This window comes from Onishia taeanensis, from assembly GCF_003268885.1.
Taxonomy (GTDB): domain Bacteria; phylum Pseudomonadota; class Gammaproteobacteria; order Pseudomonadales; family Halomonadaceae; genus Onishia; species Onishia taeanensis_A.
The window spans coordinates 1-57,365 of the sequence record NZ_QLSX01000005.1 but is presented as its reverse complement, the minus strand read 5'-3'; the positions used below and the strand labels follow the sequence as shown (position 1 = coordinate 57,365).

Below are 57,365 nucleotides of genomic sequence, written 5' to 3'. Positions count from 1 at the left end.
GCCTCGATCAAGGATTCAACCAGCCGCAACGGAGAGCAGCATCCATTGATTTCAACTCTGACTTCAACCCTGACTTCAACCCGGCCTTCATCTTCGTCCTTACCTTCAGAACAGGAAGGGGCCATGCCGCCGGCGATCAGCGTCACCGATCTGTCCAAGACCTATGCCTCAGGGTTTCAGGCGCTCACCGGGGTGAACCTCGACGTAAAGGCCGGGGAGATATTTGCCCTGCTGGGGCCCAATGGTGCTGGCAAGACCACCCTGATCAGCGTCATCTGCGGCCTGGTCAACCCCACGTCAGGGACTGTGCTGGTCGATGGCCATGACAATATCCGTGACTATCGGGCGGCCCGAGCGAGGATTGGCCTGGTGCCTCAGGAACTGACCAACGAGGCCTTCGAGACGGTATGGAATTCGGTGAGTTTCAGTCGTGGCCTCTTTGGCAAGGCCCCCGATCCCGCTCATATCGAGCGAGTACTGCGCTCCCTGGCGCTGTGGGAAAAGCGTAACAACCGCTTGATCACCCTTTCCGGGGGGATGAAGCGGCGGGTGCTGATCGCCAAGGCACTGTCGCATGAGCCGCAAATCCTCTTTCTCGACGAGCCCACCGCCGGGGTCGATGTCGAGCTGCGTCGAGAAATGTGGGAGGTGGTGCGAGGCCTTCGCGAGAGCGGGGTGACTATCATCCTCACCACTCACTACATCGAGGAAGCCGAGGAAATGGCTGATCGTATCGGCGTGATTCAGCGCGGTGAGATCATCCTGGTCGAAGACAAGCAGACCCTGATGCAGAGCCTTGGGCGCAAGCAGCTGACCCTGCAATTGCTCGAGCCGCTGGTCTCGCTGCCCAATGCCCTGTCCGGTTATCCGCTGACGCTCTCCGACGACGGCCATGAGCTGGTCTATCGCTACGACACTCAGCAGGATCACACCGGCATCGCTGGCATGCTCGAGGAGCTGAGGAAGGCCGGCATTCAGTTCAAGGACCTGCATACCCAGCAGAGCTCGCTCGAGGACATTTTTGTCAGCCTGGTAAGGGAGAACCCATGAATCTTCGCGGCATGGCGGCCATCTACCGATCAGAAATGGCTCGCACCCGGCGCACGCTGCTGCAGAGCATCGTCTCGCCTGTTCTCTCGACGTCCCTTTATTTCGTGGTGTTCGGCTCGGCGATCGGCTCGCGGATCACCGAAGTGGCGGGCATCAGCTACGGCGCCTTCATCGTGCCGGGGCTGATCATGCTGATGCTGCTGACCCAGAGCGTCTCGAATGCCTCCTTCGGGATCTTTTTTCCCCGCTTCTCGGGCAGCATTTACGAGCTGCTCTCGGCGCCGGTGTCCTATATGGAGATCGTGATGGGCTACGTAGGCGCCGCAGCCAGCAAGTCGATTCTCTTGGGCCTGATCATTCTGGGGACAGCGGGGCTCTTCGTACCCCTCGAGATCGCCCATCCGTTCTGGATGCTGCTGTTTCTGGTTCTGACGGCGTTTACCTTCAGTCTGCTCGGTTTCATCATTGGCATCTGGGCCGAAGGGTTTGATCGACTGCAGCTGGTGCCGCTGCTGGTGATCACACCGCTGACCTTTCTTGGTGGCACCTTTTACTCCATCGACATGCTGCCGCCGTTCTGGCAGGGCGTGACGCTCCTCAATCCGGTGGTTTACCTGGTCAGCGGCTTTCGCTGGAGCTTCTATGGGGTCGGCGATGTCAGCCTGGCGGCGAGCCTCGCTGTGGTGGTGGCCTTCCTGGCAGTGAGCCTTGCGGTGGTGAGCTGGATGTTTCGCAGTGGTTATCGGCTCAAGCCCTAGGTGGCTCAAGGTCGGCTGCTGAACTTCTCCATTGCGCTGCCGGTCGCAGTCGGTGAGGGCACGATGACGTCCTCGTATCAATCCTAGGAGACCAACCCATGCTTGAGGCCATTCAGCAGTTCTTTCACCGCACCCTGGTTACCGCCGGTGAGGAGGAAGGGCCGACCCTAGAGCTCGCGACTGCCGCACTGCTGTGCGAAGTGGTACGTGCCGACTACCATCATGATCGCCGTGAGCTCGATGCCCTGCGCAGTATGCTGCTGCGTCATTTCTCGCTCGACGAGGCCGCGGTGGACGAGTTGATGACACTGGCGCGGCAGGAAGTCGAGCATGCCGTGGATCACTATCAGTTCGTGAGTCTGATCAAGGATCGCTACGGCTATGAGCAGCGGGCGGAATTGATCCGCCTGATGTGGCAGCTGGCCTATGCTGATGGCGAGCTGAGCCCGCTGGAGGAGCATCGTATTCGGCGCCTGGCCGATCTGCTGTATGTCAGGCACAGCGATTTCATTCGCGCCAAACTCAGCGTGCAGGAGGTCCTCAGCGGGTCCCACTGACGGCGTCACGGGGCGGGTCCTGGTACCAGGGCAGATTAGCGCGGTCGTTGCGCTCAAGCTCGGCGATCACCTGCCCACCCAGCAGCAGGATGATGGCGCCGACCTCGAGGCTCAGCAGTACAATGACGATGGTGGCAAGCGAGCCATAAACCGCATTGACCAGCGACAGGTTGGCGAAATAGACCACTAGCAGCTGCCGGACTCCCTCCCAGAGAAGCGCCGCCACAAAGCCGCCGACCAGCGCCCTGCGCAGTGCAATATGCACCACCGGCAGCACCTTGTAGATGGCGCTGAACATGGCAAATAGGCCGAAGAAACTGATCAGATTGAGGGCCGGCTCCGAGAGGCTCGCCAGCGGCAGGTTGACGCCGAAGACGGCCAGCATGGCGTTGTTGAAGGCGCCGATCATTGATACCAGCAGGGTGAGGGCCAGAAGCCCGGTGCCCAGCACCAGAATAAAGGCATAGGGCAGCAGCACGGAGACCCAGACACTGCGTTTCGCCTGGTAGTCAGGCTGATGGAAGATGATCGCCATGCAGTCCTCGATCATGCGAAAGGCGAAGGAGCTGAAAATCAGCAGTACCGGAATACCGAACAGTCCGATGGCATCCCGCGATTCCAGCAGCGCCTGCACCGCATCGAGCAGGACGCTGGCATGTGCTGGCGTCAGGTGACGCGCCTGGATCGACAGCACCTCGAGCAGATGCTGCTCGTCGGCTACGTGGGTCAGCAGCACGCAGAGCAGCGCAAAAAGTGGCACGATCGACAGCAGAACGTTATAGCCCACGCCGCCGGCCAGCAGGATGCCCCGGTTACGAAAGAAAGCCATCAGCACCCGCCAGGCGAAATGCGCCAAGCGAGGAATCAGGCGGGGCAGGGCGGCGAGGTGACTCGGCATGCACAACGTCCTTGTGAGGTCGGCGAGTGGAGCAATCAGTGCCATCATAAGCGCAGCGGGACACCCACGGCCATCCGGGCGGCCTCACCAGCTGTGTCAGGAGGAGAGCCAGCTGTGTCAGGAGGAGAATACGTGGCAGCCGATACCCAAAACCTGCTGGTCTACGATGGCCAGTGTCCCTTTTGCACCCGCTATGTGCGTTGGATGCGGCTGAAAGACACCGTGGGCGAGATGCGTCTGGTCGATGCCCGTGGCGATGACCCGGTGGTCGACCAGGTGAGGGCCCTCGGCTTCGATCTCGATCAGGGCATGGTGCTGCACCTGGATGCGCAGTGGTATCACGGCGCCGAGGCGCTGCGGGTGCTGGCAATGTTGAGCAGTCCGGTGGGCGTCTTCAACCGACTGAATCGCCACCTTTTTAGCGGCCAGTGGCGTGCCAGGAGCTGGTATCCACTGCTGCGCGCCCTGCGTCATCTTGCGCTTTGGCTGCTGCGCCGCCCGCCGCTGCGCCACCCGCGAAGCGCCTCGAGCCCCTGTCAGGGTGGAGAAGATGAAGATCGTTGAGGCGCGCTCATCGCCGTATGGGTGTCTATGCGTTGATATATCCACGACCCAGCCAGGAGCTAGCCGATGATCGTCAACTGTGTCGCCTATGAACACGGGCATCGCCAGCGGGATATCCACACCGATGACATCGCCGAGGCCATGCAGCATCCCGACTGCTTCGTGTGGGTCGCCTTGCATGACCCGGACCCCGAGGAGTTCCGGCGCTTTGAGGAGATCTTCGACTTGCATGAGCTGGCCGTCGAAGATGCCCTTCACGGTCAGCAGCGTCCCAAGATCGAGGAGTATGGCAAGGCGCTTTTTTGCATCATGCGCCCGATTACCCTGGTCGATGGCGAATTCGATGAGGGCGAGGTGGCGGTGTTTCTCGGCGAGCGCTATGTGCTGTCGGTTCGCCAGCATGCCACCCAAGGCTTTCTTGGCGTGCGCGCGCGCTGCGAACGGGAGCCTCATCTGCTGCAGCAGGGGCCTGCCTTCGTGCTCTATGCGCTGCTGGATGCGGTGGTGGATCGCTACTTTCCGGTGGTCGAGTCGCTGGAAAATGAACTCGAGGATATCGAGGATCAGATCTTCATCCGGGGCACAGCGCGCATGAGTCTCGAGCGCCTCTACCAGCTCAAGCGCCGCACCATGTTGTTGAAGCACGCCGTGACGCCGTTGGCCGAGGCCACGGCCCATCTAATCGGCGGTCGCGTGCCGGCGCTGTGCCTCAACACCCGCGAATACTTCCGCGACGTGTATGATCACCTGCACCGCATCGAGGTCGGGGTCGACACCATTCGCGAGACGATCATCACGGCCATCCAGGTCAACCTGTCGATGGTCGCCATCGATGAAAGCGAGGTGCACAAGCGGCTTGCCGCCTGGGCGGCGATCTTTGCCGTGGCGACCATCCTGGCCGGTATATGGGGAATGAATTTCAAGCACATGCCAGAGCTGGACTGGCGGCTCGGCTACCCCCTCGCTCTGTCGATCATGGGGCTTGCCTGCGGGGTTCTGCATTGGCGGTTTCGCCGGGCGGGCTGGCTATAGGTCGATGGAGAGCATCAATACATCAACGCCGGATATCCACGCTGGATACCCTCGCTGTATAAACACGCCGGATACAAGGACTCACGTTAATGCTGGAAGTATCGCGACAGATTGTGATCAACGACGACGAACTGGAGCTGCAGGCAGTTCGCGCCCAGGGCGCCGGCGGGCAGAACGTCAACAAGGTCGCTTCGGCGATTCATCTGCGTTTCGATATTCGTGCCTCTCATCTGCCGGAAGGCGTCAAGGAGCAGCTTTTGGCGCTTCGGGACAAGCGCATCAGCCGCGACGGCGTGGTGATCATCAAGGCCCAGGAGCACCGCACTCAGGAGCGTAATCGCCAGGAGGCGCTGGCGCGACTCAAGTCACTGATCAAGCGCGTGCTTTACGCCCCCAAGAAACGCGTTCCCACTCGCCCCAGCAAGGGCGCCAAGAAGCGACGCATCGAACAGAAGAAACAGCGCGGCAAGCACAAGGCCCTGCGTGGCAAGGTGAGTCGCCAGGCCATCGACTGATCCTGCTGCATGGCAGTCAACGCTGGTATCCCCTATCTTGTAGGCTCGGCCCGGACGGCTAGCGTCCGGGACTGCGATGGTTCAATTGCCTCGCTGATAATCAATCAGTCGGGCTGACAGGAGACGATAAGATGGCGGATCAATCGGTAGGTGAACTACTGAAAGACAACCGGGTCAAGGCGCTGGTGGTTGTGCTGGTGCTGGTGGTGCTCTATGCCTTCTACGCCAGCTCCAGTGCCAGCAGCGAGCGTGAGCAGCTCGAAGCCAGAGTGGCAGAGCTTGAAAGCGAACGGCAGACACTGAGCGACCGTGTCGCCTCCTTCAGCGAGACCTATGATTCCATTGACGCTGCAGAGGCGGCTCTTTCTGACCTGAACAGCCAGGTTGAAGCCGCCAAGACGCGTCTGGCGACCCTCGAGGAAAGTGTCAGCGAAGCGCAGTCCCGTCAGGATGCCATGACCTCGACCCTCGAAGAACGCCAGGCGCAGATCGATGAGCTGGATGCCACGATCGCCTCGCGTCAGGCCGAGTACGAGACCCTTTCCGATCAGGTAGAGCAGGCCGTCAAGGACCGCGATGAGGCCCAGGCGACCCTCGAAGAGAGCCGCAGTGCCATTGCCGATGCCGAAGGACGTCAGGCAGAGCTCGAAAGCAACATCGCGTCACTGCAAGAGCGTCGCGACGCACTCGAGCAGGAAATTGCCAGCCGCGAAGAGCAGTCAGCCTCGTTGGAGGGCAAGATCGCGGCCGCCGAGCAGTCCTTTGCCCATGTCGATGAAAACCTGACCCAAGCTCTCAATGAGCTCGACGCTACTCAGCAGCAGCGCGACAGCCTGCAAACGGAGATTGCTGACCTGAGCGATCAGGCCGATGCGCGTCGGAATCAGCTGGATCGTCTTGAGGCGCAGCTCGCCGAATGGCGTGACGAGCTAAGCCAGGTCTCTGTAGGGTCCTCTGCGTCTATGGATTCCTCTGAGTCCAATGGAGCCTCTGCGTCTATGGATTCCTCTGAGTCCAAGGGAGCTTCTGAGTCCAAGGGAGCCTCTGAGACTAGCGCTGAGAGTAATGACAAGAGTAATGGCGGTAGCGCCGAAGCGAGCGATGCTTCGGGCACGGCTGCGGCGAATGATGCCACTGCGACAAGCGACAAGGCCGCCAGCGCGAGCCAGCAGGAAGCGGATCAAGCAAAAGCCGCCGAAGAACAGAGCAACCAGACCGAGATCAAGCAGGAGCCGGAGGCTGCTGAATGATCCCAGGGCGCTCGCACTAGGCGGAGGAGTATCGCCACCGCGAGCGGCTGAACCTTAGCAGGTGAAACCATTACCGCATGTGACACGGCCCCCGCACGGGGGCCGTGTCGTATCTAAGGTATGGTTCTTCTCTAATATTGAACATCTCTAATTAGGGTTCCGCGGTGTCACCAGATGCCGATGACGCTCTTGCCAGTAGCGCAATCACCTCTTCATCACTGGTCTGCCCGAAGGTCTGGTACCACTGGCCCACCGACATGAATGCGTGCGGCGCGTGCAGGCAAACGACCCGGTCGGCGAGTGTGGCGATCTCGGCGAGGCTGTCGGCGGCCGCCACCGGCACAGCCACCACTAATTCTCCGGGTGCGTCTTCCCGCAGGGCCTCCACGGCAGCCTGCATGGTAGCCCCGGTGGCCAGGCCGTCGTCGACCACGATCACGCTGCGCCCGGTGATGCGTGGTAGAGGTCGGTGACCTCGATAGGCTAACTCGCGTCGTTTCAGCTCACGGGTCTCGTCGGCAATGATAGCGTTGAGTCGCTCCTGACTGACGCGTAGGCGCGCGATCAGGGGATGATTCAGGATGCAGATGCCGTTACTGGCAATGGCCCCCATGGCAAGCTCCGGTTGCCAGGGCACACCCAGCTTGCGCACTACCAGCACATCGAGCTCGCCGCCCAGTGCCTGCGCCACCTCGAAGGCCACCGGCACACCGCCGCGAGGCAGGCCAAGGACCAGTGGTTGGCGATAGTCACGCAGCGCGGTGGCGAGCTGCCAACCGGCATCTTGGCGGTCTCGGAAGAGCATTTCATATCCGTCTTGAAGGGCTTCCGCTTTAGCGTAGGACAAAGCGTAGGGCAGGGTATTGGGCAGGGTATTGGCCAGAGTCTAGATCAGGGGGGATCAGAGCTTAAGTCAGGGTTTGGACCAGACGTTAGATCAGTGGGCAGAGGTTAGGGCAGAGGCTAGGTCAGAAACTGGGGGTAAACGATGCCTCGTTTATGCGCCGTGACCTGCATAGACATCCGCGGGTGAAAAGTTGACTAGTCCGCTTGGGATTGGCCGGGCCACGCGGGTTATACTCGCGCCATGGCGGCATGCGATGCCGACGATCAATGACACAGGAGTAGATCGTAATGGAGGGTGTAAAGCATATCGTCGCCGTGGCGTCGGGCAAGGGTGGCGTTGGCAAGTCCACTGTAACCGCCAACCTGGCGTTGGCGATGGCGGCAGAAGGCTATCGAGTCGGCCTGCTGGATGCCGATATCTATGGCCCCAGCCAGGCCCAGATGCTGGGCATCGGTGAGGGCGTGCGTCCGCATCAGGTGGGGGATAACCAATTCGCCCCTCTCGAGGCTCATGGCATCCAGGCGATGTCGATGGCCTTCCTGGTCGATACCACTGAGCCGATGGTGTGGCGCGGACCCATGGTCGCCGGTGCCTTTCAACAGATGCTCAATCAGACCGCCTGGGATGATCTCGACTATCTGTTCATCGACATGCCGCCGGGTACCGGCGACATCCAGCTGACGCTGGCTCAGAAGGTCGAGGTCGACGGGGCGGTGATCGTCACTACGCCGCAGGACATCGCGTTGCTGGACGCGCGCAAGGGCATCGAGATGTTCCGCAAGGTCAATGTGCCGGTGCTGGGCATCGTCGAAAACATGAGCCTGCATGTCTGCTCGGAGTGCGGCCATCAGGAGCCGATCTTCGGCGCCGGCGGTGGCGAGCGCATTGCCGCTCAGTATGAGACCACGCTGCTGGGCCAACTGCCGCTGAGTCTGGGCATCCGCGAACAGGCGGATGGCGGCCGTCCTACCGTGGTCGCCGAGCCTGAGGGCGACGTGGCGCAAACCTTCCGCAAGGTGGCGCGTGCCGTGGTCGAGGGCGTTACCGCCCAGCAGGCCGAGGGGCCGAACATCTCCTTCGGCGACTAGATCGGCACAAGCCATAAGCTGGTTCATGAAACCCGGCCATGAGGGCTTGCCGCTCGCAAGTCTTTTGGAACGCCGTCAGGGCCGTTATGATAGCGGCCCTGTTTTTTGCCCTTCACCCTCGACGCACCTCAAGGAATCCCCGATGAGCATCAAGTCCGATAACTGGATCCGTCGCATGGCCGCCAGTGACGCCATGATCGAACCGTTCATGGAGGATCAGGTGCGTTACGTCAACGAGCAGCGGGTGATCTCCTACGGCACGTCAAGCTACGGCTACGACGTGCGCTGCTCCGACGAGTTCAAGGTTTTCACCAACATCCATTCGGCGGTCGTCGACCCGAAAGCCTTCGACGAGAAGAGCTTCGTTGATGTCAAAGGCGATGTCTGCGTGATCCCGCCCAACTCCTTTGCCCTGGCCCGCACCATCGAGTACTTCCGCATCCCGCGCAATGTGCTGACTATCTGCCTAGGCAAGTCGACCTATGCCCGTTGCGGCATCATCGTCAATGTCACGCCCCTGGAGCCGGAATGGGAAGGGCATGTGACGCTCGAATTTTCCAACACCACCAATCTGCCGGCCAAGATCTACGCCAACGAGGGCGTGGCGCAGATGCTGTTCCTGGAATCCGATGAGGTCTGCGAGACCTCTTACAAGGACCGGGGCGGCAAATACATGGGGCAGCGTGGTGTCACCCTGCCGCGGACCTGATACCCCGCCACGGATTGGCTGGCGACACAGCAAAGCCGGGCTTTTAAGCCCGGCTTTTTGATGTCTGCAAGAGACGGATTAGAACTGCTGGCCATCCACCGCCGGCAGGCAGACCACGCTGTGGCCCGGCATGGGTTCGAGAGGCCCGCTAAAGTGGCGATTCAGCTCTGGCAGCAGCTCTCGCACGCAGCGCAGGAACAGTTCGGTGACCGGCGAGGGCGGCCGGTCCTTGGGGTAGACGGTGCACCAGGACCGCTTGAGCGGAAAGCCGGGCAGCTTGGGCGATGCCAGCAGGCCGGAGGCGATTTCCAACTGCACGGCTAGTCGCGGCAATACCGCAACGCCCAGGTGCGCCATGATCCCCTGCTTGATCGCCTCGTTGGTGCCAAGCTCGATGGTATGCGGCAGCGACACCCGCTCCCTGGCGGCGAACTCCTCGAAGGCGGTTCGCGTCCCGGAGCCGGGTTCGCGCATCAGCACGTAGTGACGCGCAAAATCTTCAAGGCTCGGTTTGTCGGCCGTCAGCAGCGGATGGCCCGGCCAGACTACCGGGATCATCTCGTTGTCGAGGATCGGCATGAAGGCCAGCTGGGCATCTTGCGGCACCATGCCCATGATCACCAGGTCGTCACGCCGTTCGGCCAGGCGCTCGAGGGCCTGGCTGCGGTTGCAGACGCGCAGGCGAATGGTGACTTCCGGGTAGCGGGCGCGAAACCGGGCCAGAATATGGGGGACCACGTACTGGGCGGTGGAAACCGCGGCCAGGTTGAGCTCGCCGCGAATGGTACCGGCGATCTCGGAGAGCTCCATCTGGAGGCTCGATACCTGGCCGAAGATCGAGGTCACCGAGGCGGCCAGCGCATCGGCGGCTGGCAGTACGTGCAGGGTCTTGCCGGCATACTTGAACAGCGGCTGCTCCAGCGCCTGCTCGAGCTGTCGGATCTGGGCGCTCACCGCGGGCTGGGTGAGGCCTAGCTGCTCGGCGGCCCGGGAGTACGACTGCTGGCGATGCACGGCCTGAAAGACCTGCAACTGACGAAACGTCAGGCGATTGAGCAGACTGGGTCGAGTCATCGGCATTCCCGCAAAGGTCTAGCTATAAGGTATAGCTTATAGGTTGGCAAAAAAATATCAATTTTTCTATTGGTTCGACACCCGGTAGCGTGAAAAAACGTTCTGCACGGGGGTAGCTGGATACCCGTGAGCCGCTGGAAGAGCAATGGGAAGGAAGAGATGTCGACCTTCCGGGGGCTCTCGAGTGTTTCGCAGGCCCGCTCAGGACGCAACCCGTCACCCTGGAGGTTCGACCCGTGTTCCAGAAACTGTTGATTGCTAACCGCGGCGAGATCGCCGTTCGCATCGAGCGGGCCTGTGCCGAGCTGGGCATTCGCTCGGTGGCTATTTACACCGAGCCCGACCGCTTTGCCCTGCACGTCAAGCGCGCCGATGAGGCTTATCAGGTCGGCGATGACCCCCTCGAGGGCTACCTTGATCCAAGGCGTCTAGTCGACCTTGCCCGTGAAACCGGCTGTGACGCCATCCATCCCGGCTATGGATTTCTTTCCGAAAACCATGAGTTTGCCCGCATCTGCGAGGACGCCGGCATCGCTTTTGTCGGTCCGAGCTCCGAGGTCATCGCCCGCATGGGCGACAAGACCGCCGCCCGGCGCGCCATGCGCGATGCAGGAGTCCCGGTCACCCCTGGCTCAGAGGGCAATCTGGCAGACTGTGCCGCCGCTCTTGTCGAAGCCGAACGCATCGGCTATCCGGTCATGCTCAAGGCGACCTCTGGCGGCGGTGGCCGAGGCATTCGCCGCTGCGACAGTGCAGACCAGCTCGAGCAGGCCTGGGAGCGAGTGGTGTCCGAGGCCACCAAGGCCTTCGGCTCTGCCGATGTGTTTCTCGAGAAGTGCGTGGTCGACCCGCATCACATCGAGGTACAGATCCTCGCCGACAAGCATGGCAGCGTGATCCATCTCTTCGAGCGTGACTGCTCCATTCAGCGGCGTAATCAGAAACTGATCGAGATCGCCCCCAGCCCCCAGCTGACCCCCGAGCAGCGCGCCTATGTCGGCGAGCTAGGCGTACGCGCGGCCAAGGCCGTGGGCTATGAAAACGCCGGCACCGTGGAGTTCCTGGTCAAGGGCAACGAGATCTACTTCATGGAGATGAACACCCGGGTCCAGGTCGAGCACACCATTACCGAAGCCATCACCGGGGTGGATATCGTCCGTGAGCAGCTGCGTATCGCCAGCGGCCACAAGTTGTCCTTTCGCCAGGAAGACATCTACTACCACGGCTATGCGATCCAGTTCCGCATTAACGCCGAAGACCCCAAGAATGACTTTCTGCCGTCTTTCGGGCGCATCACGCGCTACTACGCACCGGGTGGCCCCGGGGTGCGCACCGATACCGCCATCTATACCGGCTACCAGATTCCCCCTTACTTCGACTCGCTGTGCCTGAAGCTGGTGGTCTGGGGGCTGACCTGGGAAGAGACCCTCGATCGAGGCATCCGGGCGCTCAACGACATGCGTCTGCAAGGCGTAAAGACCACGGCCCCCTACTACGAGGAGATCCTGCGTCATGCAGACTTCCGTAGCGGGCATTTCGATACCGGTTTCGTGCCGGCCCATCCCGAGCTCTTGCAGTACTCGGTCAAGCGCAACCCCGAAGAGGCGGCCCTGGTGATTGCCGCCGCCATTGCCGCTCACGCCGGCCTCTAAGGAGAACCTCATGACAACGACAACTGCTTCCTCTGCCGCCGCCGATGCCGTCAGTATCACCGACGTGGTGCTGCGCGATGGTCATCAGTCGCTGATTGCCACCCGCCTGCGTACCGAGGACATGCTGCCGGTGTGTCCTGCACTGGATGCCATCGGCTTCCATTCGCTGGAAGTCTGGGGCGGGGCGACCTTCGATGCCTGTGTGCGCTTTCTCAAGGAAGACCCCTGGCAGCGGCTGGTGCAGCTCAAGGAAGCGCTGCCCAACACCCCATTGCAGATGCTACTGAGGGGCCAGAACCTGCTCGGCTACCGTCACTATGCCGATGACGTGGTGGAGCGCTTCGTCGCCAAGTCCGCCGATAACGGCATCGACATCTTTCGGGTCTTCGATGCCCTCAATGACCTGCGCAACCTGGAAACCGCCATGCGCGCGGTCAAGGCCAGCGGCAAGCATGCCCAGGGCACGCTCTGCTATACGGTCAGCCCGGTGCACACGCTTGAGCGCTTCGTCGCGGACGCCCGTCGCCTGGTCGATATGGGCGCCGATTCTATCGCCATCAAGGACATGGCCGGCCTGCTGACACCCTATGCGACTCAGGAGCTGGTGGCAGCGCTGGTGGAGGCCGTCGAGGTGCCGGTGCATCTTCATGCCCACGCGACGTCCGGACTGGCGTCCCAGTGCCACCTCAAGGCCGTTGAGGCCGGCTGTCGGCATATCGACACCTGCAACTCGGCCTTTGCCGGCGGGACAAGCCACCCGTCCACCGAGGCCATGGTGGCAGCCTTCAAGGACACGCCCTTTGATACCGGCCTCGACCTTGAAGCCATCAAGGCCGTGGGTGATCAGCTGCGTGAGGTGCGCAAGAAGTACGCTGGCTACGAGAGCGAGTTCACCCGCGAGGACGTGGCGGTACAGATCAATCAGGTGCCTGGTGGCATGATGTCTAACCTGGCCAACCAGTTGAAGGAGCAGAACGCCCTGTCGCAGATCCGCGAGGTCTTCGCCGAGATTCCGCGGGTACGCGCTGACCTCGGCTATCCGCCGCTGGTCACTCCGACGTCACAGATTGTCGGCACCCAGGCCGTGATGAATGTGCTCACCGGCAGTCGCTACAAGTCGATCACCAACGAGGTCAAACGCTATCTGCTGGGCGGCTATGGCCAGCCGCCGGCAGCGGTGGACGAGGGGCTAAGGAAGCGGGCGGTCGGCAACCAGCAGATCGAGGAAGGGCGCCCGGCCGACCAGTTGGACCCCGAGATGGCGCGTCTTACCGCCGACATCGGTGAGCTCGCCGAGGGTGAGGAAGACGTGCTGACCTATGCCATGTTCCCGGACCTGGGGCGCGACTTTCTCCAGGGGCGTCGTGACGGCACGCTGGTGCCGGAGCCGATGCCGGCACCGGTGGCGAGCGATGCCCAGCGACCGGTCACCGAGGCCACGCCGACCGAGTTCGTGATCGACGTGCACGGTGAGTCCTACGAAGTGCAGATCACCGGCGTGGGCAGCGATGCCGGCGGCAAACGTCAGGTCTACCTGACCCTAGATGGCATGCCGGAGTCGGTGGTCTTCGAGGCCCGCGACAGCTATGACGCTGGCGCCGGTGGCAAGGGCGGTCGTGCTCGCGCCACTGGCAAGGGGCACGTGACCACCGCCATGCCGGGCAATATCGTCGAGGTGCTGGTGGCCGTTGGCGACAGCGTCGAAGCGGGCCAGCCGGTGCTGATCAGCGAAGCCATGAAGATGGAGACCGAGGTGCATGCCCGCCAGGCCGGCAGCGTGGTGGCGATTCACGTGGCCAAGGGCGACCGGGTGACGCCGGGCGAGGTGCTGATCGAGATCGAGTGATCCCGGCTCTCCGGCGCCGCTGGCCGGCGCTGGGGAATCGTGCAGTAGAGAGCCGTGCAGTAGAGAGCCAATAGAGGAGAGCCGATAGTGGAAGGCGCTCGCGGGCGAGATGGCCGCGAGCGCCTGCTGGCACGGTCTCGAGTGCTTGGTTTCGAGTACTTGGTTTCGAGTGCTTGGTCGAGTACTTAGTCCCGCGGGCTGGCGCTGATCTTGTGGATGGCCAGGTCCGCGCCCATGAACTCATCCTCCTGGCTGAGGCGTATGCCAACCGCGGCCTTGATTCCGCCGTAGATCGCCAACCCCGAGGCGACTGCCAGTCCGATCCCCAGTAGCGTGCCGATCAGTTGGGCCGCCAGGCTCACCCCGCCGACCCCGCCCAGGGCGGCCTGACCGAAGATCCCCGCCGCAATGGCTCCCCAGGCCCCGCAGATCCCGTGCAGTGGCCAGACGCCCAGCACGTCATCGATCTTCCAGCGATTCTGGGTCAGGGTGAACATCACCACGAAGAGACCGCCGCCTATAGCGCCGGTGGCCAGCGCCCCCAGCGGATGCATCAGATCGGAACCGGCGCACACCGCGACCAGTCCGGCCAGCGGGCCATTATGGATGAAGCCCGGGTCATTTCGCCCCAGCAGCATGGCCGCCAGGATGCCGCCTACCATGGCCATCAGCGAATTGACCGCCACCAGGCCACTGATGCCGTCCAGCGTCTGAGCCGACATCACGTTGAAGCCGAACCAGCCCACCGTCAGTGTCCAGGACCCCAGGGCCAGGAAGGGGATGCTGGAAGGAGGGTGCGCGGCCACGGCATCCTTGTGCGGGTAGCGGCCGCGGCGAGCGCCCAGCAGCAGCACGGCCATCAGGGCTACCCAGCCGCCGAAGCCATGCACGACCATCGAACCGGCGAAGTCATGAAAGCCATGCCCGAAGGTCATTGCCAGCCATGCCTGAAGGCCCAGGTTGCCGTTCCAGACGATGCCCTCGAAAAAGGGGTAGGCTAGCGCCACCAGCAGCAGCGTGGCGGTGAACTGCGGATAGAAACGCGCGCGCTCGGCGATGCCACCGGAGATGATGGCAGGGATGGCGGCGGCGAAGGTCAGCAGGAAGAAGAACTTGACCAGCTCGTAGCCGTTGTTGACAGCGAGCGTGGTCGCATCGTCGAAGAAGCCGGTCCCGTAGGCCACGGCGTAGCCCACGGTAAAGTAGGCAAGCGTCGAGGCGGCGAAGTCGGTGATGATCTTGACCAGGGCATTGACCTGGTTCTTGCTGCGAACGGTGCCTACCTCGAGAAAGGCGAAGCCTGCATGCATGGCGAGAACCATGCAGGCACCCAGCAGCAGAAAGAGAACGTCGGCACTGGAAGGTGTCATGGCGTACCCAAATTAGCGTGTTATAGGTGATGGCCGGATTACTTTGGTGCGTAAACCGGCCGGCATTTTCGGGCGTTAGCCCGGCACTACGGGCGGATGAGCCCGTGAGGTGCAACGCTATTGGGTATGCACTATTTGTGCCGATCAAGATAAAGATATTAAAACAGTGACTTATTGCCATAAGCACTTGCGGTACGGCTTTTTAGTGCCTTATTAGCGTGCATTGAGGTCACATCGATGAGTCTTTTTGGTGCAACGCCGGTAATGCGTGGTGCGTTGCCCGGAACCACTGCTTTGAAACGACTGCTTCGAAACCACACCTTTGAAACCATTCCTTTGAAACCTGAATTCAAGCAATAAGCGCAGCACCTGCGGTACCCAGAACTCCTGAGTATTCCCCCAGAAACACCTGTGCCAGTGTCCGATACCCGAGGCGCTTTCGAGGGCGGTCATTCAGCTTCTCAACCACCTTACGCAGCTCGGCGTCGGTGACCTGCCGGAAGTCCGTCCCCTTGGGAGAGTACTGCCGTATCAAGCCGTTGGTGTTCTTGTTGCTTCCTCGCTGGCCGGAGCAGTAGGGATCACAGAAGTAGATGGAGGCAGTCAAAGCCTTGGTGAATCGCCCCGGGTATTCTAGACACCCGTCAGGCTCTGGGTGCCGTCCAGACCATGCCTCTTGTCGTCGTGGAGGTCATATGCTGGCCCAGCTCCGGAGGCGAATTCCACACCCAACGACGAAGAGCCCTATTTTGCCTTATGTCCTAGAACATCAGTTTCGCCTTTCTTTGATTGCTTGGCCGCTTTCTTTTCCTTTGCGGTTAAAAGCGGCTTCTTTTTAATATCCCTTTTTTGTCCTGTCCTCATTCTCTTTGCCTATGTTAATAATTGCATGAGCCTAAAGTTAGTTTTAGCCAACCTGAGGCTTTTTCCTAAGCATCGATAGCTGAGATTCCGATGCGTACAGATGCCAGTATGGTCCTGATCACGAACAACTGAAAGCGTTTATTATCTTTTGCAAGCGTGTGTTTTTGTGTGATGGTTAATTTATATAAATTAGAAGACCAGGTTTTATTTTGTCGTAATGCTATGATATGTATAGAGACAGTATTTAAGTAGGCCGGCCTGGGCCCCACTGTCAGGTTAGTTGGAAGCTCAGTGGCTGTTACATTCTGAACTCTAACGGGGAGAGATGAGGTTCCGGTGAAGAACTCCGACGAGCGCCGGGAAGCCATCTGGAAGAAACTGCTCCCGCCGCATAATCTAGCTGAGGTGGCCACGATTGCTGGGTAAGGTCAAACAGCTGGTGAGGCGCTGGCTATCCGTTTGCGCTCGTTCTGCTAGCATGGATTAAAACCGCTGAATGGAAGCCTGAGCCGGGGTTTGAATGGAAAATCGACCTAACTGGCATGAGCTGTCACAGGACAAGGTGCTCTCCGAACTGGAGACCACGCCAGCTGGGCTAAGCGACGACGAAGCGTCGGCTAGGCTCGACATTCATGGTGCCAACCGGCTGCCCCAGCCTCCCGGGCGCAGTCTGCTGCGGCGGCTCCTATCCCATTTCAACAACATCCTGATCTACGTTCTGCTCGGTGCGGCAGTCATTACCGGCTTGCTTCAGCACTGGCTGGACATGTCCGTGATTCTGGCGGTGGTTATCGTCAACGCCGTTATCGGTCTGGTCCAGGAAGGCAAGGCCGAAAAAGCGATGGATGCCATCCGTCACATGCTGGCGCTGCGGGCGGCCGTGCTGCGGGGTGGCCAACGGTGAAGTGGACCCCGAAATTCGGACCAGGCGCTAAGCTCTGATCACCAGGGACCCTTCAATTAAGCTAGGTCGCACGGCGGACGTGGTGCCGCCGTGCGTTGCCCAGTCTCGGCGTTTAATCCATCTCGCCATTATTGAGCTTTTTCAGGGCCCGTTTGTACAAGGTGTAGTGATCGCCCTCGTCGGCCGCGATTTGCCGAAACATGTCGGCCACTTTGTTATCGCCAACGTTGTCAGCTTGCTTCGCGAAGCTCACATACATCTTTGTGTTTTCGTAGTGCTCCTGGGCCATGCTTCCAAGCAGGTTTTGCTTGTCGCTTTCTACCAGGCCGGCGGCATCCGCTTCACGGGCGAAATGCTCATAGGCTTCGACCTTGGAGTTCTGATTGAATAGCTTGGCAAGCTCCGGATGGCCTGACTCTCTGGCTTTTTTAGCAAAGTCACTATATTTGAGGTGGGCGAATGCTTCGCCATGCATCGCGGTTTTGAGGTTTTCCGCAGTTTGCGGATCCAGAGAGTCACCCGCAAATACAGGGCCGACAAAACTCAGCCCGACGGCCGCCATTGAAATCGACAGGACATTTCGCACTGTTCTCATGATAAACCTCCTCAGTGCCCTTCAGGGCGTTTGGACTTGAGGTTCCAAGTCTCGGCGAAAGACCTGATGAGAACCTGACTGCGGATGAATTCGATGATGAAAGTTTTGTGACTGTCAGGATTTCGTCAGCTGGGAAAACGATAGTGATCTTCGAGAGTACTAAGAGAAGCATTCATCAACCACGGAGCGTTTCGATGATTTCGAAGAAGACTGTTGTGATTGCAGCAACTGCATTGATGGCGATGATGATGTTTTCATCCTCTGCCCTTGCGAGCCCGCAGTGTACGGACAAGCCCGAGTCCAAATGGCTTAGCGAGAAAGCCATGAAGTCAAAGATCAAACAAATGGGTTACGGTGAGATAAAGATTTTCCGTAAGACCGCAAGCGGCTGCTACGAGATATATGGCTATACCGGGGACGGTCACCGTGCCGAGGTCTACTTTAACCCCATTGACGGTAGCGTCGTCGAGAAGAATGTGGACTGAACTATGTGAGGAGTTGCCAAGATGAACCGTCGCAAGGAGGATATGGCCGCGCCCACGCGTGGCCACGTCAAGGTCTGGGACCCAGTAGTGCGGCTGTTCCACTGGATCGTGGTTATGGGCGTTACGCTGAATTATTTTGTTCTTGAAACTGGCGAACCCACGCACCGATATCTGGGCTACACCGTTTTCGGTGCTCTGGTGGTTCGGCTTGTATGGGGTTTCGTCGGCTCCCACTATGCCCGGTTCAGCCAATTTGTGGCGAGCCCGACCACCGTGGCCGGGCATCTTGCCCGTACATTGCGACTGCGCAGCCCGCGCTATCTCGGTCATAATCCGGCCGGTGGTGCCATGATGGTTGTATTGATGATTATGCTGGCCGCGCTTTGCATCACGGGCTGGATGCAGACGCTGGATGCATTCTGGGGCGTGATGTGGGTTCAGGACGCCCATGAGCTATGTGCGAACTTGATTGTTGCGCTAGCCTGCATCCATGTGATTTCGGCGATCCTGGAAAGCGTCGTCCACCGGGAGAACCTGATCCTGGCAATGATTACCGGTCGCAAACGGACATCAAAGACGTCGGGACAAGTCAATGAAGCTTCTGCTGGTCGAAGATAATCAACGCCTAGCGAATTTGCTCGCGGATGCGCTGCGCGATGAGGGCTTCACGGTCGACAGGGCGGAAACCCTGAGTGCCACCACCGAACTGTGCGCCACCCAGCCATATGACTTGTTGCTGCTGGATCTGGGAATGCCCGACGGCGACGGGCTGGATTTCATTCGTGAACATCGACAGCGTGAAGATGCTTGTCCCATTCTCGTGATCACTGCTCACGGAGGACTGGATGACCGGGTCGCTGGGCTGGATGTCGGGGCAGATGACTATATGGTGAAACCCGTCGAGGTCCCCGAGCTCGCGGCACGGTGTCGGGTGCTTTTGCGCCGTTCGGTGCCTGGATCTCCCGTCACCCTGTCGTTCGCCAACGTGTCCTTCGAGGTGTCTAGCCGCGAGGTTAGCGTGGACGGAGAGCCTGTCAGCCTGGCGCCCCGCGAGCTTGACCTTCTTGAGCGCCTGATGCTTCGAGCCGGTCACGTCGTGCCCAAAGCCCGCCTGGAGCAGGTCTTGTACGCTCTCTCCGAGGAGGTTAGTCCGAACGCCCTGGAAGCTTCCGTATCAAGGCTGCGAAAGCGGCTCAGGCAGACGGGGGCTGACGTCGTTCTGCATACCGCTCATGGTATCGGCTATGCTCTGGTCGCAAAGACACCTAAGGACGACGATGTTTCGACCTGACAAATCTGCAACGGCCGAGGCGGACAGGTCCGAGAAGGGTCGGCGCTTCAGTCAGACCCTCCTGTTCAAGATGTCCCTGCGCATGGGTGTCGTGGCGGCGATTTTTTTCGTCATTCAGGTGGCGGCCGTGGTCTGGATGTATGCGCACCGACCCAACGAGCTGGACCAGTTGCTGGTCTCGGCGGAGGCGCAAAGGATAGCCAGCGAGCTGCGACAGACATCACCCGGCGCCGAATTCTCCATACCGCCGGATCTGAAGAAGCCACTTGCAGGCAACACCCAACGGGCGTTCGTGATCCACGATCATCGTGGTCGCGTGGTCGGGCGATTCAATGACGGTGATTTGCGGGTGGCCGACTCGCCGCCTTCGTCGTTCATAAAGATACGTACGCAGCGCGAGACGCTGTACGACCACTTCCTGCTCTCGGGGACCCGCCGTGTCACCATGAACGGACATCCGCTTTGGGTGAGTGTGGCGATCAGTGGTCAGGGCTTCGAGCCTTTCATTCCCATTATCTTCACCGAGATCCGAGTCCATGTGCTGTTTCCGGTTGTATTGATCACCCTGCTGTTTCTGCTTTTCAATTATGGGGTGGTCAAGCGCACATTGAAGCCGCTGAACGACACTATCGCTACCGTCAACCAGGTCGATCCTGCCGACCCCTCCGCCAGAGTTCCTTCTTCGAGCTATTCGTGGGAATTGCGGGCCCTCACGGAATCCACCAACCAGATGCTCGAACGCGTGCAGCAGTCCGTGCATATGCTCCGGGACTTTTCAGGGAACGTGGCCCATGAGCTGCGAACGCCGCTCGCCATCATGCTGCTTACCATTCGCAAACTGCCGGATGACGAGTTCCGCGATAGTCTCTACAGAGACACGGTCGGCATGCAACGACTAGTAGAGCAGTTGCTGGACCTTTCCCAGGCTGAGTCGCTAACTATTCAGCGGGATGCCGCGAGGGTGAATCTTGGACAAGTGGCCGAGACGGTTGTCGGGGGCCTCGTTCCGCTTGCCTTATCGCGCCAGCGTTTCATCGATTATTCGGACGAGGGTGCTTCCTTGGTAAGAGGACACGAGGAGGCGATTGCTCGGGCGTTGCGTAATGTTGTCGAAAACGCGCTCGCGCATACGCCCGTGGATACCGGTATCGAGGTAACCAGCGGCCCCGGTCCTGGCTTTGAGGTGCGTGACCATGGGCCTGGCATACCCCAAGCCAGTCGCCACCGGGTGAAGGAGCGGTTCTACCGTGGTACAGGCGAGAAGTCCGATGGAGCCGGCCTGGGTCTCGCCATCGCGACCACAATTGTCGAGGCGCACGGCGGGTGTCTTGAAATCGGGGACGCCGATGATGGCGGCGCGCTGGTCAGACTGATGTTTGTCGCGCAGTCGAGCGAAGAGCATGACTCACAGTCACCTCTGATGGTGCGTCAAGGTGACGCCCCGAAGAAGTCCCCGGATGACGATCAACACAATGGATCTGGCCTGCCTATGGCCTAAACGCTCCACGGACGATGAGCACCTGCTCTACCTGACCGGTCACTCCTGCATCACGACCTGACGGTGCAGGCTGTAGGACCAGACGAAACCCAATAGCCTAGCCCTGAGGCATCGTGGGTTGATCTCATAGGGTAGGGCGGAATACCCATCTGGCTGATATTAAGGTGTTGCTGTGACCGGTGATACGAAGCCCGGCGGCTTCAGCGCCAGCACCGAACACTGCAAGTGATAGAGCACCGCCTCGGCCGTGTTGCCGATGATGAAGCCAGGGATCCCGATTCTCGCCACCGTCCCCATCACCACCAAAACCGCCTTCAACTTCTTGACCAGCTGGGGGCTCTGTTTTCGTGCATAACCCATGGGCAAGTGGACCCGGGGGGGCAGGTAATCATAGGCTTCCGAATCGATGCGCTCGCGAAACCGATGCGTCAGCCTATCTATGCCGACCTTGTGACGGAACTGCTCTCCTCGGCGATGTGTCGTCGTGTCGCGATCGTTGGCCCAGAGGCCCACGAAACCGGCTTCCTGCGCATCCCAGGCATGCACGAGATGGAGCTCGGCGAAGTCCGGTAGTGAAGTGGACCCCATTCACTGGACCACCTGACAGGCGAGCTAAGCTCTGACCGGATTGTCATCAGGCGTCAGGCCGCCTGGATCAGTGGTTGATCGAAGTACACCTCATCAGGTGTCGCATCCAGATCGCCGATTACCCGCCGAGTGTCTGGTCCTGTTTTTTAAACCAAGCGAGTGCCTGTTCAAAATGCTTCGGATCAAAATCAGGCCAATATTCATCCCTGACATAGAAATCCGCATACACTGATTGTACCGGGAGAAAACCGCTCAATCGGCGTCCACCCCCCCCAGCGTACAATCAAATCCAAACGTGAAATTTCATCTGAACGCAGGCCACCGCTTTTAAGACCGGCCAGATCCCATTCCCAGCCATAGTTGACTAGCAGATTCACCTTTATTCCGGCACCTTGGCGCTGCCGAAACTTCTTTAATACCTCAGGAAATTGCTTCGAGGTCTCATCACCGACCACCAGCAACGCCGCTCCACGGCGTGCAATCTCCAAAGCGAATGTAACGGAGGCCTCACTGAATGCCCGTGTCTGAATAGAAGGCCGCTTGGTGTTGTCTTGGGTAAAGCAATATATGGAAACTTCCTTGATTCCAACTTCTTTACATTTCTCGAGCAGCAGCAATCCCGGGTTGATACCATAAGCATATCCGCCCTCTTTGGGAATATCATGGTCCATAGCCCAACGGCGATTTCCATCCGGAATGAAACCGACGTGACGCGGGATATTATTTTTCGCCATTGCAAACCTTATTCCAATATGATTCAAGGGCATAGGAGGCGGATGCAGCTTCTGAGTGCAACACGGTCAATGAATCGATGACGGAGCTTCATGGTACTTCGCCATCAGTTCGCTCATCACCTCAATGGGACACTTGAAGTCGAAGCGCTTTCGCGGGCGCATGTTCAACTCAAACGCTATGTCATCCAGTTCCTTCTGACTGTAGACCCCTGAATTCAAGTAACAAGCGCAGCACCTGCGGTATCCAAGGCGCCTGAATATTCCCCCAGAAACACTCGCGCCGGAAGATGCCGCTGGCGTTGCAGCGTTTCTCTCTGTCTTCTTGCGCGTCAGAGGCGGCATTCGTGCCTTTGTGAACGGTTGATGGCGTGGCGCTGGGCGGGTGATGGGTATGTGATGGGCATGAGATACGGATGCAGTGGCCATCCGATAAGCGCCCTGCTGCTGCAGTATGCCTACCGGCAGTCAGTGACAGGTGGCAGGCTTTCGCGCTAGTCTATTTTGCATCGCAGCATGGCCTGAGACGGCCTGCATCCCAACGACCATCGGGAGAACCGTATGCTTGCTGCCTATAACGCCATGACTAACACGGCTTTATCTTTTTTTGATCCGCTGGGGTTCGGGCGGAGTGCCATGGATTACTGGCGCGATACCGTCGAGCGTCAGGTGCTGTTCCTGGATGTCATGCGTGAACGGGGCAACCAGTACCTAGAGCACATGGAACAGACCAAGCCTAATGTGCTGGGTTTCGAGTCTGAATTGATCATGGACGGTCGCGATCTACCGCGGCCTGTGAACTACGAGCTGATGCGCATCCTGCCGCCGGCCGGGGTCGAAATCGATCCTGACATGCGGCCCTTCGTGGTCGTCGACCCCCGCGCCGGCCATGGCCCGGGCATTGGCGGCTTCAAGCCCGACAGTGAACTGGGCGTCGCCCTGCGGGCCGGGCATCCCTGCTACTTCATCGGTTTCTTGCCGTTCCCGGTGCCGGGGCAGACGGTCGAGGATGTGGTGGATGCCGAGATCGCCTTCCTGTGGGAAGTGATCGCGCGCCATGATCACCTGACCGAGAAACCGATGGTGGTTGGTAACTGTCAGGCCGGCTGGCAAATCATGATGGCCGCCGCCCTGGAGCCCGATTGCTTCGGCCCGATTCTGATCGCCGGTGCGCCGCTGTCCTACTGGGCCGGTGAGCGGGGCAAGGCGCCCATGCGCTATGCCGGCGGCATGAACGGTGGCAGCTGGACGACGGCGTTGGCCGGGGATCTGGGCGCCGGGCTTTTTGACGGTGCACTGCTGGTTCAGAACTTCGAGAAGCTCAACCCGGCCAACACCCTCTGGACCAAGCAGTACCGCCTTTATGCCAATATCGATAGTGAAGCCGAGCGCTACCTGCAGTTCGAGCGCTGGTGGGGTGGGCATGTGGTGCTGGGGTCCGAGGAGATCCAGTACATCGTCGACAACCTGTTCGTCGGTAACCGGCTGAGCAATGCGCGCCTGACCACCCGGGATGGCCGGCGTATCGATCTGCGCAATGTGCGCTCACCGATCGTGGTGTTCTGCTCGAAGGGGGATGACATCACGCCACCGCCGCAGGCACTGGGTTGGATCAGCGACCTCTACGGCGATGCCGACGATATCGTTGCCAACGGCCAGACTATCGTCTATTGCCAGCATGACACCACCGGGCATCTGGGGATCTTCGTGTCGGGTAGCGTGTCGCGCAAGGAGCATGCCGAGTTCACCGCCAACATGGACTATATCGATGTGCTCCCTCCGGGGCTCTACGAGACCACGGTGACGGAAACCGCGTCCCGCGGTGCCGCCGAGGCGGTGCATGTCGACGGGGATTACCTGCTCGAATTTAGCCAGCGCAGCATTGATGACATCGATGCCATCGTGAAGCCGCATGCTGACGACGAGCGCCGCTTCGCTACCGTGGCGCGGGTATCCGAGATCAATCTGGGCATCTACCAGATGCTGGTGCAGCCCTGGCTGAGAGCGGTGATGACACCCTCGGCTGCTCGCTGGATTCGTCGCATGCACCCGATACGCCTGGGCTACAAGCTGTTCTCCGACCGCAACCCCTTGATGGTGCCGGTCCCGGTACTGGCGGAACGCATCAAGGCCGATCGTCATGAAGTGGGAGCCGATAACACCTGGCGGCAGATGGAATTCACTCTGTCCGATCAGGTCGAGGCGTCTCTGCAGGCCTATCAGCAGGTGCGCGACCAGTCTACTGAGCGTCTGTTTCAGGAACTCTACGGTCAGCCCTGGCTGCAAACCATGGTGGGGCTTGGCGTGGACGGTGAGCCGGTGCGACGGCGTCCGGGTATCGAACCCGAGCACCAGCGTTTCGTTGCCAGCCGCAAGGCAGAGCTGCAGTCGCGCGTCGATCAGGGCGGCCCCCATGCCGCGGTGATGCGCTCGATGATTTATGTTCTGGGCGGCGCCCCGGCTACCGACGAGCGTAATTTCAAGCGCCTGCGGGCAAGCCGCGAAGAGCTTGAGCCGAATCTCAAGATCGCGGAATTCAAGGCTCTGGTGCGTGAGCAGTTCTTCATTCTCAAGCTCGACCGTCACCATGCGCTGAAGGTACTGCCTGACATGCTGGAAGGCGCCACAAATCAGGAGATCGACGATCATCTGGCGCATATCGAGCATGTGTTGACGGCCAGCGGTACCCCGGGCGAGCGAGCGGCGAAGCGCCTGGAGACGATCCGTGACTGCTTCGATCGGGCGCGGCCGGCTGAACCGCCGCAGGCAGAGGCGGTGCCCAGCATCCCCGAGTCGGTCGCCGGCGATCGGTCGGTGCCTGAGCAGAAAAAGCCCCGGCCGCAAGCCAAAGCCGGACAGCACGCTAACGCCGAGCCGAAAGCCACAGCAGAACCACAGGCCCAGGCAGAGCAAAAAGCCGCCAAGGATGTAGCGAAGCCCCAGGGCTCAGTCGCGCCAGATAGCGTGGCACCTGTTGCAGCCGATACCGAAGCTGATGTCCAGAGCAGCGGTGCGACCAGTGCGGAGACCAGTGTTGAGACCAGTGCTGCAGCCAAGGCCGAGGTTGATGCAGACACCAAGGCCAATGCCTCGGTTACTGCCGAGAGTAGCACCCAGGGCACTCGTGCCAAGCGTCGGCCGGCGGGGCGCAAGACGCCGCCTGCCGGTGATGCCTGATCCGGTCGCGGGCCCCCAGGGTCCGGTTCGAGGATCAGCCATAAAAAAGCGCCGCCCCATGGGGCGGCGCTTTCACGTTGATGCCGACACGCATCGACGTAGATAGCGATACGGGACAGGCTAGTTATCGACACGGGCCGACACCCAGCCTCCAGCATCCGGGATGCCGATTTCGAACTCTTCACCCACGTAGGGAGAGCTGATCAGGAAGTCAGCACTGGCAGCGTTGCAGGCCACCGGAATATTCCAGAGCGCCGCCAAGCGAAGCAGTGCCTTGACGTCCGGATCATGGGGCATCGGCGCGAAGGGGTCCCAGAAGAAGACCAGGAGATCCAGGCCCTGTTCGGTGATGCGGGCGCCAATCTGTTGATCGCCCCCCAGGGGGCCGCTCATCAGGCCTTCGACCTCGAGTCCCAGCTCTTTCGATACCCGCTTGGCGGTGGTGCCTGTACCCACCAGCTGGTGGGCCGCCAGGGTGTCATACCAACGCCGAGCCCAGACGAGCAGCTCATCCTTCTTGCCGTCGTGAGCGATCAGGGCGATGCGCTTGCGACGGGGCAGGGTGCGGGTCGTCTGCTGTCCAGGACGTTGCTCGCTCATGAGTGCCTTTCCTCTCTGGGCCGTTCTCTTTGGGCCGTTCTATCTGGCGCGTTCTTTGTGGCGCGTTCTTTATGGACTGTCGGTGGTCGACGGCCGTTACTGGACTTCCAGGATCTGCATGGTGTTGGTGCCGCCGTGAGCATTCATGTGCTCGCCGCGAGTCAGGATGGCGTAATCACCGCTCTTGGCGATGCCGCGGTCGGTCAGTTCCTTGATCGCCGCTGCATTCAGCTCGCTGGGGTTCATGTCGCCCGAGTTGAAGTAGAGCGAGACCACGCCACGGTATAGCGCCATGCGGCGCTGGGCGATGGGGCTATGGGCAAACCCGATGATCGGCAGGCCCGAGCGGATGCGCGAGGCGATCAGCGGGGTATAGCCAGTGGCCGTCATGCAGGCGATAGCGGCGACGCCCTTGAGGTGGTTGGCGGCATACATCGCCGACAGGGCCACGGTCTCATCGGTCTTGCTGAACCCTTCGTGGATGCGGTGCCCGGATTCCTGGGCGCTGCGTTCGCGTTCCGCGCCCAGGCAGAGGCGATTCATCGCCTCGATGGTCTCGACTGGATAGTCGCCGGCGGCGGTTTCTGCCGAGAGCATCACCGCGTCGGTGCCGTCGAGCACGGCGTTGGCGACATCGAAGACTTCGGCGCGAGTCGGCAGTGGGGCAGAGATCATCGATTCCATCATCTGGGTCGCGGTGATCACGGCGCGGTTGAGGCTGCGCGCGCGCTTGATCATGCGCTTCTGCACGCCGATCAGCTGTGCATCGCCGATCTCGACGCCCAGGTCGCCACGCGCCACCATCACTGCCTCGGAGGCCAGGATGATGCCGTCCAGGGTTTCGTCATCGGCGACGGCTTCGGCGCGCTCGACCTTGGCGACCAGGCCGATTTCCTTGCCGGCGTCGCCCAGCAGTTCGCGGGCTTCGAGCATGTCGGCGGCAGAGCGTGGGAAGGAAACCGCCAAGTAGTCAACGCCGATGTCGATGGCGGTCTTGAGGTCGGCCCTGTCCTTGTCGGTCAGGGCGGCGGCAGAGAGACCGCCACCCTGCTTGTTGATGCCCTTGTTGTTGGAAAGCTTGCCGCCCACCACCACCTTGGTATGCACCTCGGGGGCGCTGACCTTTTCCACTTCAAGCACCAGGCGGCCATCGTCGAGCAGCAGCATGTCGCCTGCGGCAACGTCTTCTGCCAGCGACTTGTAGTCGCAGCCCACGCGCTTGGCATCGCCGGCGTTGCTGTCCATGGACACGTCCAGCACGAAGGGCTGGCCTTCCTCCAGGTTGACGGCGCCGTCGGCAAAGCGGGCGATGCGGATCTTCGGGCCCTGCAAGTCGCCAAGGGCTGCAACGCTCTTGCCGAGTCGATCGGCAATCTCGCGGACACGGCCCAGGCGCTGGCGATGGTCATCCGCCGAACCGTGAGAGAAGTTCAGTCGTACGACGTCGACACCGGCAGCGATCATCTCCTCGAGCACGCCCTCGCGGTCGCTGGCGGGGCCCAGCGTGGCGACGATCTTGGTGCGGCGGATAGGGCCGTTAAGGGCATTCGACATGCGTCTCTCCTGACGAGTTAGCTTGGCTTACAGTGCTCAATGGCGACCGTGAAGCGGGGCTGATACTAGTGGCGAATTGCCATGTAGTGATTTTACTACATCATAGTACACCACGCTCCCGGCTGGCTGAAAAGCCTGATGGATGCGTTGACATTTCTGCGCTATCCCAACAGGTTTTTTACAGGCTACCGCGACAAGATGACAGCTCGAGTGGCCTTGATAAAGGCGGGTGAAAGCTTGCCGAGGCCCTGTAGCGCGGTCTAGGGTCAGATAGCGAGTCGGTCCGATGACTGGCGCCGCACCAAGCGCTGGGGTAGGGTAGGCGCATTTTTAAGCCGCTAATAGATGTCGGCATACGGATATTGCCTCGGGGCTCCGGGCCCGGGCTGACACTACTTTGGAGTACTATGGGCAAGTCACTGGTCATCGTCGAGTCGCCGGCCAAGGCGAAGACGATCAACAAGTATCTCGGCAACGATTTCATCGTGAAGTCGAGCGTGGGTCATATTCGCGACCTGCCGACCAGCGGCTCGGGTAAGGCATCCAGCGATCCCAAGGAACGCGCTCGCCAGGCGGCCGCGACCCGCAAGATGTCTCCGGACGAGAAGGCGGTCTACAAGAAGCGCAAGGCCTGGGATCAGCTGATCCGGCGGATGGGTATCGACCCCGAGAACGATTGGGAGGCGAACTACGACATCCTTCCCGGTAAGGAAAAGGTGGTCGCCGAGCTCAAGAAGCATGCCGAAAAGGCCGATGCCGTCTATCTCGCGACCGACTTGGACCGCGAAGGGGAAGCCATCGCCTGGCACCTGCAGGAAACCATCGGTGGCGATGCCGGGCGCTATAAGCGCGTGGTCTTCAACGAGATCACCAAGAATGCCATCCAGGAAGCCTTCCAGGACCCCGGCCAGCTCAACATTCCGCGGGTCGAGGCGCAGCAGGCGCGGCGTTTCCTCGATCGGGTGGTCGGCTTCATGCTCTCGCCACTTCTATGGAGCAAGGTCGCCCGCGGCCTGTCCGCCGGTCGTGTCCAGTCGGTGGCGGTACGTCTGATCGTCGAGCGCGAGCGCGAAATTCGCGCCTTCGTGCCCGAAGAGTTCTGGGACGTGCATGCCGATCTCACGGCCGGTGGTGCGAAGGACGGTGCAGAGCCGATTCGCTTCGAGCTGGTCCGTCAGGATGGCAAGCCGTTTCGTCCTACCAGCGAAGCCGAGACCATGGAGCGCATCGCGGCGCTCAGGAAGTCCTCGCTTGCCATTACCGGTCGCGAAGACAAGCCGACACGCTCCAAGCCCAATGCGCCCTTCATCACCTCGACCCTGCAACAGGCCGCCAGCGGCCGCCTGGGTTTCTCGGTGAAGAAGACCATGACCATGGCGCAGCGCCTTTATGAGGCGGGCTACATCACCTACATGCGTACCGACTCGACCAACCTGTCGAAGGATGCGATCGAGTCGGTGCGGGGCCATATCGAAGAGGAGTTTGGCGCGCGCTATCTGCCCGAGTCGCCCAATCGCTATTCGAGCAAAGCCGGCGCCCAGGAAGCGCACGAAGCCATTCGTCCCTCCAACGTGGCCCACAAGGCGACCGACCTGGTAGGCATGGAACGCGACGCGGAGCGTCTCTATGAGCTGATTTGGCGCCAGTTCGTGGCCTGTCAGATGACGCCGGCGGAATACCTGTCGAGCACCTTGACGGTCGAAGTCGATGGCTATGAGCTCAGGGCCAAGGGCCGAGTGCTCAAGTTCGACGGCTATACCCGGGTCATGAAGCCTGCCGGCAAGAAGGAAGAGGATCAGTCGCTTCCCGATCTGGCCGAGGGCACGCCGATGCATCTCGAGGCGCTCGATCCGCAGCAGCACTTCACCAAGCCGCCCGCTCGATTCACCGAGGCGAGCCTGGTCAAGGAGCTCGAGAAACGTGGCATCGGCCGCCCCTCGACCTATGCCGCCATCATCTCGACCATTCAGGACCGCGGCTACGTCAAGCTCGAAAGCCGGCGCTTCTACGCCGAGAAGCTTGGCGACATCGTCACCGAGCGGCTCAGCGAGTCCTTCCCGGACCTGATGGATTTCTCCTTCACGGCCCGCATGGAAGACAACCTCGATGAGGTGGCCGAAGGCGAGCGCAACTGGCGCGAGTTGCTCAATGCCTTCTACGGCGAGTTCCGTAAGGAACTCGAAGTGGCCGAGAGCGAAGAGGGCATGCGGCCCAATCAGCCGGTGCCCACCGATATCGACTGTCCGACCTGCGGGCGCAAGATGCAGATTCGCACCGCCTCGACCGGCGTCTTCCTGGGCTGCTCGGGCTACAACCTCCCGCCCAAGGAGCGCTGCAAGACCACTATCGATCTGATTCCCGGCGATGAGGCCGTGGCCGCCGATGCCGGTGATGAGGCGGAAACCGATGCGCTGCGCGCCAAACACCGCTGCGACATCTGTGGCACGGCCATGGACAGCTATCTGATCGACGAGACCCGCAAGCTGCACATCTGCGGCAACAGCCCTGACTGTGGCGGCTATGAGATCGAGCAGGGCCACTTCAAGATCAAGGGCTACGAAGGCCCGGTCATCGAGTGCGACAAGTGCGGTGCCGAGATGCAGCTCAAGAGTGGGCGGTTCGGCAAGTACTTCGGCTGTACCAGCGATACCTGCAAGAATACCCGCAAGCTCTTGAAGAGCGGTGAAGTGGCGCCGCCCAAGATGGATCCCATTCCGATGCCGGAACTGGCCTGCCAGAAGGTCGAGGACCATTATGTGCTGCGCGACGGCGCCAGCGGGCTCTTCCTGGCCGCCAGCCAGTTTCCCAAGAATCGCGAAACGCGCCCGCCGCTGGTGCGCGAGCTCAAGGCCCATGCCGAGGAACTCCCAGAGAAGTATCACTTCCTGCTCAAGGCACCCAGCGAGGACCCGGACGGGCGTCCGACCCAGATTCGCTTCTCGCGCAAGACCAAGTCGCAATTCGTGATGACCGACGAGGAAGGCAAGGCCACCGGCTGGAAGGCCACCTTCGATGCAGGCAAGTGGCAGGTCGAGGACAAGCGCAAATGACCCCGAGCGGCCGTACGAATCAACTTCTCTACCAGGCCGAACTGCTATTGGCAGTGCCGGCAGGAGATGACGAGCATGCCGTGTCGCGTCGCATGGCCGTTGAAGAGGGGGCGCTTGCGCTCCTCGAGCTGGCGCTGAACTCGGCCCTGCGAGAGCTGACCGAGCATGCCAGGCTTCCCCGCCATGACTGGAGGGAGCTATTGGTTACCGATGCCCGGCCAGTGGCAGAGCTTACCCAGCTTGCCGAGCTTGCGACTCAGCCGGATAGCTGGCTTGCCTGGCTGCTGAGCCGCCTCGAGACGCTGCACGGCGTGGATGGCGCGGCGCGGCGCGAGGAGGCGAATCCGATGACCATCGCGGTGGCCGGGCAGCGTCTCCTGGGCGAAGAGCTCTCTGGCTGTCTCGTCGAGTTCAAGACCACCTTGGCGCGGCTAAGGGAAACCAGCGTCGAGTGGTAAAGGCGTTCACGGTGGCACTCATCCGCCGAATAAGCGGCGCTTCTTATACGGCGCTTCTTATACGGCGCTTCTTATACGGCGCTTCTTATACGGCGCTTCTTAGCTCAGTGCTTCAGCGCGACAGGCGGAATCTCAGATGACGTCTCGGCCCCTATGATGGTAATCTAGGCCCATCGACAACGACCATGGATGATCGCCGTGGTCGTTTTTTATTGCCCCATTAGCTGGAGGGTCCATCCAGAATGTCCGATACCGCTGTTCTGGAAATCGTCGAACTCAACGACGGTGAGATCGTGCTGCGCCACGCCGAGGGCGAAGGCGAGCCGCTGCTGCGCATCAACTTTTCCGAGGAAGCCGGCGAGCTGCTGCGCCAGAGCCGTTTCGAAGTCGCGCGCGAGATGATCGACCATGCCATCACTCGCAGCAAACTATGGCAGGAAGAAAGCGAAGAGCTGGAAGTCCCCGCCACGATGCACTGAAGAATGAGGGCCGCCAATGGCCGCATCGTCAGGCGACGCGCCTCGCGTCGCCGTTTTTGTAGACGTGCAAAACGTCTACTACACCACTCGCCAGGCCTTCGGGCGCCACTTCGACTATCACGCCTTCTGGGCGCGTCTCACCGCGCTTGGCGAAGTGGTGATCGCCAATGCCTATGCGGTCGACCGTGGCGATGCCCGGCAGCGTCAGTTTCAGGGCATCCTGCGCAACATCGGCTTCGACGTGAAGCTCAAGCCCTTCATTCAGCGCCGGGATGGCTCCGCCAAGGGCGATTGGGACGTGGGTATCGCACTCGACGCCATCGAGGCGGCCGCCCATGTCGAGCATGTCGTGCTGGTGTCCGGTGACGGCGACTTCGACCTGCTGGTTAGCCGCATGCGCGAGCGTCACGGCGTAAGCGTCGATGTCTACGGCGTGCCAGCCTTGACGGCGGATACGCTGATTCAGGCCGCCACGACCTTCGTGGCTATCGATAGCGACCTGCTGTTGGGCGCTCCGGGATCGCGCTGAGCTGGCCTGCAAGGTCCCTTGTGCGAGAACTCGCCCTGTAAGCACTTATCCAGTAAGAACTCACCCAGTAAGAACTCTTGAGCAATGGCCATGCTGCATGTGCAGCGCCTATGCGGGCGGCCGTCAAGGGGAGGCGACCGACCGGTTGGCCAGCTAGCCGCAACGCCCTAGTCGTTGTGGTTGGTGCGCCAGTGCTTCTGCATTTCCAAAAACGTCAGTGATGCCGACCAGGTGATCAGCACGAAGCCGGTCAGTGCCTCTGTGCCCATCACGAAGCGGATGGGGCCGGTGGGCACCATGTCGCCATAGCCCAGGGTGGTGAAATTGGTCGCCGAAAGGTAGACGAAATCCAGGAACCGTGGGGCGTTGATGCCGATGACGTCGCCGGTGCTGGGAATCTGCAGCAGTAAGCTCATGGCGGCGGCGAAGGCCCAGATCTCGGCAATGTGTGTCAAGAGAAGGCCGAAGATCAGCGTCAGGAAGCGCTGGCGCTGCGAGCGGGTGGAGCGCTCCATCCGGCGACTCAGGGCCATCGATACCTCGTAGTGCAGCAGCACGCACAGCACAACGGTCAGCAGGGTCGCCAGCACCACCATCAGGTATCCAGGGGCAAGCAAAGCATCCAGCAAGGTGAACTCCATCTCGTCTCCGAGCTAGATGCTCGGAATTGGCCATAGCCTACACCCTGGGCGCTTCCGGCACGACCTGTGCGGCCATGCCGGACTCCGAGACGTTCCGTGATTAAAGTTCAGATTAGAAGTTGTCGATATCCAGTATGACCCTCGCATGTTTGGTGGCTAGTCGTCGCCAGTGGGGGGCTGTTCCAGGCCAAAAGAGCGACAAGGAATGTCTCAATCAATACTGCCTCATCAGATGACACGCCCAGCCAGTATCCATAAGCAATGGCTCGAATTGTCGGCAACAGCACAGCATGCTTTGCGGCTGACGGTCTTGGCGGTATTGGTGGCTGTGGGGTGGCTGATTGTCTATTTCACCGGTGGCACGGCCTACGCTTATCCTTATCTGATGTTAATCCCGGTGATCCTCGCAGCGGCCTGGTATCAGCTCGCGGGCGCCCTGGTGAGTGCCTGTGCGGTGAGCCTGTTATTGGCTTTCATGCCATTGGATGTCGCCACCAGCGAACTCCAGACGCCTGCGAACTGGCTGGTTCGTCTGGGGCTCTATCTGGTGCTGGGTGGAGTAGCGGGCGTTATGTTTCAGCGCTTGCACTCGGCCAAGAGGCACTCCCTTCATGCGTCTTACATCGACTCGCGATCTGGGCTGCCCAACTATCTAGCCCTTGAAGAGGACTTGAGCAAAGGTTTGGAAGGGAATTCGGGACAGGCTCTCGGGTTGATGGTGGTGAGGATCACCGACATCGTCGATTTGCTGGAGACGCTCGGTGCCGATGCGTCCGATGAACTGGTGTCGGCGATCGGCCAGCGACTGGGTCGTGTGGTGAATGGCCGGGCTAGAATCTACCGGTTCAACGGGCCTGAATTGATGGTGCTGCTCAACAGTGCGGACCATGAGGTGCTCGCGAAGGTGGCGCAAGACGTGCTGAGTGCAGGCGAAGAAAACCTGGTGATTCAGCAGATGCCAATGCGAGCGCAGCTAATACTCGGATACACGCTGTCGACGCCAGGCACCCAGAATGCGCGCCAGCTGATTCATGAAGCGCGGGTGGCCATGTTTGAGGCCTCCAATCAGCAACGGAGTTGCAGCGCCTATGTGCCGGCCTACCGCAAGCGGACGATGCAGGCGATATGGCTGATCTCCCGGGTGCGTCACGGTCTGGAAAACAATCAGTTCGAGCTCCACTTTCAGCCCAAGATATCTCTGGCGGATAATAGCGTCTGTGGCTGCGAGGGGCTGATTCGCTGGCGACAGGAGGATGGTCAACTGATCTATCCCGGGCACTTCATGCCCAAGGTCGAGAAAACCACCTTGATTACGCCGGTAACCCGCTTTGTCACCGAGCAGGCGCTGACCATGGCAGCTCACGTGCCAGGCGGGGTCAGCATCAATGTGTCGGCGCGCAACCTTCTTGATAACGACTTCATCGAAATGCTGAGGGCGTTGATCAGTCAGGAGGCGGTGCCTGCCTCGCGGCTGGAGGTCGAGATCACCGAGAGTGCCCTCATGGCTGACATCAAGGATGGCAGCCGGTCGATCCGCGCCATTCGTGACCTGGGCGTGGGCGTTAGTATCGATGACTTTGGCACCGGCTTTTCTTCTTTTCAGTATCTGCGCCACCTGCCCCTGAGCGGCCTAAAGCTCGATCGTGTTTTTGTCATGGATCTGGAAAGTGACGTCCATGCGCGCAAGTTGTTGGGCTGCATGATCGATATGGGCCATGCCCTTGGGTTGGTCGTGACGGCCGAAGGCGTGGAAACGCGCGGGCAGCACGACATTCTTGTCCAGTTGGGCTGCGATCAGGCTCAGGGGTTCCTGTATTCGCCGGCACTGCCCATTGGCGATTATGAGCGCTGGTGTGATGATTTCATGCACAGCGACCGGTCGGCGTTGTCATTGGCGGTAGAATCCGGTAGAACCCTCTGATTCCGGTTCTTCAGCCATTCGTATCACGAGCCTCCTTATGCCCCGATTGATTTTCCTCCTTGCTCTGATGCTGCTGCCGCTCAGCACTGCCTTGGGGGCCACGCAGAGCCCGGTGTTTCTGAACCCCGGGCCACATGAACTTTGGCTTCTGATTGACCAATCCTCGTCGAGTCTACGCATCTATCGCGGCGAGCAGATGCTCGAGCGATTCGCGCCGGTATCGGTGGGGCGGGGCGGCGTGAAGCGGCTTCGTCACCAGGGTGACAGCTCGACCCCGTCAGGTGTGTTTCACATCAACCGCGTCAAGTTTGACAGTGATTTTCACATTTTCCTGGGGATTGACTTTCCCACCGCAGAGCATGCCCGTGAAGCATGGGAAGCCGGTATGATGACGGCTCGTGAATATGGTGACTTCATGAGCGATCTTCGTCGAACGGGAGAGCCCCCGCAGAATACTGTGCTGGGCGGCTATATCGGTATCCATGGTCTTGGGGAGGCGGATCCCGAGATTCATCGCCGTTTCAACTGGACGCAGGGTTGTGTGGCCGTCACCAATTCGCAAATTGACCACCTTGCCGACATGGTGACCATTGGCACGCGCGTAGTGATCCGCTAATCTTCATGAGCGGAAGTCGCTGTTCTTCTGTATAGACAACAAGTTGTGTCTATAATGAAATGGCGATTGACCTAACGGCTCTGGCTTGCCAAAGTCGACCTGTCGCGGCAGCGCCCTGCATCGAATAGAAACGAGCAGGGGCCTGAGCAAGATCAGGTATGCCCGATCGAACCAAGGAAGACCCTCAAGGAGAACACCATGTCGAAGTCCATCACTAACACCCTGAAGCTGACTGCCGCTGCTGCCTCTCTGGCCGTGTTGGCCGGTTGTGCCTCTACCGGTGCTCTGGAAGAAGTACGTACGACTGCGCAGGAAGCCAAGGCGGATGCCGCTCAGGCCAACAGCACTGCTAACCGTGCACTGAACACTGCCAACCAAGCCCAGCGCGACGCCCAGGCTGCCATGCAGATGGCCCAGGAAAACCGTCAGGCTATGGACCGCATGTTCGAGCGCTCCATGCGCAAGTAAGCATGCAGTCGCAGAACGGGGCCGCTTAGGCGACTCCGTTTGTAACGCAAAGGCCCTGCCATCTGACAGGGCCTTTGTCGTTTCTGGGCGTAAAAGATCACTCAGTACGCCTGTAGGGCCGGCGGCAGTCGAATGTGCCCGTTCATCCTGTTAGTCGTCATCACGTTAGCCGTCATCGCGTCGGTCAGCGGCGCTGGCGGTGAATAAAAAGCCTCGCACTCAGCGGGGCCATCAGTCATATCACATGCGCTTTGGGGCAAGGCTGCGCCTCTGGCGGCCTTGCCCGGTAGCGTTAACTCTGCTCGAGCAGAGCCTGTGCCGCTTGCACATCCACGCTCGTCTCGGCTGCAATCAGCTCCAGGCGGTCGTAGAGCGTCTTGCGCTGACGCTCGTGCTCGGGAGGAGTGGTGTATTCCAGCGCCACCGGCAGGCCGCCGGGCACTTCGACCACGTCGCGCAGGCGAGCATAGTCGACAGGGTAGTCGAGCCCTTCCACGGCCTCGTCTACCTGGGACAGCGCATTGGTGATGCGCTCGACGGTGGTGCCGTCCTCTTCATCCAGGTACGGGTAAGCCTGTACGTAAAGCGTGCCCTCAGACCAGCCCAGCTTGAAGGGCTCGTTGATCAGGCGGACCTTGGTGCCGACGTCGACCTTCTCGAAGAGCGCTTCCACGTCTTCCGGCAGCATGCGAATGCAGCCATGGGTGACGCGCATGCCGATACCGTCCGGACGATTGGTGCCGTGAATCAGATAGCCCGGGATGTTGAGGCGCATCTTGCGCGAGCCCAAGGGGTTGTCAGGGCCCGCAGGTACCACGCTTGGCAGATTGCCGCGGCCGTCCTCGGCATGCTCCTTGATGATCGACTGGGGCGGATACCAAGCAGGGTTCTTGATCATCTGGGTGATCGAGGTGGTGCCCAGCGGCGTCTTCCAGTCCATCCGGCCCACGCTCACCGGGTAGGTTTCGACGTGGGGTGTCTCGCCGTCCTTGGGCTTCGGGAAGAAGTAGATGCGCATTTCGGCAACATTCACCACGACGCCTTCGCGGGGACCGGGCGGCAGGATGAAGCGTGAAGGAATCACCAGCTCGGTGCCTTCTCCGGGGTACCAGACGTTGACGTCCGGATTGGCACGGCGCATTTCTTCATAGCCAATGCCATGTTCCCGGCCGATGTCGAGCAGAGTGTCCGACTTCTCGGCGATCACCGTGCTGGTCTCACCGACAATGTCACCCTCTTCAGGCAGCGGATAGTGACCCTGAGGCCATTCAGCCTCGCTGGCGGCCTTTTCGCTTGCCGCTTCGCTAGCGGCTGGCTCATCAGAGGCCTGGGCGTTAAATGCCAGCAGCGCCAGCGGCAGAGCCATCAGTACGCTTGCCAGCGTCAGTCGCCAGTGGGCGGTGCGCTCTGGTCCTGCGGCGCCGGGGTGGTGTGATCTTGCCATCATTACGTTGCTCATCATGATTTCGGCCGGGCAGGAGTGCCTAGGCCGCCTCAGTCTTGCGGTTGAGTCGTTCGAGCAGGCCTTCCACCGCTTGGAAGCGGGCCTCCTCATTGGCCATATCGGCCTCGAAGCGCAGGGTGTCGGCGCCGTCGAGGCGATAGTGGACGGGATCCTTCTGGATCAGCGTGACCAGGGTCATCGGGTCGACCGCGGTACCTGAGCCAAAGACGACCCGTCCACGTTGTTCGCCGGCTTCAAGCCGGGTGATGCCTAGCTGTTCTGCTCGATGACGTAACCGCGTCTGGCGCAGCAGGGTCTTGAGCGGTGCCGGCAGCAAGCCGAAGCGGTCGATCAGTTCTACCTGAAGTTCCTTGAGCTCGGCGGCGGTTTCGGCGCTGGCGATGCGTTTATACATCACCAGGCGCTGCTGCACATCATGCAGGTAGTCATCGGGGATCAGCGCTGGCAGATTGAGCTTGATCTCCACGCCGTCGTCCAGCGGCGCCTCGATATTGGGGGTCTTGCCGGCGCGAATGGCCTTCACGGCCCGGTCCAGCATCTGCATGTACAGGCTGTAGCCGATGGTCTCGATCTGGCCGCTCTGCTCATCGCCGAGCAGTTCGCCCGCACCGCGGATCTCCATGTCGTGACTGGCCAGCGTGAAGCCAGCGCCCAGATCCTCCGCCTCGCTGATCGCCTCCAGGCGCTTGATGGCATCCTTGGTCATATTACGCGGCGGCGGCGTCAGCAGGTAGGCGTAAGCCTGATGATGGCTGCGCCCGACTCGGCCGCGCAGCTGGTGCAGCTGCGCCAGGCCGAACTTGTCGGCCCGCTCGATGACGATGGTATTGGCGCTGGGAACATCGATGCCGGTCTCGATGATCGTCGAGCAAACCAGCACATTGAAGCGCTTGTGGTAGAAATCCGACATCACCCGCTCCAAGCTTCGTTCGGGCAGCTGGCCGTGTGCGACACCGACCCTGGCCTCGGGCACCAATTCGCGGACATGCTCGGCGGTGGTCTCGATGGTCTTGACCTCATTGTGCAGCACATAGACCTGACCGCCGCGCAGAATCTCGCGCAGGATGGCTTCCTTGATCACCGGCTCGTTGCGCTGCTGGACGAAGGTCTTCACCGACAGGCGCTTGGCCGGCGGTGTGGCGATGATCGACAGGTCGCGCATGCCGCTCATGGCCATGTTGAGTGTCCGCGGGATGGGCGTGGCGGTGAGCGTCAGAATATCGACCTCAGCGCGCAGACTCTTGAGGCGTTCCTTCTGGGATACCCCGAAACGATGCTCCTCGTCGATGACCAGCAACCCCATCTTGGGCAGCTTCATGCTCTTGGACAGCAATTTGTGGGTTCCGATCACGATATCGGCGCGTCCTTCCTGAATGCGCTCCAGGGTCTTGTCCTGGCTCTTGCCGCCGGTGAAGCGGGAGATCAGTTCGATCTGCACCGCCGTATCGGCGAAGCGGTCGCGGAAGTTGTCGTAGTGCTGCTGAGCGAGCAGGGTGGTGGGCACTAGTACCACCACCTGGCGACCCGCATTGACGGCCAGGAAGGCGGCGCGCATGGCGACTTCGGTCTTACCGAAGCCGACGTCGCCGCAGACCACGCGATCCATCGGGCGCGGGGCGGTCATGTCGCCGATCACCGCCTCGATGGCGGCGCGCTGATCCGGGGTTTCCTCGAAGGGGAAGCTGGCGGCAAAGCGGGCATATTCGGCTTCCGGCAGGTCGCAGGCGAAGCCTTCTCGTGCCTCGCGACGCGCGTAGACGTCGAGCAGTTCCGCTGCGGTGTCGCGAACCTTCTCGGCGGCCTTCTTTCTGGCCTTTTCCCACTGATCGGAACCCAGCTTGTGCAGCGGGGCCAGTTCATCGCTGGCGCCTGCGTAGCGGGAGATCAGGTGCAGGCTGTCGACCGGCACGTAGAGGCGGGCGCCATCGGCGTACTCCAGCGCCATGAATTCGGCGGCCTGGCCCCCGGCCTCGATCGTCTCCAGTCCCAGGTAGCGACCGACACCATGCGCGTGGTGGACCACCGGAGAACCGGGATGCAGTTCGGAGAGATGACGTATCGCCAGTTCGCTGTCGTCGGTGGCCTTTTCGCGGCGGCGACTCTGGCGCACCACCTCACCATAGAGCTCGGTCTCGGTGATGACCGCAATCCCTGGCTCATCGATGGCGAGGCCCGCATCCAGGGCGCCTTCAGTAATCGCTCGCTGGTGATCGGTGGCGAGGAAATCCTCCCAGCCATCGACATGGGGCAGGCGCAGCCCCAGGGGGGCGAGCGTCTCCTCCAGTGCTTCGCGACGACCACGGGACTCGGCAACGAACAGCATCCGTGTCTTCGGTTCAGCTTCAAGATACCGCGACAGGGCGGCCAGCGGCTGCTGGGCGCGCGCATTGACGGTCACCGAGGGCGGAAGCGAAGCGTTGCTGAGCCGCGCATGCGGATGTTCTTCGCTGACCAGTTGCACCCGAGGCGACTGCTTGATGGCCGCAAAGACCTCGGCCACCGGCACGAAGGCTCGGTGAGGAGGTAGCAGCGGGCGTGTGGGGTCGACCCCCAGGTTCTCGTAGCGGCTCTCGATCGACGCCCAGTGATGCTCGGCGGCCTCGAAGACGTCAGGCAGCAGGGCTACCCGTGCGCCTTCCACCATATGATCGAAGAGGGTGGCGGTTTCTTCGAAAAACAGCGGCAGGTACTGCTCGAGGCCGGGAGAAGGAATCGCCTTGAGGGCGTCGTTGTAGAGCGGGCACTGACGCGGATCGACGTCGAACAGTGTCTCGAAGCCTTCGCGGAAGCAGGCAATGGCCGAGCGGGTCAGCGGATACTCGTGGGCCGGCAGCAGTTCGACGGCCTCGACCTTATCTTCGCTACGCTGGGTGTCCGGGTTGAAGTGACGCAGGGTGTCGAGTTCGTTGTCGAACAGGTCCAGGCGCAGCGGCGCATCGCTGCCCATCGGGAAAAGATCGATCAGGGCGCCGCGCAAGGCGTACTCGCCGGGTTCGTAGACGGTTTCCACCGCTCGATAACCGGCCCTGGAAAGCGTGTCACGAAAGGCCTCGCGATCGATCGTCATGCCGACCTTGAGCGTCAACACCTGGCCGGCGATGTACTCGGTAGGCGGAAGGCGCTGCATCAGGGTGTTGATCGGCACGATCACGATGCCTTCGCTGGCCTGCTGCAGGCCCCTTAGCGTGCGAAGGCGTGACGAGACGATGTCCTGATGGGGGGAGAAGCTGTCGTAGGGCAGGGTCTCCCAGTCGGGGAAGGGCATGACCGGCACCTTGGCGAAGAAGCGCAGATCGTCTTCCAGGCGCTGGGCACTGGCGGTGTCGGCGGTGATGATCATCAAGGGCGCATCATCGGCCAGCCGCGCCAGGGCAAGCGGTGAGGCGCTGCCTTGCGGGGCCTGCCAATAGAGCGTATCGCGCACTCCTTGTGGGCGAGGCGGGTCGAGCGGTGAAAAATGCGGCATGGTGTCGTCTTGATGGCAACCGGAATGGGTGAAGGCGCGTGGAACGCGTCCATAGGCGCTCCACTCTAGCGGGCCAGGCGCCACTTCGGAAGGGGAGTCGGCCACCTGCCTATTTCAGGTTTGTAGTCAAGTCGCCATTCCTGTAATTGCCTTACAGCGCCTGCGACTATCCAGTAATTGCGGTCATTGCCGCCGACTCGGATAATGCCTCCATCTTTTTGTCGATACGTCTTTCGTATCGGCGCATCGCCCACCTATTCATCTGTAGCTGTATATCCGTCGCCAACAATGGTCGGCTATCCATCAGTAGCGACGAGCAGCTACGGCTACCGGCGATGAGAGGCTTGCCACCCGCCATCTCATCGCCATGCTCATCAAGAGAGGCCCTACGTGAGTCAGCAGATGCTCGATACCGTCTTTGAGGAATGGCAGAACAACGAGGCCTTGGCCGAGGAAATGATCCCGCTGCTGGGCAAGCTGTATCGTCAGTACAACATCGTGACCTCGCTGTTCGGCCGTTCGCTGATCAACCAGTCGGTGATTCGCATCCTCAAGGACCATCGCTTCGTCAAGAAGGTCGAGGGCACCGAGCTTTCCGTGCAGGATACCTTCCCGCTGGTCAAGGCGATGACCGAGCTGAACCTGGGGCCCGCTCACGTCGATATCGGCAAGCTGGCGGTGGCTTACAAGCACAGTGACGCCGAGGATGTGACCTCCTTCCTGGAGCGCGAACTTGCCGAAATCGTCGGCGCGCACTGCAAGGTGAAGGGCAACGGCGAACCCAAGGACGTGGTGCTCTACGGCTTCGGGCGTATCGGCCGCATCCTGGCGCGCATCCTGGTCGAAAAGGCTGGCGGCGGTAACCTGCTGCGCCTGCGGGCCATCGTAGTGCGGGGGCGCGGCGACCTGGCCAAGGATCTCGAGAAGCGGGCCAGCCTTCTGCGTCGCGACTCCGTGCACGGGCCTTTCTCCGGCACCATCAGCGTCGATCACGACAGCAGTGCGCTGGTCGTCAATGGCAACTACATCAAGGTGATTTACGCCAACGAGCCCAGCGAGATCGATTACACCACCTACGGCATCGACAACGCCATCGTGGTGGATAACACCGGCATGTGGCGTGATGAGGAAGGCCTGGGGCAGCACCTGGCCTGCAAGGGGGTGTCCAAGGCGCTGCTGACCGCGCCGGGCAAGGGCGATGTCAAGAACGTGGTATATGGCATCAACCACACCGATATCGCGCGCGAAGATCGCATCGTATCGGCGGCGTCCTGTACCACCAACGCCATCGTGCCGGTGCTCAAGGCGCTGAACGATAAGTTCGGCATCGAGCATGGCCATGTCGAGACCGTGCACTCCTACACCAACGATCAGAACCTGATCGACAATTATCACAAGGGTGATCGTCGCGGCCGCAGTGCACCGCTCAACATGGTGCTGACCGAGACCGGCGCCGCCAAGGCCGTCGCCAAGGCACTGCCGGAGCTGACCGGCAAGCTGACCGGCAACGCCATTCGCGTACCGACCCCCAACGTGTCGATGGCGATCCTGAACCTGAACCTTCATCAGCAAACCGACGCCGAGGCCCTCAACGATTACCTGCGGCGCATGGCCATTCACTCACCGATGCAGAAGCAGATCGACTTCGTGGATTCCACGGAAGTGGTCTCGTCCGACTTCGTGGGCAATCGCCACGCCGGTATCGTCGATGCCAAGGCCACCATCGCCGATGGCAAGAATGCTGTTGTCTACGTGTGGTACGACAACGAGTTCGGCTACAGCTGCCAGGTGGTGCGCATTCTGCAGCACATGTCCAACGTCAGCTTCCTGGCGTTCCCGATGAACCGGGATTAACAGCGCCCTGCGCCCGAGCCCAAGGCTCGGGCGCATTCTTCATCGACGCACATGCCAATGGCTTCAGCGTCGCCTGGCACCTTCACTGTCTATGTCGCCTGTCGTGCTCGTCTGTTTGACTCGACTGTTTTGCTCAATTCGCTATCTTGCCTGATTTTTGTCCCCTGGCTATTTCGCCTAACTGTCTGACGCAAAAGCCTTCGTCCCCTTCCTGAAGGGCGTCTGCGTTGTTGCCCCCTGGCTGCCTGCTACCTTAGGTCGTGTGGCCTTTCGTTCCGCATGTCATTATAATGACCGAGATTTTAGGGGCGGTCCGTGCATCGCGGGCCGAACTGACAACCTTCTGATAAGAAAAGAATTCGAGCGCCGTGACCGTAATCCTGGGCGCCAATCCTCTGGCCCAGGGATAACGCGTTTTTCGAACCTCTTTCCTGACACATCAGAGCCGATAACTGGGCGAGTCTATGATCGAAGTCAAACGAGGCCTGGATCTCCCCATCGCGGGGGCGCCCGAGCAGCGCATCGAGGATGCGCGCCCGGTTCGTCACGTGGCCATCCTGGGCACCGACTATGTTGGCATGAAGCCGACCATGGAGGTCCGGGAGGGGGATAGCGTCAAACTAGGCCAGTTGCTCTTCACCGATAAGAAGATCGACGGCGTGCGCTTCACCGCGCCGGCGGCGGGTGAAGTGGTAGCGATCAACCGTGGCGAGAAGCGCAAGCTGCTCTCCGTGGTGATCAAGGTTGATGAAAATGAGGAAGAGGCCGTCGAGTTTACCGCCCATGAAGCCGGTAAGCTCGCCAGTCTCGACCGCCAGGTGGTAGTAGACCAGCTCGTTGAGTCGGGTCTCTGGACGGCACTGCGCACGCGCCCGTTCTCGCGTACGCCGACACTCGATGGGGTGCCGGAAAGCATTTTCGTCACTGCCGTCGACACCCATCCGCTAAGCCCGGATCCTGCCGTCATCATCAATGAGGCACCCGAGGCGTTCGAGAACGGTCTCAAGGTGTTGTCAAGGCTCACTGAAGGCAAGGTCTTCCTTTGCCAGGCACCTGACGCCAACCTGCCCGGCAGCAACGTCGATCAAGTGCAGGTCGAGACCTTCAGCGGCCCGCATCCGGCCGGCCTGGTGGGCACCCACATTCACTACCTGTCGCCGGTGGCGCTGAACAAACAGGTCTGGCACATCGGCTATCAGGACGTGATCGCCTTCGGCAAGATGTTCACCGAAGGTAAGCTGAACGTTAGCCGTGTGATCGCCGTTGGTGGACCGCGCGCCGACAAGCCACGTCTGGTCCGCACCCGCATCGGTGCTAGCACCGAAGAGCTGCTGGCAGGCGAAGTCGAGTCACCTGAGGATACGCGTGTGATCTCTGGCTCCGTGTTCGCAGGCTCCATCGCCGAGGGCGCACTGCGCTACGTGGGTCGCTTCCACAACCAGTTGAGTCTGTTGGAAGAAGGCAACAAGCGCGCCTTCATGGGCTGGCTGTCGCCCGGCGTCAATCGGCACTCGGTCATGGGTATCTATCTGTCGAAGGTTCTCGGCCTCAAGAAGTATGCCCCCGACACCTCTACCAATGGCTCCGAGCGTGCCATGGTACCGGTCGGCAACTACGAGACCGTCATGCCGCTGGATATCCTGCCCACCCAACTGCTGCGCTCGCTGATCGTTGGCGATATCGAAACCGCCATGCAGTTGGGGTGTCTGGAACTGGATGAAGAGGACCTGGCGCTGTGCACCTACGTGTGCCCCGGCAAATATGAATACGGTCCCATCCTGCGTGACAACCTCACTACCATCGAGAAAGAGGCCTGATGATGGGTATCCGACAGACACTCGATAATCTCGAGCCGCACTTTCACAAGGGTGGTAAGTTCGAGCAGTTCTATCCGCTCTTCGAAGCCGTCGACACGATCTTCTATGCGCCGCCCAGCGTCACCAAAACCACGGCTCACGTCCGTGATGGTGTCGATCTCAAGCGCATCATGATCACCGTCTGGATGTGTACCTTCCCGGCGATGTTCTTCGGCATGTGGAACGCCGGCTGGCAGGCCAATACGGCCATCGCCGATGGCTATGCCTCCATGGGCGGCTGGCGCGAAGCCATCCTGATGCTGCTGGCCGGTGGCCATGATGTCAGCAGCGTCTGGTCCAACTTCGTGCTGGGCGCGACCTACTTCCTGCCGATCTACCTGGTGACCTTCGTGGTCGGCGGTTTCTGGGAAGTGCTGTTCGCCATCAAGCGCGGTCATGAGGTCAACGAAGGCTTCTTCGTCTCCTCGGTGCTGTTCGCGTTGATCCTGCCGGCGACGATTCCGCTGTGGCAGGTGGCGCTGGGTATCACCTTCGGCATCGTGATCGGCAAGGAGATCTTCGGCGGCACCGGCAAGAACTTCCTGAACCCGGCCCTTACCGCCCGTGCGTTCCTGTACTTCGCCTATCCGGCGCAGATCTCGGGGGAAAACGTCTGGGTCGCGGCTGACGGTTATACAGGTGCCACGGCGCTTTCCACCGCTTTCCAGAGCGGCATGTCGGCATTGACGAGTCAGTTCAGCTGGTGGGATGCCTTCCTCGGTTACATCCCGGGCTCTATCGGTGAAACGTCGACGCTGGCGATCCTGATTGGTGCCGCGGTGCTGCTTTGGACCCGCATCGCCTCCTGGCGCATCATGCTGGGTGTTTTCCTCGGCATGGTAGCAACCAGCTCTCTGTTCAATGCCATCGGCTCCGATACCAATGCCATGTTCGCCATGCCCTGGTACTGGCACCTGGTAGTGGGCGGCTTCGCCTTCGGCATGGTGTTCATGGCGACCGACCCGGTCTCCGCCTCCATGACCAACAAGGGCCGTCTCGCCTTCGGCGCGCTGATCGGGGTGATGACGGTGCTGATCCGTGTCGTGAACCCGGCCTTCCCCGAGGGCATCATGCTGGCCATTCTGTTCGCCAACCTGTTCGCCCCGCTGATTGACCATTTCTTTGTCCAGGCCAACATCAAGCGCCGCCAGCAGCGTACTGGTGCCATGGCTGAGGAGAGTGCCTGATGGCGAGTAACAACTCCATCAAGAAGACGCTGATCGTTGCCTTCGCGCTGTGCATCGTCTGCTCGGTGATCGTGTCCACCGCCGCGGTTGCATTGCGCCCGCAGCAAGCGTTCAACCAAGAGGCCGACCGTAAGTCGAATATCCTCCAGGTGGCGGGCCTCTATGACGCAGGCGAGTCGATCACCAAGCAGTTCGAACAGGTGACCGCGCGTGCCGTCGATCTGCGCACCGGTGAATACACCGATGAGGTTGACCCCGAGCGCTACGATGGCTTCAGTGCCGCTCGTGATCCTGCTCAGTCGCGGACCCTGTCTGGCGAGAAAGATATCGCCGGCCTGTCGCGTCAGGAAAACTATTCGGTGGTCTACCTGGTCGGGGATCCGCAGAATCCCGAGAAAATTATCCTGCCCATTCGTGGCCAAGGCCTTTGGGGGCTGATGCGCGGTTATCTGGCGCTGAAAGGCGATGGCAACACCATCGAGGGCATCACCTTCTATTCTCACTCCGAGACACCGGGGCTGGGTGGCGAAGTGGACAACCCGAAATGGAAGGCCCAGTGGGATGGCAAGCAAGTCTACGCCGATGGTGAAGTCGGCCAGGGCCGCCCGGAAATCGCACTGGTCAAGGGGGGTGCCAGCAATCCCACCGAGGTCGATGCGTTGTCAGGGGCTTCCCTGACCAGCAAGGGCGTGACCAACCTGGTGCAGTTCTGGCTTAGCGAGCAAGGCTTCGGCCAGTATCTCGCCAAGTTCCGCGATTCTTCTGAAGAAGGAGCCTGAGCATGTCAGCCGCAACCCCCAAAGGCGTACTGATCACGCCGATCTTCAAGAACAACCCGATCGCGCTGCAGATCCTCGGGATCTGCTCGGCGCTGGCGGTGACCAGCAGCATGAGCGTATCGCTGGTCATGGCACTGGCAGTGATCGCGGTCACGGCTTTTTCGAGCATGTTCGTTTCACTGATCCGCAATCACATTCCGTCCTCGATCCGCATCATCGTGCAGATGACCATCATCGCCTCGCTGGTGATCGTGGTCGACCAGGTGCTCAAGGCTTACGCCTATGAGATGTCCAAGCAGCTGTCGGTGTTCGTGGGCCTGATCATCACCAACTGCATCGTGATGGGTCGTGCCGAGGGCTTTGCCATGCAGAATGGCCCGGTGCTGTCATTCCTCGACGGCGTGGGTAACGGTCTGGGCTATGGCTTCATCCTGATGGTGGTAGCCTTCTTCCGCGAACTGCTCGGTTCGGGCAGCCTGTTCGGTATGACTATACTGACGCCCGTGCAGGACGGCGGCTGGTACGTGCCCAACGGCCTGATGCTGCTGCCGCCGTCGGCGTTCTTCGTCATCGGCCTGATCATCTGGGTGATGCGTAGCTTGCAGCCGGAACAGATTGAAGAGAATCAGTTCCAGATGAAGCACAACACACAGCCGAAGGAGGCCGTGTAAATGATCGAACATTATCTCAGCCTGTTCGTTGCCTCGGTCTTTGTCGAAAACATGGCCCTGGCCTTCTTCCTGGGCATGTGCACCTTCATGGCGGTTTCCAAGAAGGTCTCATCGGCGCTGGGCTTGGGCATTGCCGTTATCGCGGTGCTCGCGATCACCGTGCCGGTCAATAACCTGATTCTCACCTATCTGCTCGATGAAGGGGCGCTGTCCTGGACCGGCGTCAGCGGGGCCGAGAACATCGACCTGTCGTTCCTCGGCTACCTGAGCTACATCGGCGTGATCGCGGCTATCGTGCAGATTCTCGAGATGTTCCTCGACAAGTACGTGCCGGCTCTATACAACGCCCTCGGCGTGTTCCTGCCGCTGATCACCGTGAACTGCGCGATTCTCGGCGCCACACTGTTCATGTCCGAGCGTAACTACAACTTCGGTGAATCCGTGGTGTATGGCGTAGGCGCTGGTTTCGGCTGGGCGCTAGCGATTGCGGCGCTGGCCGGGATTCGCGAGAAGCTCAAGTACAGCGATGTGCCGGCCGGCCTTCAGGGTCTGGGCATCACCTTCATCACCGTGGGTCTGATGTCGCTTGGCTTCATGTCCTTCTCCGGTATCCAGCTCTGAGGCCCGCCTCAGGCAACGAACACCAATAGGAAACCGACATGGTTGATACAAATATCATCTTGCTCGGCGTGGTCATGTTCACCGTGGTCGTTATCGGCCTGGTGGGGATCATCCTGGCCGCGCGCAGCCGCCTCGTCAGCAGCGGCGACGTGACCATCGAGATCAATGGCGACCCTGACTACACCCTGAGCACACAGGCAGGCGGCAAGCTGCTGCAGACCCTGGCGGCCAACGGCATCTTCCTGTCTTCCGCCTGTGGCGGCGGCGGCTCTTGTGCCCAGTGCAAGTGCCGTGTAGCCGACGGCGGCGGGGGGATCCTGCCGACCGAGGAATCCGCGTTCACCATGCGCGAGAAGAAGGATGGCTGGCGTCTTTCTTGCCAGGTGCCGGTGAAGCAGGACATGAAGATCGAAGTTCCCGAAGAGGTCTTCGGCGTCAAGCAGTGGGAGTGCGAGGTCACCTCCAACCCCAACGTCGCGACCTTCATCAAGGAGCTCAACCTCAAGCTGCCCGAAGGCGAGGAAGTCGATTTCCGTGCCGGTGGTTACGTGCAGCTGGTGGCACCGCCCTATGACATAAAGTTCTCCGACTTCGATATCGAAGAAGAGTACCGGGGCGATTGGGAGAAGTTCGAGCTGTTCAAGGTCTCCCACAAGAGCGACGAGGAGGTCATCCGCGCCTACTCGATGGCCAACTACCCGGAAGAGTACGGCCTGCTCAAGTTCAACATCCGTATCGCCACGCCGCCTCCCGGCACCGATCATCCGCCGGGCCTGATGTCGACCTACGTCTTCAACCTGAAGCCGGGCGACAAGGTGCAGGTGATGGGGCCCTTCGGTGAGTTCTTCGCCAAGGACACCGATGCCGAAATGGTCTTCGTTGGCGGTGGTGCCGGCATGGCGCCGATGCGCAGCCACATCTTCGACCAGCTCAAGCGCCTGAACTCCAAGCGCAAGATCTCGTTCTGGTACGGTGCACGCTCCTGGCGCGAGACCTTCTACAACGAAGAGTTCGACCAACTGGCCGAAGAAAACGACAACTTCGAGTGGCACCTGGCACTGTCGGATCCGCTGCCCGAAGACAACTGGGAAGGCCCGACCGGCTTCATTCACAACGTGCTCTATGAAAACTACCTCAAGGACCACCCGGCGCCTGAGGACTGCGAGTACTACATGTGTGGGCCGCCCATGATGAACGCCTCGGTGATCAAGATGCTGCTGGATATGGGCGTCGAACCCGAGAACATCGCATTGGACGATTTCGGCGGCTAAGCATTCATCGCCAAACTCGGTGGCGAGTGTGCGCCGGGGCAAGGCGCAGCGAGGGTCCTTGGCCATGGATGGCCTAGGTAGCGCTCAAGGAGGGGTTAACAGCGCCCTCGCGCAGCGTTGCCGCCGGTGAACGCCACGCCAATGAAACAGGCCATTGCGCTACAGGGCTGGCCCACAGGGCCGGCCCTGCTTCATTTTACGCATCGCTTTTTGATCAACTGTTACCTCGCCTGACGACAACAGGAATGATTTGCCGCCAGCCGAGGTCACAGTGTTAGAGCTTCAACGTGTGACATCCATTCACTCCCCGAGCCTGCTCGCGCGCCAATATGCGGCGAGAGGCAGTCCAGGAGACTCCCATGACGATCTGGTTTTTGGTATTTGGTTTTATGCTGCTGCTGATGGCCGCCATGGCTGTCGGCGTTATCCTCGGTCGCAAGCCGATTGCCGGTTCCTGCGGCGGGCTCAATAACCTTGGCCTCAAGAATGGCTGCGATATCTGTGGCGGCAATGACAAGGTCTGCGAGGAAGAGAACAAAAAGACCGCCAGTGCCCGTCGTGCCAGCGACGAGAGCCGTGGTGCGGACCTTGGTTATGACGCCACCCGGCGCTGAGCCTTGGGCCGAAGCCAGCGGAAAACATATAAACGGGACCCCCAGCGCTAGGAGAAACGATGGCAGTTCATAATTACGACGTGGTGGTGATCGGTACCGGTCCCTCGGGCGAAAGCGCTGCGATCAACGCCGCGAAGCATGGCAAGCGCGTAGCAATCATCGAAAAGCAGCAGTCCGTGGGCGGCAACTGCACCCACTGGGGAACCATCCCGTCGAAAGCGCTGCGCCATCAGGTCAAGCAGATCATGGCCTTTAATACCAACCGCATGTTTCGCGATATCGGCGAGCCGCGTTGGTTCTCGTTTCCCAAGGTGCTGCAGCGCTCCCAGGTGACCATCGACCAGCAGGTCGAAATGCGCACCACCTTCTATGCCCGTAATCGCATCGACGTGTTCTTCGGCGTGGCTCGCTTCAAGGATGAGCACACCCTGCTGGTGCGCGACAACCACGAAGGCGTCGAAGAAATCAACGCCCAGAAGATTGTCATCGCAACCGGTTCGCGCCCTTATCGCCCGGCAGATATCGACTTCCGTCACCCGCGCATCTACTGCTCCGACACCGTGCTCGGGCTATCGCACACGCCGCGCACCCTGATCATCTTCGGTGCCGGCGTTATCGGCAGCGAGTACGCCTCGATCTTCTCCGGGCTCGGCGTCAAGGTCGATCTGCTTGATTCCCGCGACCGCCTGCTGTCTTTCCTCGACGACGAAATCAGCGATGCGCTGTCCTATCATCTGCGCCATCACGGTGCGCTGATCCGTCACAACGAAGACTATGAACGGGTAGAGGGCGACGAGTCTGGCGTCATCGTGCATCTCAAGTCCGGTAAGAAGCTGCGCGCCGATGCCTTCCTGTGGGCCAACGGCCGCACCGGCAACACCGACCAGCTCGGGCTCGAGAACATCGGCCTCGAGGCCAACGGTCGCGGCCAGCTTCAGGTCGATAACCACTACCGTACCGCCATCCCGCATATCTATGCGGTGGGCGACGTGATCGGCTGGCCGAGCCTCGCCAGTGCCGCCTATGACCAGGGCCGCAACGCAAGCGACGACCTGCTCGATGAGGACTTCCGCTTCGTCGATGACGTACCGACCGGCATCTACACCATTCCCGAGATCAGCTCGGTGGGCAAGACCGAGCGCGAGCTGACCGCCGCCAAGGTGCCCTATGAAGTGGCCCAGGCGTTCTTCAAGGACACCGCTCGGGCGCAGATCACCGGCGACACCGTCGGCATGTTGAAGATCCTCTTCCACCGCGAGAGCCTCGAGATTCTCGGCATCCACTGCTTCGGCGACCAGGCCTCCGAGATCGTGCACATCGGCCAGGCGATCATGCAGCAGGAAGGCGAGGCCAATACCCTCAAGTACTTCATCAATACCACCTTCAACTATCCGACCATGGCCGAGGCCTATCGGGTGGCGGCGCAGAACGGCTTGAATCGCCTGTTTTGAAGCTCTCTTCCAAGATATAAAACAAATATGCAAAAAGAGCCCTGGCCATAGTGCCGGGGCTCTTGCGTTGTGCTAAATCAACAAATGGCTGAGACTTCTTTATTCCCAGACCTTGTCTCGGTCTTCCCAGTAACGGTCAAGATGGCGGTCCTCAGTCATCTCGTAGAGCGAGTAGCGGCGCGCGAGGCGGGCGCCGCCGTCGCGGGTCAGCGGTTGCCAGCTCAGGGTGAGGTGGTCGCGGCTGTGGGTGGTGAAGAACGCATCCAGCGGTAGGCTGATATAGACGCCTTTGTCGAAGCTACCCTCGCCGAAGCTATCCCCAGCATCGGTAAAGGTCGCCCAGGCCCCCATGCGCGCGCCCGACGCGAATTCACGTGACAGGTCGATGGTGGTGCCAATATCTTTGGCGAGATAACGGCCTACGCTGACCTTGGCCAGCACGTCCTCGAAATCAGTTTGGACATATGCGCTTAGGTGCCCGGTCCAAGTGGAGTAATCGCGCAGTCCGAATTGCTGGTCGAAGTCGCGTTGGCGCACATAGTTTAGATCGGCACCCAGCGCCCAGTCGCTGTTGAAGGGGCGATACATTACCTCACTGCCGACCCCGGCATACATCATCTCCAGCACGCCACCATAACCCATGCCGAACCAGTTATCGCTCAGACGCTTGGTGCGCGTGTATTGCAGATTGGTGACACCGAGGCTGCTCTCGTCGAGGTAGTCACCGATATAGGTCCTGACCCGCGGGAGGTCAGAGTCGGCAATATAGTCATATTTGTCGAAGTTGTCGGCAACGGTCCAGCCTACCGTGCCCGAGAACCAGCCGTTGGCATCGGTGAGATACTTGCCATTGGCGCGCACCAGGAGCTGATACAGGTAGCCATCCGGCCCGCCAAGGTTCTGATTGATCCCGGGGCTGACATTAAAGTGGAATCGCTGTGTTTCGGGGGTCGACATGACCTCGCCGCGTGACACGCCTTTGGCGGGTGTTGTGTAGATGCCGTAGTAATAGTCTGGCTCGGCTTGAATTGATTGGGCCGCTGACACAAAAGCGTCTCGTGAGTGTACGTCGTCGCGCAGGCTCAGGCCGTGCGATTGCCAACGATACCGGAAGGTCGTGATGGCATCGGGGGCGTTGTTATGAAGGACCCGGTTGGCACGCCCCTCCGTATGAGCCAGTGAGCGATATTTGGTGGGTTCTCCTTCAACCACCAGAGTATCCCCTGACACCACCAAGCGATGCACCCGAATGCCGGCATTGGCCAACAACTGTTCGCTAGTGGCGCGCCAGTTGGTCTCGTCCGCTGTCGTCGAGCTGTCCAAGCCCTCTGTCAGAGGCTTTTGTTGGGCGCGCGATGATGGGGTCGCCGCCGGAGCGGGGGCGGGTGCAATCGAGAGGGGCGGTGCGTCACGCTTGGCCTGATGCAGGCTGGCCAGGTTGGCGCTCAGAGTGATGCCGGTCATCAGCGTATTACCCCGTTCCCAGCCTGCGTGCAGGGTCAGGTTGTCACTGACGTGGTAGCGGGCGCCAATATTGACAGGAGAATCCTGTTCAAGGGGCTCAGCAGAGGGCTCATTCGAATAGTCGTTACCCTCATATTCCAGCTGCAACACCAAGGGCTGCCAGGGCGTCTGGTATTCGATGCCGGCAAAGGCAGCCACCGGTCCACGGAACAGCTGGCTGAAGGCGAATTCACCGCCTTGGTCGCCGCCCGCATTCCCAGGGCGGGTTTTGAAGCGGCTATCGAGCACGCTTAGGGGCGACTCCATGTCGCTGCGGGTTCCAAGGTAGCCCCAGCCGAGACCCAGGCTGAAGTCGAGGTCGTACCAGCGCTTGCTGGCGACCAGATACTCGGCCCCGAACAAGGTGGTCCCGCCGGCGTCCCGCATGCCTAGGGCAACCTCAGGCAGATAGCGACTTTCTTCCCACAGCCGAAGCTTCGCATCGAGGCCTTTGTCCAGATACGCTCGGTCACCGGCAATGGCGGCACCATAAAGGCGGTTCTCAATCTCGGTGTAGCGGAACGTGAACTCGAACCAGTCCGCCGGTTGGAGGCTGATGCTATAGCGCCGGTAAGGGGGTGTCTGATGATAGGAGAAAGAAAACTCTCCCAGTGGTGCCATGCGGGCAGTAGGGGTCTGCATCAGGCCGACACCGCCCGAATCGCCTTGGCCGCTGCCGAGATGCTGTTGATGAGATGTCAGGTCCTGAGTGTCGCTGCCCGTGTTGATGGCGTCGAGCATGCTCGCCCATGTAGGAGCGGCGATCATGACACAGGCCACACCCCAAAGTCGGGTGATTCCGGGATGGCGGCGCGGACAGCGATGCATGACGTCTGCTTGAGCAAAGTGCTTGTACATCATGAAGGATCTGCCGTAGTAGGTGAGTCAGTGATCAGGTAGTGGCAGTCATCCCCCGGCAGACGGGTGGCGAGCAAGTCGGGTAAATGAGTGTTCACCCATCTTGCACTTGGTGAGTCGTGAGAAATGGGCACGACGACGCGACTACCCGGTGGCAGCGATAGTGATTGGTGATTATAAGCCTGGACGCCGACGCGACGTAGGTCACCCATTGGGGATATCCAAATCACTTTGTCGGTGATCGTTGCGCGTGACGCATCGCTAGCCAGGCCCACTTCGGCAAGAGCGTCATCGAGCATCAGCCCTGGGCGGTATGCCACTCTAGTGACGCCAGCGGGGTGCCATAGCTCGACCCAATCGGGGATGCTGCAGAAACCGGCCTTGTCGAGGGAGGCAAGGGATGGGTTGAGGCGCGGGCGTGCGACCAGTGTGGCCAGGTCGGCACGCCCCAGGCTTCTGGATTGATGGGGAGTCGCTGCCAAGGTCAGGGCGTGGTCGTGCCAGCTGATTATCCCGGGCATGGCGTTGCCTGGTGCTAGCGTCATTTCCTGACTTATCGTTTCCAGTTCCGCGGCCAGGCGCGTCAGTCGCTGAGGCAGCTCAACGCCATCAGCCCGGCGCTGATAAAAGGTATAGGCCGGGGAGGGGGGCGGCGTGTCCAGCGACAGCCAGACATCGCGGAGCGTTTGTGGTGCTGCTTGAGCAGCTGCCCCTGAGGCGCAAAGGGCTAGGATGCTCCCAGTCAGCCATGTTCCAAGTCGTGCCAGGCGAGGAGCTGTCATCGGGTGTTTTCGCATAGAGGTTTGTCATATGGTGCCCGCGACAGGCGGAGCAATCCTAGTTCTGTGGCCACCAAGGGCGTGCCACCTGCCAGGCGATGCGCTGTGCGTCGGGCCAAGGCTGGATGTCGCCCGCCCATATGCGTCCCGTGACGGGGTCGCGCCATAGCGTGTTATCGCTTTCGCCGGCATCTAGCCAGTCCAATTGTTGGTGGCAGGCTTCCAGTGAGTGTGTCAGAAGCGGCAACTTCAACGGTGCGGCTGATTCACAGTGTGTCTGTATCTGAGCACTGTCGACATGTTGCTGGCCATCGGCATCGCGCCATTGCACAGTCAAGGCGTGTGCGACGAATAGGTTGTCTGCAGAGGAAGGCATCGAGTAATCGATGCCCACTAACTCATTATCAAACCCGGCTGAGGCAAAGGGCACTCCATGCCGAAGCTCTAGTGTGGCTCGATCTCGCGCTTGCCATAGCGTGAGTGCACCGGTGCCACCACTTTGATAAGCCATGACCACTAGGGCATCGTTGCCATCCATTGAGAGGGCTAGGGATGCATAAGGCACCTGCCGGGCGTAGTCAGCCATGTCGGCGGTTGAGTCACCCCATAGCATCGACAGAGTGTCTGCCATAGGCGTCGTCCCACCGCCCTGGGTGCAAGCAGGCAAGGACAGGACGATACCTGTCAGTACGCCGCAACGCATCGAGGCCGCCCGCAGGCGGCCTCGAGAGGATGGTGATAGCGAGGGCATTACTGTGTGGTGCCCGTAGTACCTGTAGTACCTGTAGTACCTGTAGTGCCGGTACCACTGTTGCCGCCGTTACTGGAGACTGCTTGCGCGGCCACGCCAATGGCTGCAGCTGACGCTACGACAGTGCCAGCAATTGCGGCCGATGAAAGACCCGCAGCGCCGACGCCTGCGGCACCGCCTGCGGCTACACCAGAGCCGGCGGCTCCTGCACCAGCACCACCGCCGGCACCAGCCGCTCCGCCGGCGCCCGCACTACCGCCACCACCAGTGCCTGCACCAGCACCGCCTTCGGCAGACTGTGCCATCGCTAGGGGTGACGCCAGTAGGCCAGCAATCGCAACCAATGCAAATGTCTTCTTGAACATGAAGGCACTCCTTCCTCTGAGTTCATAAACAATGGCTCGCTAACCGACTGGCATTAGCGCCCATTAGTAAAGCTGAGTATGCAAGTGTAAGGCGAATCCTGCAATCATAAGGTCGTCGATAGTATGGAATTCAGCCCCATTTTGACCTGATTATGGGTAGGGTGGCTGTATTTATCCGCGATATAGCTAGGGTGCTTGTTAATATAAGCCGCCTAGTGTCTTGTAGGAAATTGACTACAACTTGGTCTGGTCAAGTGAGAGCGGACACATTTTCAAGCCGCAGCTGCCAGTTCGATCTCCCTCGGCGACTGGTAGCCGAGGGTCGAGTGGAGCCGGCAGCTGTTGTACTCCATCTCGATGTATTCGATCACGTCCTGCCGTGCTGCCTGGCGGCTCCAATATCGCTGATCCGCCAGCCACTCGCTTTTCAGTGAGCCGAAGAAGCGCTCCATGACGGCATTGTCCCAGCAATTCCCCTTGCGGCTCATCGAGGCCTGGAACCCGTGCCGATCCAGTGTGGATCGGTAGTCATGCGATGCGTATTGACTGCCGCGGTCGCTGTGATGGATCAACCCGCTCTTGGGCTGCCGGCGCCCTACGGCCATCTCCAGGGCGTCCAGGACCAGCTGCGTGCGCATGTGGTCGGCCATCGCCCAGCCCACCAACTGCCGGTCATGGAGATCGAGCACCGCCGCCAGATAGAGCCAGCCCTCCAGCGTCCAGATTGCCGTGATGTCGGCCACCCAGGCCCGGTTCGGTGCCGCCACCATGAACTGGCGGTTCAGCAGGTTGGGCGCCACCGGCAGGCTGTGCTGACTGTCGGTCGTATGGCGCCAGCGTCGCCGCTGTCGTGCCTCTATGCCGGCTTCCCGCATCAGGCTGCGGGCCTGATAGCGGCCGATCTCGTAGCCGCGTCGTCGCAGCTCCCTGGCCATGCGCCGGCTGCCGTAGCTGCCACGCTTTCGGCGATGGATCTCTCTGACTTCACAGAGCAGGGCCTGACGATGGTCATCAAGGCCACGCCGTCGCCAGGCATAGAAACTACTCCGGCTGACCTGCATGACCCGACACAACACGGCCACGGGATAGGTGGCCTTCTCCGACTCGATGAACTGGTATCTCAGCTCGACTCTTTGGCGAAGAAGGCCGCCGCCTTTTTTAGAATATCCTTTTCAACCTGAAGCTTACGAACTTCTTCGCGGAGCTTCTTGATCTCGGCGTCGCGATCGTCCTCCTGCCGCCCCGGGGTGCCGGAGCCCTGCTGACGGTGCTTGCGGCACCAGCGGTCCAGCACGCTGCGCTCCACTCCCAGGCGCCGGGCGGCCTCAGATACGGAATACCCCTGATCGGTCACCAGATTCACCGCATCCGCCTTGAATTCATCGGAAAACCGACGTCGAGTCTTCTTGGTCATGAACACCTCCATTGCCTCCATTATGAGGCTTATCGGGGTGTCCGCTCCAATTGGACCACTTCAACTTGGTCTCTTCAGCAGTTATTACTGGCTGTGTGCAGAGCAGATCTGTAGGATGGCTGCCGGAGAAATTGTATCCATTTCATCGGGATGTATGGATATGGCACCCAACAGAGCGTGTCAAAGGGTACGACATCTACTGGTGCCGGGCCGGTAAGTGCCGAAGGTGCCGGCACCTCCCCGCGAGCGGGAGAATGGTAACGCCTAGCTACTAGAAGATGGTAGGTAAAGGCTAGTTCGTGGGCATGATCAAATAATTAGGACTATCAGCCGTGCGCTGACTACTGGCCTCAGGGATGCGTCTTTATAACCTTGTGGCGGTAGCGTGTCTTGAACTCTTACGTTGAGAGCACCATATGACTGATAGACATCACCTTGGCTGGTTGTCGGCCACCTTGATCGCCGCGTTGCTGAGTGGCTGCGCCTGGGCACCTGGCAGCCACATCAGGGAAAACGCATGAAAAACCGCGCTACGACGGGCCTCGTGGCGCTTTACCAGTAGGAGCTAATGTGGTCATCTAGCAGCTTTTGCTCATGGATGACTCATGCTGACACCGTCTCTTATGCACCATTTATCGATCGTTCCCGACTTCCGACAGGCCTGGAAAGTGCAGCATCAGCTGTCGGACATCTTGTTCCTGACGGTCTGCGCGGTGATATGTGGTGCTGAAGGTTGGGACGAGATAGAGGATTTTGGCCACGCGAAGCTCGACTTTCTCCGCCAGTACGGTGATTTTGAGG

The 57,365-nt window shown here is 60.5% G+C and carries 49 protein-coding genes and 3 pseudogenes; 34 read left to right on the top strand and 18 right to left on the bottom strand.

All coding sequences use genetic code 11. The features are described from left to right. Positions 1-123: 123 nt before the first annotated feature. From BCL93_RS08240 to BCL93_RS08230, 3 genes are all read left to right on the top strand, one after another. Entirely contained in the window at positions 124-1,050 is a 927-nt protein-coding gene (locus BCL93_RS08240; protein ID WP_112054804.1) for an ABC transporter ATP-binding protein, read from the top strand. Further along, positions 1,047-1,808 carry an ABC transporter permease gene (locus BCL93_RS08235; protein WP_112054803.1) on the top strand — a complete coding sequence of 254 codons (762 nt, stop codon included), beginning with the start codon at positions 1,047-1,049 and terminating at the stop codon, positions 1,806-1,808. The genes BCL93_RS08240 and BCL93_RS08235 overlap by 4 nt, the downstream gene beginning before the upstream one ends. Before the next feature lie 98 nt (positions 1,809-1,906). Continuing rightward, on the top strand, positions 1,907-2,365 hold the full coding sequence (locus tag BCL93_RS08230) for a TerB family tellurite resistance protein (protein ID WP_112054802.1): 459 nt from the start codon (positions 1,907-1,909) through the stop codon (positions 2,363-2,365). On the opposite strand, the gene BCL93_RS08225 is transcribed toward BCL93_RS08230, so the two are convergent. Continuing rightward, positions 2,349-3,263, bottom strand: coding sequence for a YihY/virulence factor BrkB family protein (locus tag BCL93_RS08225; protein WP_112054801.1), 915 nt, complete (start codon positions 3,261-3,263; stop codon positions 2,349-2,351). The genes BCL93_RS08230 and BCL93_RS08225 overlap by 17 nt on opposite strands. Before the next feature lie 132 nt (positions 3,264-3,395). Between BCL93_RS08225 and BCL93_RS08220 the strand changes: the two genes are divergently transcribed. From BCL93_RS08220 to BCL93_RS08205, 4 genes are all read left to right on the top strand, one after another. Beyond that, on the top strand, positions 3,396-3,827 hold the full coding sequence (locus tag BCL93_RS08220) for a DUF393 domain-containing protein (RefSeq protein ID WP_258396145.1): 432 nt from the start codon (positions 3,396-3,398) through the stop codon (positions 3,825-3,827). Between the two features lie 66 nt (positions 3,828-3,893). Beyond that, positions 3,894-4,859: a magnesium/cobalt transporter CorA gene (corA, locus tag BCL93_RS08215; protein ID WP_112054799.1), complete on the top strand. Its 966-nt coding sequence runs from the start codon at positions 3,894-3,896 to the stop codon at positions 4,857-4,859. A gap of 89 nt (positions 4,860-4,948) precedes the next feature. After that, the gene (gene arfB, locus BCL93_RS08210) at positions 4,949-5,374 is read left to right on the top strand and encodes an alternative ribosome rescue aminoacyl-tRNA hydrolase ArfB (protein WP_112054798.1); all 426 of its coding nucleotides are present in this window, start codon (positions 4,949-4,951) and stop codon (positions 5,372-5,374) included. 131 nt (positions 5,375-5,505) lie between these two features. Continuing rightward, positions 5,506-6,624, top strand: a complete 1,119-nt coding sequence (locus tag BCL93_RS08205) for a hypothetical protein (RefSeq protein ID WP_112054797.1) — start codon at positions 5,506-5,508, stop codon at positions 6,622-6,624. Positions 6,625-6,775: 151 nt separating this feature from the next. Here BCL93_RS08205 and BCL93_RS08200 read toward each other — a convergent pair whose 3' ends face one another. Then, the gene (locus tag BCL93_RS08200) at positions 6,776-7,429 is read right to left on the bottom strand and encodes a phosphoribosyltransferase (RefSeq protein WP_112054796.1); all 654 of its coding nucleotides are present in this window, start codon (positions 7,427-7,429) and stop codon (positions 6,776-6,778) included. A gap of 329 nt (positions 7,430-7,758) precedes the next feature. Between BCL93_RS08200 and apbC the strand changes: the two genes are divergently transcribed. Both apbC and dcd read left to right on the top strand, forming a co-directional pair. Beyond that, positions 7,759-8,559, top strand: a complete 801-nt coding sequence (apbC, locus tag BCL93_RS08195) for an iron-sulfur cluster carrier protein ApbC (RefSeq protein WP_112054795.1) — start codon at positions 7,759-7,761, stop codon at positions 8,557-8,559. A 142-nt stretch (positions 8,560-8,701) separates the two neighbouring features. Then, positions 8,702-9,268 (top strand): dCTP deaminase, encoded by a 567-nt coding sequence (gene dcd / locus BCL93_RS08190; RefSeq protein ID WP_112054794.1) that lies wholly within the window; start codon positions 8,702-8,704, stop codon positions 9,266-9,268. 78 nt (positions 9,269-9,346) lie between these two features. Here dcd and BCL93_RS08185 read toward each other — a convergent pair whose 3' ends face one another. Beyond that, a complete protein-coding gene (locus tag BCL93_RS08185; protein WP_112054793.1) occupies positions 9,347-10,342 on the bottom strand; it encodes a LysR family transcriptional regulator in 996 nt (331 codons plus the stop codon). 236 nt (positions 10,343-10,578) lie between these two features. On the opposite strand from BCL93_RS08185, the gene BCL93_RS08180 reads away from it, so the two are divergent. Both BCL93_RS08180 and oadA read left to right on the top strand, forming a co-directional pair. Next, positions 10,579-11,994 carry an acetyl-CoA carboxylase biotin carboxylase subunit gene (locus BCL93_RS08180; RefSeq protein WP_112054792.1) on the top strand — a complete coding sequence of 472 codons (1,416 nt, stop codon included), beginning with the start codon at positions 10,579-10,581 and terminating at the stop codon, positions 11,992-11,994. Between the two features lie 10 nt (positions 11,995-12,004). Then, positions 12,005-13,840: a sodium-extruding oxaloacetate decarboxylase subunit alpha gene (gene oadA, locus BCL93_RS08175; protein ID WP_112054791.1), complete on the top strand. Its 1,836-nt coding sequence runs from the start codon at positions 12,005-12,007 to the stop codon at positions 13,838-13,840. 185 nt (positions 13,841-14,025) lie between these two features. Here the strand turns inward: oadA and BCL93_RS08170 are convergent, their stop codons facing one another. Together BCL93_RS08170 and BCL93_RS08165 are read right to left on the bottom strand one after the other, a co-directional pair. Then, positions 14,026-15,210: an ammonium transporter gene (locus BCL93_RS08170; protein ID WP_112054790.1), complete on the bottom strand. Its 1,185-nt coding sequence runs from the start codon at positions 15,208-15,210 to the stop codon at positions 14,026-14,028. Between the two features lie 349 nt (positions 15,211-15,559). Further along, positions 15,560-15,823, bottom strand: a pseudogene (locus tag BCL93_RS08165) (IS30 family transposase); the annotation flags it as partial. A gap of 771 nt (positions 15,824-16,594) precedes the next feature. Between BCL93_RS08165 and BCL93_RS08160 the strand changes: the two are divergent. Continuing rightward, complete coding sequence (locus BCL93_RS08160) at positions 16,595-16,978, top strand: cation-transporting P-type ATPase (RefSeq protein WP_112054789.1); 384 nt, start codon at positions 16,595-16,597, stop codon at positions 16,976-16,978. A 112-nt stretch (positions 16,979-17,090) separates the two neighbouring features. Here the strand turns inward: BCL93_RS08160 and BCL93_RS08155 are convergent, their stop codons facing one another. Then, positions 17,091-17,573 carry a rubrerythrin family protein gene (locus tag BCL93_RS08155; RefSeq protein ID WP_112054788.1) on the bottom strand — a complete coding sequence of 161 codons (483 nt, stop codon included), beginning with the start codon at positions 17,571-17,573 and terminating at the stop codon, positions 17,091-17,093. Between the two features lie 14 nt (positions 17,574-17,587). Here BCL93_RS08155 and BCL93_RS17355 point away from each other — a divergent pair, with 14 nt between their 5' ends. From BCL93_RS17355 to BCL93_RS08135, 4 genes are read left to right on the top strand one after another with little or no spacing between them, the layout of a single operon-like run. Then, positions 17,588-18,058: a PepSY domain-containing protein gene (locus tag BCL93_RS17355; protein WP_220086254.1), complete on the top strand. Its 471-nt coding sequence runs from the start codon at positions 17,588-17,590 to the stop codon at positions 18,056-18,058. A gap of 21 nt (positions 18,059-18,079) precedes the next feature. Further along, the gene (locus BCL93_RS08145; RefSeq protein ID WP_112054786.1) at positions 18,080-18,676 is read left to right on the top strand and encodes a cytochrome b/b6 domain-containing protein; all 597 of its coding nucleotides are present in this window, start codon (positions 18,080-18,082) and stop codon (positions 18,674-18,676) included. After that, entirely contained in the window at positions 18,651-19,349 is a 699-nt protein-coding gene (locus BCL93_RS08140) for a response regulator (RefSeq protein WP_112054785.1), read from the top strand. Before BCL93_RS08145 ends, BCL93_RS08140 begins: the two co-directional genes overlap by 26 nt. Continuing rightward, a complete protein-coding gene (locus tag BCL93_RS08135; protein WP_112054784.1) occupies positions 19,336-20,847 on the top strand; it encodes a sensor histidine kinase in 1,512 nt (503 codons plus the stop codon). The genes BCL93_RS08140 and BCL93_RS08135 overlap by 14 nt, the downstream gene beginning before the upstream one ends. 159 nt (positions 20,848-21,006) lie before the next feature. Here the strand turns inward: BCL93_RS08135 and BCL93_RS08130 are convergent, their stop codons facing one another. The 4 genes and pseudogenes from BCL93_RS08130 to BCL93_RS08120 form a co-directional block, all read right to left on the bottom strand. Beyond that, a complete protein-coding gene (locus tag BCL93_RS08130; RefSeq protein ID WP_112054783.1) occupies positions 21,007-21,435 on the bottom strand; it encodes a universal stress protein in 429 nt (142 codons plus the stop codon). Between the two features lie 118 nt (positions 21,436-21,553). After that, the gene (locus tag BCL93_RS17690) at positions 21,554-21,664 is read right to left on the bottom strand and encodes an undecaprenyl diphosphate synthase family protein (protein WP_425339118.1); all 111 of its coding nucleotides are present in this window, start codon (positions 21,662-21,664) and stop codon (positions 21,554-21,556) included. After that, complete coding sequence (locus BCL93_RS08125; protein ID WP_220086252.1) at positions 21,636-22,169, bottom strand: undecaprenyl diphosphate synthase family protein; 534 nt, start codon at positions 22,167-22,169, stop codon at positions 21,636-21,638. Before BCL93_RS08125 ends, BCL93_RS17690 begins: the two co-directional genes overlap by 29 nt. Before the next feature lie 66 nt (positions 22,170-22,235). Further along, a pseudogene (locus BCL93_RS08120) lies at positions 22,236-22,376 on the bottom strand (IS30 family transposase); the annotation flags it as partial. 351 nt (positions 22,377-22,727) lie between these two features. On the opposite strand from BCL93_RS08120, the gene BCL93_RS08115 reads away from it, so the two are divergent. Continuing rightward, complete coding sequence (locus BCL93_RS08115) at positions 22,728-25,343, top strand: DUF3141 domain-containing protein (protein ID WP_112054782.1); 2,616 nt, start codon at positions 22,728-22,730, stop codon at positions 25,341-25,343. A gap of 120 nt (positions 25,344-25,463) precedes the next feature. On the opposite strand, the gene BCL93_RS08110 is transcribed toward BCL93_RS08115, so the two are convergent. Both BCL93_RS08110 and pyk read right to left on the bottom strand, forming a co-directional pair. Continuing rightward, positions 25,464-25,943: a methylglyoxal synthase gene (locus BCL93_RS08110; RefSeq protein ID WP_112054781.1), complete on the bottom strand. Its 480-nt coding sequence runs from the start codon at positions 25,941-25,943 to the stop codon at positions 25,464-25,466. A 96-nt stretch (positions 25,944-26,039) separates the two neighbouring features. Continuing rightward, the gene (pyk, locus tag BCL93_RS08105; RefSeq protein ID WP_112054780.1) at positions 26,040-27,497 is read right to left on the bottom strand and encodes a pyruvate kinase; all 1,458 of its coding nucleotides are present in this window, start codon (positions 27,495-27,497) and stop codon (positions 26,040-26,042) included. A gap of 407 nt (positions 27,498-27,904) precedes the next feature. Here pyk and topA point away from each other — a divergent pair, with 407 nt between their 5' ends. The 4 genes from topA to BCL93_RS08085 all read left to right on the top strand — a co-directional run bounded on the left by topA (position 27,905) and on the right by BCL93_RS08085 (position 32,013). Then, entirely contained in the window at positions 27,905-30,547 is a 2,643-nt protein-coding gene (topA, locus tag BCL93_RS08100; RefSeq protein ID WP_112054779.1) for a type I DNA topoisomerase, read from the top strand. Beyond that, complete coding sequence (locus BCL93_RS08095; RefSeq protein ID WP_112054778.1) at positions 30,544-31,005, top strand: DUF6586 family protein; 462 nt, start codon at positions 30,544-30,546, stop codon at positions 31,003-31,005. Before topA ends, BCL93_RS08095 begins: the two co-directional genes overlap by 4 nt. A gap of 242 nt (positions 31,006-31,247) precedes the next feature. Continuing rightward, positions 31,248-31,484 (top strand): hypothetical protein, encoded by a 237-nt coding sequence (locus BCL93_RS08090; RefSeq protein WP_092524247.1) that lies wholly within the window; start codon positions 31,248-31,250, stop codon positions 31,482-31,484. A gap of 16 nt (positions 31,485-31,500) precedes the next feature. Continuing rightward, positions 31,501-32,013 (top strand): NYN domain-containing protein, encoded by a 513-nt coding sequence (locus BCL93_RS08085; RefSeq protein ID WP_112054777.1) that lies wholly within the window; start codon positions 31,501-31,503, stop codon positions 32,011-32,013. A 167-nt stretch (positions 32,014-32,180) separates the two neighbouring features. Here the strand turns inward: BCL93_RS08085 and BCL93_RS08080 are convergent, their stop codons facing one another. Next, on the bottom strand, positions 32,181-32,654 hold the full coding sequence (locus BCL93_RS08080) for a potassium channel family protein (RefSeq protein ID WP_112054776.1): 474 nt from the start codon (positions 32,652-32,654) through the stop codon (positions 32,181-32,183). A gap of 232 nt (positions 32,655-32,886) precedes the next feature. Here BCL93_RS08080 and BCL93_RS08075 point away from each other — a divergent pair, with 232 nt between their 5' ends. The 3 genes from BCL93_RS08075 (at position 32,887) to BCL93_RS08065 (ending at position 35,659) form a co-directional block, all read left to right on the top strand. After that, positions 32,887-34,575, top strand: a complete 1,689-nt coding sequence (locus BCL93_RS08075) for a putative bifunctional diguanylate cyclase/phosphodiesterase (RefSeq protein WP_181463064.1) — start codon at positions 32,887-32,889, stop codon at positions 34,573-34,575. Positions 34,576-34,612: 37 nt separating this feature from the next. Beyond that, a complete protein-coding gene (locus BCL93_RS08070) occupies positions 34,613-35,191 on the top strand; it encodes a L,D-transpeptidase family protein (RefSeq protein WP_112054774.1) in 579 nt (192 codons plus the stop codon). A 198-nt stretch (positions 35,192-35,389) separates the two neighbouring features. Beyond that, positions 35,390-35,659, top strand: a complete 270-nt coding sequence (locus BCL93_RS08065) for an Lpp/OprI family alanine-zipper lipoprotein (RefSeq protein ID WP_112054773.1) — start codon at positions 35,390-35,392, stop codon at positions 35,657-35,659. Between the two features lie 292 nt (positions 35,660-35,951). Here BCL93_RS08065 and BCL93_RS08060 read toward each other — a convergent pair whose 3' ends face one another. Together BCL93_RS08060 and mfd are read right to left on the bottom strand one after the other, a co-directional pair. Continuing rightward, a complete protein-coding gene (locus BCL93_RS08060) occupies positions 35,952-37,106 on the bottom strand; it encodes a L,D-transpeptidase family protein (RefSeq protein WP_258396130.1) in 1,155 nt (384 codons plus the stop codon). A gap of 37 nt (positions 37,107-37,143) precedes the next feature. After that, positions 37,144-40,590 carry a transcription-repair coupling factor gene (gene mfd / locus BCL93_RS08055; RefSeq protein ID WP_112054772.1) on the bottom strand — a complete coding sequence of 1,149 codons (3,447 nt, stop codon included), beginning with the start codon at positions 40,588-40,590 and terminating at the stop codon, positions 37,144-37,146. Positions 40,591-40,980: 390 nt separating this feature from the next. Here mfd and BCL93_RS08045 point away from each other — a divergent pair, with 390 nt between their 5' ends. The 9 genes from BCL93_RS08045 (at position 40,981) to sthA (ending at position 50,894) form a co-directional block, all read left to right on the top strand. Further along, complete coding sequence (locus tag BCL93_RS08045; RefSeq protein WP_112054770.1) at positions 40,981-42,444, top strand: glyceraldehyde-3-phosphate dehydrogenase; 1,464 nt, start codon at positions 40,981-40,983, stop codon at positions 42,442-42,444. A gap of 464 nt (positions 42,445-42,908) precedes the next feature. Beyond that, the gene (locus BCL93_RS08040) at positions 42,909-44,261 is read left to right on the top strand and encodes a Na(+)-translocating NADH-quinone reductase subunit A (protein ID WP_112054769.1); all 1,353 of its coding nucleotides are present in this window, start codon (positions 42,909-42,911) and stop codon (positions 44,259-44,261) included. Beyond that, a complete protein-coding gene (locus BCL93_RS08035) occupies positions 44,261-45,487 on the top strand; it encodes an NADH:ubiquinone reductase (Na(+)-transporting) subunit B (protein WP_112054768.1) in 1,227 nt (408 codons plus the stop codon). Before BCL93_RS08040 ends, BCL93_RS08035 begins: the two co-directional genes overlap by 1 nt. After that, positions 45,484-46,266 (top strand): Na(+)-translocating NADH-quinone reductase subunit C, encoded by a 783-nt coding sequence (locus tag BCL93_RS08030; RefSeq protein ID WP_112054767.1) that lies wholly within the window; start codon positions 45,484-45,486, stop codon positions 46,264-46,266. The genes BCL93_RS08035 and BCL93_RS08030 overlap by 4 nt, the downstream gene beginning before the upstream one ends. 2 nt (positions 46,267-46,268) lie before the next feature. After that, positions 46,269-46,937 carry an NADH:ubiquinone reductase (Na(+)-transporting) subunit D gene (locus BCL93_RS08025; RefSeq protein WP_112054766.1) on the top strand — a complete coding sequence of 223 codons (669 nt, stop codon included), beginning with the start codon at positions 46,269-46,271 and terminating at the stop codon, positions 46,935-46,937. 3 nt (positions 46,938-46,940) lie between these two features. Next, positions 46,941-47,558 carry an NADH:ubiquinone reductase (Na(+)-transporting) subunit E gene (nqrE, locus tag BCL93_RS08020; RefSeq protein WP_112054974.1) on the top strand — a complete coding sequence of 206 codons (618 nt, stop codon included), beginning with the start codon at positions 46,941-46,943 and terminating at the stop codon, positions 47,556-47,558. Positions 47,559-47,596: 38 nt separating this feature from the next. Beyond that, complete coding sequence (gene nqrF / locus BCL93_RS08015) at positions 47,597-48,829, top strand: NADH:ubiquinone reductase (Na(+)-transporting) subunit F (RefSeq protein ID WP_112054765.1); 1,233 nt, start codon at positions 47,597-47,599, stop codon at positions 48,827-48,829. 359 nt (positions 48,830-49,188) lie between these two features. Further along, entirely contained in the window at positions 49,189-49,443 is a 255-nt protein-coding gene (gene nqrM / locus BCL93_RS08010; protein ID WP_112054764.1) for a (Na+)-NQR maturation NqrM, read from the top strand. A 59-nt stretch (positions 49,444-49,502) separates the two neighbouring features. Next, the gene (gene sthA, locus BCL93_RS08005; RefSeq protein WP_112054763.1) at positions 49,503-50,894 is read left to right on the top strand and encodes a Si-specific NAD(P)(+) transhydrogenase; all 1,392 of its coding nucleotides are present in this window, start codon (positions 49,503-49,505) and stop codon (positions 50,892-50,894) included. Positions 50,895-50,993: 99 nt separating this feature from the next. Here sthA and BCL93_RS08000 read toward each other — a convergent pair whose 3' ends face one another. From BCL93_RS08000 to BCL93_RS07985, 3 genes and pseudogenes are all read right to left on the bottom strand, one after another. Continuing rightward, the gene (locus tag BCL93_RS08000; RefSeq protein WP_258396125.1) at positions 50,994-53,138 is read right to left on the bottom strand and encodes a YjbH domain-containing protein; all 2,145 of its coding nucleotides are present in this window, start codon (positions 53,136-53,138) and stop codon (positions 50,994-50,996) included. Between the two features lie 954 nt (positions 53,139-54,092). Further along, positions 54,093-54,665 (bottom strand): YjbF family lipoprotein, encoded by a 573-nt coding sequence (locus BCL93_RS07995; protein WP_181463063.1) that lies wholly within the window; start codon positions 54,663-54,665, stop codon positions 54,093-54,095. A 757-nt stretch (positions 54,666-55,422) separates the two neighbouring features. Beyond that, positions 55,423-56,564 (bottom strand): annotated as a pseudogene (locus BCL93_RS07985) (IS3 family transposase). A gap of 605 nt (positions 56,565-57,169) precedes the next feature. Between BCL93_RS07985 and BCL93_RS07980 the strand changes: the two are divergent. Then, positions 57,170-57,365: transposase family protein (locus tag BCL93_RS07980; RefSeq protein WP_146742471.1), on the top strand; the 196-nt coding region annotated here is incomplete at its 3' end.

Excerpts from the sequence above, each read along its gene's own strand:
- BCL93_RS08240 (WP_112054804.1), top strand. The coding sequence starts at position 124 with ATGCCGCCGGCGATCAGCGTCACCGATCTGTCCAAGACCTATGCCTCA.
- BCL93_RS08235 (WP_112054803.1), top strand. The coding sequence starts at position 1,047 with ATGAATCTTCGCGGCATGGCGGCCATCTACCGATCAGAAATGGCTCGC.
- BCL93_RS08230 (WP_112054802.1), top strand. The coding sequence starts at position 1,907 with ATGCTTGAGGCCATTCAGCAGTTCTTTCACCGCACCCTGGTTACCGCC.
- BCL93_RS08225 (WP_112054801.1), bottom strand. The coding sequence starts at position 3,263 with ATGCCGAGTCACCTCGCCGCCCTGCCCCGCCTGATTCCTCGCTTGGCG.
- corA (WP_112054799.1), top strand. The coding sequence starts at position 3,894 with ATGATCGTCAACTGTGTCGCCTATGAACACGGGCATCGCCAGCGGGAT.
- arfB (WP_112054798.1), top strand. The coding sequence starts at position 4,949 with ATGCTGGAAGTATCGCGACAGATTGTGATCAACGACGACGAACTGGAG.
- BCL93_RS08205 (WP_112054797.1), top strand. The coding sequence starts at position 5,506 with ATGGCGGATCAATCGGTAGGTGAACTACTGAAAGACAACCGGGTCAAG.
- BCL93_RS08200 (WP_112054796.1), bottom strand. The coding sequence starts at position 7,429 with ATGCTCTTCCGAGACCGCCAAGATGCCGGTTGGCAGCTCGCCACCGCG.
- apbC (WP_112054795.1), top strand. The coding sequence starts at position 7,759 with ATGGAGGGTGTAAAGCATATCGTCGCCGTGGCGTCGGGCAAGGGTGGC.
- dcd (WP_112054794.1), top strand. The coding sequence starts at position 8,702 with ATGAGCATCAAGTCCGATAACTGGATCCGTCGCATGGCCGCCAGTGAC.
- BCL93_RS08185 (WP_112054793.1), bottom strand. The coding sequence starts at position 10,342 with ATGACTCGACCCAGTCTGCTCAATCGCCTGACGTTTCGTCAGTTGCAG.
- oadA (WP_112054791.1), top strand. The coding sequence starts at position 12,005 with ATGACAACGACAACTGCTTCCTCTGCCGCCGCCGATGCCGTCAGTATC.
- BCL93_RS08170 (WP_112054790.1), bottom strand. The coding sequence starts at position 15,210 with ATGACACCTTCCAGTGCCGACGTTCTCTTTCTGCTGCTGGGTGCCTGC.
- BCL93_RS08160 (WP_112054789.1), top strand. The coding sequence starts at position 16,595 with ATGGAAAATCGACCTAACTGGCATGAGCTGTCACAGGACAAGGTGCTC.
- BCL93_RS08155 (WP_112054788.1), bottom strand. The coding sequence starts at position 17,573 with ATGAGAACAGTGCGAAATGTCCTGTCGATTTCAATGGCGGCCGTCGGG.
- BCL93_RS08145 (WP_112054786.1), top strand. The coding sequence starts at position 18,080 with ATGAACCGTCGCAAGGAGGATATGGCCGCGCCCACGCGTGGCCACGTC.
- BCL93_RS08140 (WP_112054785.1), top strand. The coding sequence starts at position 18,651 with ATGAAGCTTCTGCTGGTCGAAGATAATCAACGCCTAGCGAATTTGCTC.
- BCL93_RS08135 (WP_112054784.1), top strand. The coding sequence starts at position 19,336 with ATGTTTCGACCTGACAAATCTGCAACGGCCGAGGCGGACAGGTCCGAG.
- BCL93_RS08130 (WP_112054783.1), bottom strand. The coding sequence starts at position 21,435 with ATGGGGTCCACTTCACTACCGGACTTCGCCGAGCTCCATCTCGTGCAT.
- BCL93_RS08125 (WP_220086252.1), bottom strand. The coding sequence starts at position 22,169 with ATGGCGAAAAATAATATCCCGCGTCACGTCGGTTTCATTCCGGATGGA.
- BCL93_RS08115 (WP_112054782.1), top strand. The coding sequence starts at position 22,728 with ATGCTTGCTGCCTATAACGCCATGACTAACACGGCTTTATCTTTTTTT.
- BCL93_RS08110 (WP_112054781.1), bottom strand. The coding sequence starts at position 25,943 with ATGAGCGAGCAACGTCCTGGACAGCAGACGACCCGCACCCTGCCCCGT.
- pyk (WP_112054780.1), bottom strand. The coding sequence starts at position 27,497 with ATGTCGAATGCCCTTAACGGCCCTATCCGCCGCACCAAGATCGTCGCC.
- topA (WP_112054779.1), top strand. The coding sequence starts at position 27,905 with ATGGGCAAGTCACTGGTCATCGTCGAGTCGCCGGCCAAGGCGAAGACG.
- BCL93_RS08095 (WP_112054778.1), top strand. The coding sequence starts at position 30,544 with ATGACCCCGAGCGGCCGTACGAATCAACTTCTCTACCAGGCCGAACTG.
- BCL93_RS08090 (WP_092524247.1), top strand. The coding sequence starts at position 31,248 with ATGTCCGATACCGCTGTTCTGGAAATCGTCGAACTCAACGACGGTGAG.
- BCL93_RS08085 (WP_112054777.1), top strand. The coding sequence starts at position 31,501 with ATGGCCGCATCGTCAGGCGACGCGCCTCGCGTCGCCGTTTTTGTAGAC.
- BCL93_RS08080 (WP_112054776.1), bottom strand. The coding sequence starts at position 32,654 with ATGGAGTTCACCTTGCTGGATGCTTTGCTTGCCCCTGGATACCTGATG.
- BCL93_RS08075 (WP_181463064.1), top strand. The coding sequence starts at position 32,887 with ATGACACGCCCAGCCAGTATCCATAAGCAATGGCTCGAATTGTCGGCA.
- BCL93_RS08070 (WP_112054774.1), top strand. The coding sequence starts at position 34,613 with ATGCCCCGATTGATTTTCCTCCTTGCTCTGATGCTGCTGCCGCTCAGC.
- BCL93_RS08065 (WP_112054773.1), top strand. The coding sequence starts at position 35,390 with ATGTCGAAGTCCATCACTAACACCCTGAAGCTGACTGCCGCTGCTGCC.
- BCL93_RS08060 (WP_258396130.1), bottom strand. The coding sequence starts at position 37,106 with ATGATGGCAAGATCACACCACCCCGGCGCCGCAGGACCAGAGCGCACC.
- mfd (WP_112054772.1), bottom strand. The coding sequence starts at position 40,590 with ATGCCGCATTTTTCACCGCTCGACCCGCCTCGCCCACAAGGAGTGCGC.
- BCL93_RS08040 (WP_112054769.1), top strand. The coding sequence starts at position 42,909 with ATGATCGAAGTCAAACGAGGCCTGGATCTCCCCATCGCGGGGGCGCCC.
- BCL93_RS08035 (WP_112054768.1), top strand. The coding sequence starts at position 44,261 with ATGATGGGTATCCGACAGACACTCGATAATCTCGAGCCGCACTTTCAC.
- BCL93_RS08025 (WP_112054766.1), top strand. The coding sequence starts at position 46,269 with ATGTCAGCCGCAACCCCCAAAGGCGTACTGATCACGCCGATCTTCAAG.
- nqrF (WP_112054765.1), top strand. The coding sequence starts at position 47,597 with ATGGTTGATACAAATATCATCTTGCTCGGCGTGGTCATGTTCACCGTG.
- nqrM (WP_112054764.1), top strand. The coding sequence starts at position 49,189 with ATGACGATCTGGTTTTTGGTATTTGGTTTTATGCTGCTGCTGATGGCC.
- sthA (WP_112054763.1), top strand. The coding sequence starts at position 49,503 with ATGGCAGTTCATAATTACGACGTGGTGGTGATCGGTACCGGTCCCTCG.
- BCL93_RS08000 (WP_258396125.1), bottom strand. The coding sequence starts at position 53,138 with ATGCTCGACGCCATCAACACGGGCAGCGACACTCAGGACCTGACATCT.
- BCL93_RS07995 (WP_181463063.1), bottom strand. The coding sequence starts at position 54,665 with ATGGCAGACACTCTGTCGATGCTATGGGGTGACTCAACCGCCGACATG.